This window comes from Streptomyces sp. NPDC001108 (assembly GCF_053598535.1).
The window spans coordinates 1-56419 of the sequence record NZ_JBSFKL010000005.1 but is presented as its reverse complement, the minus strand read 5'-3'; the positions used below and the strand labels follow the sequence as shown (position 1 = coordinate 56419).

The following is a 56419-nucleotide window of genomic DNA, read 5'->3' as shown; positions in this document are numbered from 1 at the left end:
ACCGTGCGGCAGGCGCTTGATGATGCCGGACTCGCGTCCGTGCAGCACCTTCTCCTTGTCGCGGCGCTGGAGGCCGAGGCAGATCCGCCGGGTGGCGACGAACGCGAGGACCGGGCCGACGAAGATGAAGATCCGTACGAACCAGGAGATGGCGTTGATCGACAGGTGGAAGTGCGTGGCCCACAGGTCGTTGCCACCGCCGATGAAGACGATGACGTACTCGGTGATCCAGGCGACGCCGAAGGCGGTCCGGGTCGGGGCGTTGCGCGGGCGGTCCAGGATGTGGTGCTCGCGCTTGTCCCCGGTGATCCAGGACTCGATGAACGGGTAGACCGCGATGATCGCGAGGACCACCCCGAAGGCCATCAGCGGGATGAACACGCCCAGGACCAGCGTGTGGCCCCAGAGGTTGATCTCCCAGCCCGGCATGACACGGATCAGACCCTCGGCGAAGCCCATGTACCAGTCGGGCTGGGCGCCGGTGGACACCTGGTCCGGACGGTACGGGCCGATGTTCCACACCGGGTTGATCGTGGCGATCGCCGCGATGACCGCGATGATGCCGAAGACCAGGAAGAAGAACCCGCCGGCCTTCGCCATGTACACCGGCAGCAGCGGCATGCCGACGACGTTCTTGTTGGTACGGCCGGGACCCGCGAACTGCGTGTGCTTGTGGTAGAAGACCAGGATCAGGTGCGCCACCAGCAGGCCGAGCATGATGCCCGGCAGCAGCAGGATGTGGATCGAGTAGAACCGGGCGACGAAGTCGTGGCCGGGGAACTCTCCGCCGAACAGGAACATCGAGATGTACGTGCCGACGATCGGCATCGACAGGATCGCGCCCTGGGTGAAGCGGATACCCGTACCGGACAGCAGGTCGTCCGGGAGCGAGTAGCCGGTGAAGCCGGTGAACATGCCCAGCACGAACAGCAGGAAGCCGAACAGCCAGTTGATCTCACGCGGCTTGCGGAACGCACCCGTGAAGAAGACGCGCATCATGTGCACGAACATGCCGGCCAGGAAGATCAGCGCGGCCCAGTGGTGGATCTGGCGAACCAGGAGACCACCGCGTACGTCGAAGCTGATGTCCAGGGTCGAGGCGTACGCCTCGGACATCCGGATGCCCTGCATCGGCTCGTACGAGCCGTGGTACACGACCTCGTTCATGCTCGGGTGGAAGAACAGCGTCAGGTACACACCCGTGAGGATGATGATGATGAAGCTGTAGAGGCAGATCTCACCCAGCATGAAGGACCAGTGGTCCGGGAAGATCTTGCGCATGTTGGCCTTGGCCAGGGAGTAGATCCCGAGCCGGCCGTCCGCCCAGTCGGCTACCCGCTCGCCGGCGGGCGCCTTGCGCTTGGTGTCCGTCGCAGTACTCATCCGCGCTCCCAGAATGCAGGACCGACGGGCTCTTCGAAGTCACCGAGCGCTTCGAGGTTGCCCTCGCTGTTCACGCCGATCCGCAGCTGCGGGAGGGCGTGACCGGCCGGACCGAAGATGACGCGGGCGCCGTCGGAGAGGTCGAAGGTGGACTGGTGGCACGGGCAGAGCACGTGGTGCGTCTGCTGCTCGTACAGGCTGATCGGGCAGCCGACGTGGGTGCAGATCTTCGAGAAGGCCACGATGCCCTCGTGGGCCCACTCGCGCTCGCGCTTGTCCTTGATGTTCTCCGGCTGGATCCGGACGATCATCAGGGCGGCCTTGGCGATCTGGTTGTTGAAGTCCTCGGCGCTCTCCTCCAGGCCCTCGGGCATGGCGAAGGTCAGCGAACCGACGGCGACGTCCTCGGGACGCAGCGGCTCCATCGTGTTCATGTTGATGAGCTGCTTGCCCTTGGCCCACAGCGTGCTGCGGAGCTTCTTCTCCGGCAGCGGACCGAGGTCGCGCAGGAGCACCACGCCGGAGAGCGGCACCAGGGCCAGCGCGCCGAACATGGTGTTGCGGATCAGCTTGCGGCGGCCGAACCCGGACTCCTCGGCACCCGCCGCGAAGTCGGCCATGACCTTCGCCTTGACCTCGGGCGACGCCTCGATCGGGTGACGGTCGTCGGCGACCTCCACGTCGGACATCAGCGTGCGCGCCCAGTGGACGGCGCCGGCGCCGATCGCGAAGAGGGCCACGCCCAGCGTCAGACCCAGCGAGAAGTTGAGCGCGCTCACATGGCCGAACGGCCAGATGTACACGATCTTGTCGACCGGGAAGATGACGTACGAGGCGATGAAGCCGACCGTGGCCAGCATCGAGAGCGTGAACAGGAAGGCGACCACGCGCTCGGAGCGCCTGGCGGCCCGCTCGTCGATGTCCTGGATGCGCGGCTTGTGGGCCGGCAGCCCCGGGTCCGCGAACGGGTCGTCCGCGCCCTCTACCGCGCCGTGCGCGGGGACCTGCGCTTCGGGCAGGTTCTCTTCTGGAATCTCTTGGCTACTCATGACTTCTTGGCCTTAGCGGTGTGGGCCGCGACCCAAACGGCAACTGCGATCAGTGCGCCGAGTCCGAAGATCCAGGCGAACAGGCCCTCGCTGACCGGCCCCAGGCCGCCCAGCTTCAGACCACCCGGGTTCTCCGACTGGGCGCTGTTCACGGTCTGGACGTACGCGATGATGTCCCGCTTCTGCTTCTCGGGCATCGTGGTGTCCGGGAAGGACGGCATGTTCTGCGGCCCGGTCTGCATGGCCTCGTAGAGGTGCTTCGGGTCCACGCCCTCGAGGCTGGGCGCGTACTTGCCGTTCGTCAGCGCGCCGCCCTCACCGGTGAGGTTGTGGCACTGCGCGCAGTTGGTACGGAAGAGCTCGCCACCCTTGGCGACGTCCGCGCCGGAGGGGTCGTAGTCCTTCTTGGTCGGCGTGATCGGACCGGCGCCGAGCGACGCGACGTACGCGGCCAGCTGGTCGATCTGAGCCTGGCTGTAGATGACCTTCTTCTTCGGCACCTGGGCGCCGGGCTGCTGCGCCGGCATACGGCCCGTACCGACCTGGAAGTCAACGGCGGCGGAGCCCACGCCGACCAGGCTCGGCCCGTCGGTGGTGCCCTGACCGCCGGTTCCGTGGCAGCTGGCGCAACCGACGGAGTACAGCTTCTTGCCCTCCTCGATGGCGAGGGACTGGGCGGTTTCGTCGGCCTGTGCCTTACTCGCGGGCGCGAAAGCGGCGTACAGCCCCCCAGTGGCCGCCAGCGCGAGGAGTAGTACGACGACCGCCGCCAACGGATGGCGTCGTCGTGCGGAGAGCTTTTTCACGGATTACCCCGGTGTCAGGATCTTCTGCGTCGATGCTGGATGTGGTTCGGGTTCGAGCCCGATTACTTGATCATGTAGATCGTGGCGAACAGGCCGATCCACACGACATCGACGAAGTGCCAGTAATAGGACACGACGATGGCGGAGGTCGCCTGTTCGTGGGTGAACCTCTTGGCTGCGTACGTCCTGCCCAGAACGAGCAGGAAGGCGATGAGGCCGCCTGTCACGTGCAGACCGTGGAAGCCGGTGGTCAGGTAGAACACCGAGCCGTACGGGTCGGAGGACAGCGAGAGGCCGTCCTTCTTCACCAGCTCGGTGTACTCGAAGACCTGGCCTCCGATGAAGATCGCACCCATCACGAAAGTGATCACGAACCAGGTACGGAGCTTCTTCACGTCGCCCCGCTCCGCGGCGAAGACGCCGAGCTGGCAGGTGAGTGAGGAGAGCACCAGGATCGTGGTGTTCGTCGCGGAGAACGGGAAGTTCAGGGCCGAAGCCATTTCCTTCCAGTGCTCCGGTCCCGTCACCGATCGCAGGGTGAAGTACATCGCGAAGAGGGCCGCGAAGAACATCAGCTCGGAACTCAACCAGATGATGGTTCCGACGCTGGTGAGGTTCGGTCGATTGACCGACGGGTGCGCGTGCCCGGTTTCTACTGTCGTTGCTGTCGCCACGACCGACATTATGTCGGTCGCTTATCCCGCCCTCACCCCGGGGGGTGCCGTTCGGTGTGTCAGGTGGGTGTGTCCGCCCCGAACGGCCCAGGGAACAGCTCTCCGAAGCGGTGCTGACGGGGCGTCCGGCGGAGTACGATCCGCGCATCGGTTCATGCCCGGAAAGCCCCGAAGACACGGATGTCACGGAGGAACAATGCAGCCGACCGCCACGGTCCTGGTCTACAGCGACGACGCCAACACCCGTGAGCAGGTGAGGCTGGCGGCCGGGCACCGGCCCGCCGCCGACGTGCCACCGGTGGAGTTCCTGGAGTGCGCGACGCTGCCCGCGGTCCTGGAGGCGCTGGACGCGGGCGGCGTCGACGTCTGCGTACTGGACGGCGAGACGGCGCCCGTGGGCGGCATGGGCGTCTGCCGGCAGATCAAGGACGAGATCTTCCGGTGCCCGCCGGTCCTCCTGCTGATGGGGCGCCCCCAGGACGCCTGGCTGGCCACCTGGAGCCGTGCGGACGCCGCGGTGACGCTGCCGGTCGAGCCGGTCGAGTTCGCCGAGGCCCTGGCCGCCCTGCTGCGCGACGGGGACCGCGTCAGCGCCTGATCCCGCACCGGCTCCCTCCGAAGGGCAGCGCACCCCCGCCCCGGTCGTCCCAGAGCCTGTCGGGTGACCTTCGATCGCCCGGTCAGAGGTCACCCGACAGGCTCTCAGACCTCGGGGCGCAGTCGTGCCGCCTGGACCGTCCCCGTACGGTCCGGCGCGGTGCTGTTCTGCAGGGCGCTGCCCTTCAGCCATTGGGCCCAGGAGAGGTTCCAGTCGCCGAAGCCGTTGTCGAACGGCGTCATCGTCTCGCCCTGGCTGCCCACCACCGTGACGAGGTCCCCGGGGCGCACGGTGTTGTAGAACCACTCGGCCTGGCCGGTGCTCATGCCCGTGCAGCCGTGGCTGACGTTCGCGGACCCCTGCGAGCCGGTGGACCAGGGGGCGGCGTGCACGTACTCGCCGCTCCAGGTCACCCGGGTCGCGTAGTAGACCGGCAGGTCGTACGAGTCCGAGGAGCCCTGGGCGATGCCGATGGTCTCCCCGCGCATACGTACGTAGTACTCCTTCTCCAGCACGACCTTGACACCGTTTCGGGTGGCGAAGCCGGGCTTGCCGGTGGTGACCGGAATGGTGTTGATCACTTTTCCGTCGCGTTTGACCGTCATGGTGTGCGCCACGGCGTCGGTGAGGGCCTCGACGCGGGCGCCCGTGGTGAGCCTGAGGGCCTTCGTGGGGGCGCCGTAGAGGGTGTCGGTGAGCTTGACGCCCGCCAGGGCGCTGCTGACCTCGATGGAGGCCCTGGCGGGCCAGTACTCCCGGGGGCGGTAGTGCAGCGTCTGGTCGTCGACCCAGTACCAGGAGCCGGTCACGGCGGGGGTCGAGCGGACCCGCAGGCCTCGCTCCACGCGGGCCCTGGACGCCTTGTCGGCGACGGGGGCGCTGAGTTGTGCGGTGAGGGGCTGTCCGACGCCGTAGGTGCCCTTCTGCGGGCCGAAGGAGACCTCCAGCAGCTCTTTGGCCGTGGTGGTTCCGAACGAGAGCGTACGGGCGCCCGGGGCGCCGTCCTCGTCCTCCGTGCTGACCCGGACGGTGTACTTGACTCCGGCGGCGAGCGGCATCGTGGAGTGCCAGCGCCGGCCGTCGGCGTCGAGTTCGCCCGCCAGGTGGCGGCCGGTGGTGTCGACGGCCGACACGTCCGTGATCCGGCCGTCGTCGCCCTTGACGGTGACCTCCAGCGGCCGGCCGGGGACGACCTTCGCGTCGCCGTCGCGCGCGGTGGAGGAGATCTCGTCCACGGCGTCGTACGGCTTCTCCGCGAGCGGGTGGTCCCCGGAGGCTCCGCAGGCGGTCGCGGCCGCGACCAGGGTCATGGCCAGCAGGGTGCAGCCCACTGCGGGGCGGATGCGGGACGTGCGGTTCATGGGGCCACGTTAAGAAGACCGGACCCGATCGGCGCGTTCTGTACGTACGAACGGGGGCCCGCGCCTCTCCGGGTGGAGAGGTGCGGGCCCCCGTCAGGTGGAGCGGTGACGCGAGGTCACTGGGTGCGGTTCTCACCGCGGTAGTACTCGAAGACCCAGCCGAAGAGGCCGATCAGGATGATCGGGGTCGAGAAGTACAGCAGCCACCAGCCGAAGATGACGCCCATGAAGGCCATGGCGCCGCCGATCGCCAGGGAGAGCGGCTGCCAGCTGTGCGGGGAGAAGAACCCCACCTCGCCGGCCTCGTCCGCGACGTCGGCCTCCTTGTTGTCCTGCGCCATGGCGTCGACCCGCCGGGCCGTGAAGGCCAGGTAGAAGCCGATCATGAGGCTCAGGCCGAAGGCCAGGGCGAGGGCGGTGGTACCGGCCGGCTCCTTCGACCACACGCCGTACGTGACGGCGATGGCCAGGATGAAGACGCTCAGCCACAGGAACATCTTGCCCTGGATCTTCACTTGCCGGCCTCCTTGCCACCAGCGAGGGCCTTGTCGTCAGCGTGGTGCTCGAGCTGTTCGAGGGCCGCGATCTCCGGGTGGTGCAGGTCGAACGCCGGGGATTCGGAGCGGATCCGCGGCAGGGTGAGGAAGTTGTGCCGCGGCGGCGGGCAGGAGGTCGCCCACTCCAGCGAACGGCCGTAGCCCCACGGGTCGTCGACCTCGATCTTCTTGCCGTACTTGGCGGTCTTCCAGACGTTGTAGAAGAACGGCAGCATCGACAGACCGAGCAGGAACGAGGAGATCGTCGAGATCGTGTTCAGCGCGGTGAAGCCGTCCGCGGCGAGGTAGTCCGCGTAACGACGCGGCATGCCCTCGGCACCCAGCCAGTGCTGCACCAGGAACGTGCCGTGGAAGCCCACGAACAGCGTCCAGAACGTGATCTTGCCGAGCCGCTCGTCGAGCATCTTGCCGGTGAACTTCGGCCACCAGAAGTGGAAGCCGGAGAACATCGCGAACACCACGGTGCCGAAGATGACGTAGTGGAAGTGCGCGACCACGAAGTACGAGTCCGAGACGTGGAAGTCCATCGGCGGCGAGGCCAGGATGACGCCGGTCAGACCACCGAAGGTGAAGGTGATCAGGAAGCCGACGGCCCAGAGCATCGGCGTCTCGAAGGACAACGATCCCTTCCACATCGTGCCGATCCAGTTGAAGAACTTCACACCGGTCGGTACCGCGATGAGGAATGTCATGAACGAGAAGAACGGCAGGAGCACACCGCCCGTGACGTACATGTGGTGGGCCCACACGGTCACGGAAAGACCGGCGATGGCAATCGTCGCGGCGACCAGACCGATGTAACCGAACATCGGCTTCCGGCTGAATACCGGAATGACCTCGGAAATGATTCCGAAGAATGGCAGCGCGATGATGTACACCTCTGGATGGCCGAAGAACCAGAAGAGGTGCTGCCAGAGCAGTGCGCCACCGTTCGACGCGTCGAAAATATGGGCGCCGAATTTACGGTCGGCCTCCAGCGCGAAGAGCGCGGCGGCGAGAACCGGGAAGGCCAGCAGGACCAGCACACCGGTCAGCAGGACGTTCCAGACGAAGATCGGCATGCGGAACATCGTCATGCCGGGAGCGCGCATGCAGATGATCGTGGTGATGAAGTTGACCGAACCGAGGATCGTGCCGAAGCCGGAGAAGGCCAGACCCATGATCCACATGTCGGCGCCGACACCCGGCGACCGGACCGCGTCCGACAGCGGGGAGTAGGCGAACCAGCCGAAGTCGGCCGCACCCTGCGGGGTGAGGAAGCCGGCCACCGCGATCAGCGAGCCGAAGAGGTACAGCCAGTACGCGAACATGTTCAGCCGCGGGAACGCCACGTCGGGCGCACCGATCTGGAGCGGCATGATCCAGTTCGCGAATCCGGCGAACAGCGGCGTCGCGAACATCAGCAGCATGATCGTGCCGTGCATCGTGAACGCCTGGTTGAACTGCTCGTTCGACATGATCTGCGTGCCGGGACGGGCCAGCTCGGCGCGCATGAAGAGCGCCATCAGACCGCCGATGCAGAAGAACGCGAACGACGTGACCAGGTACATCGTGCCGATCGTCTTGTGGTCAGTGGTGGTCAGCCACTTGACGACGACGTTTCCCGGCTGCTTTCGCCGGACCGGCAGCTCGTCCTCGTACGAGTCGTCTGCTGCCGCGGCACCCTGAGGTTCGTTGAGGATGCTCACAGTTTGTTCGTCTCCGCATTCCTGGCCGGGTCAGTCTGCTCGATGCCGGCCGGCACGTAGCCCGTCTGGCCCTTCTTGGCCAGCTCCTCCAGGTGCGCCTGGTAGCGCTCCGGGGAGACCACCTTGACGTTGAAGAGCATCCGGGAGTGGTCGACGCCGCAGAGCTCGGCGCACTTGCCCATGAAGGTGCCCTCCTGGTTGGGGGTCACCTCGAAGGCGTTGGTGTGGCCCGGAATGACGTCCTGCTTCATGAGGAACGGCACCACCCAGAAGGAGTGGATGACGTCACGCGAAGTCAGGACGAAACGGACCTTCTCACCCTTCGGCAGCCACAGGGTCGGCCCCGGGTTGCCGTTCTGCGGGTTCCGCGTTCCCGGAACACCGAAGTCGTAGACGCCCTCGGCATTCTTCGGGAAGTCCTTGCGGAACCGGTCGGGGATGGCGTCGAGCTCCTTGGGGATCTCGTTGCCCGTGGCGGTCGAGCCGTCCACGTTCTCGATGTAGTTGAAGCCCCAGCTCCACTGGTAGCCGACCACGTTGATGGTGTGGGCCGGCTTGTCGGAGAGCGAGAGGAGCTTCGTCTCGTCGCGCGCGGTGAAGTAGAACAACACCGAGACGATGATCAGAGGGACCACGGTGTACAGCGCCTCGATGGGCATGTTGTACCGGGTCTGCGGAGGAACCTCGACCTTGGTGCGGCTGCGCCGGTGGAAGATGACGCTCCACAGGATCAGACCCCATACCAGCACGCCCGTGGCGAGCGCTGCCGCCCACGAGCCCTGCCAGAGAGAGAGGATCCGTGGTGCCTCTTCCGTAACCGGAGTCGGCATTCCAAGGCGGGGGAAGTCCTTGTATGTGCAACCGGTGGCGGTTACAAGGATCAGGCCCGCAGTCAGCACCTGCGGCAGCTTCCGCCGCATCGGGCGCCGCGACGAGCGGTCGGAGCCGTTGGGACTCACGTAGCGCCTTCCCGAGAGTCTCGCCCACGCGGTCGGCGCGGCCGTCTTTCCGGTCGGTCGCCGCCCTGACGCGGACAGGGGTTTGGATGTTTATGCGGACCAAACCCTACTGGACGCTATTTGGGGTCGCGCGGGGAGGGTGCCCAACGCGCCGTCCGACTCCCCGAAGGGGTGGAATACGGCCCTCCGAACGTCTTCTGACGCCCCCTCTCCCGGCCCGGCCCCCGCCTCGTCCCCCGGCGCGGGCTAGCGTGGCCGGATGCCCTACTTCGACGCCGCCTCCGCCGCTCCCCTGCATCCCGTCGCACGTCAGGCGCTGCTTGCCGCGCTGGACGAGGGCTGGGCCGATCCGGCCAGGCTCTACCGCGAGGGGCGGCGGGCCCGGCTCCTGCTGGACGCCGCCCGGGAAGCCGCCGCGGAGGTGGTCGGCTGCCGGCCGGACGAGCTCACATTCACTCCTTCGGGGACCGCCGCGGTCCATTCGGGGATGTCCGGAGCCCTTGAGGGGCGCCGGCGTGTCGGCCGCCATCTGGTCGTCTCCTCGGTCGAACACTCGTCGGTGCTCCATTCGGCCGCCGCCCACGAGGCACGGGGCGGGTCGGTCTCCGAAGTGCCGGTGGACCGTACGGGGGCGGTGGCTGCGGCGGCCTTCGCGGGCGCGCTGCGCGAGGACACCGCACTGGCCTGCCTCCAGTCCGCCAACCACGAGGTCGGCACCGAGCAGCCGGTGGCCGCCGTCGCGGAGGAGTGCCGGGCGGCGGGGGTGCCGCTGCTGGTGGACGCGGCGCAGTCGCTGGGCCGGGGGCCGGTGCCGGAGGGCTGGTCGCTGCTGACCGGGAGCGCCCACAAGTGGGGCGGGCCGTCGGGCGTGGGGCTGCTCGCGGTGCGCAAGGGGGTGAGGTTCGCCGTTCCGGGGCCCGCCGACGAGCGGGAGGCGGGGCGGTCGGCCGGGTTCGAGAACCTTCCGGCGATCGTGGCGGCGGCGGCGTCGCTGCGGGCCGTCCGGGCCGAGGCCGGCGCCGAGACCGCGCGGCTGCGGGCGCTGGTGGACCGGATCCGGGCCGTGGTGGCGGAGTCGGTGCCCGACGTGGAGGTGGTCGGCGACCCGGTGCGGCGGCTGCCGCACCTGGTGACCTTCTCCTGTCTCTATGTCGACGGGGAGACCCTGCTCCATGAGCTGGACCGGGCCGGTTTCTCCGTGTCGTCCGGCTCGTCCTGCACCAGCAGCACCCTGACGCCGAGCCATGTGCTCCGGGCCATGGGGGTGCTGTCGGAGGGGAACGTACGGGTGTCGCTGCCGGACGGCACGGCGGAGGCGGACGTGGACCGCTTCCTGGAGGTGCTGCCCGGGGTGGTGGCGGAGGTGCGTCGGCGGCTGGGCGCGGCCGCCCCGGCCGCGGTCCCCGCTCCGGCCGACGCCCTGGTGGTCGACGCGCTGGGCAGGCGGTGCCCCGTCCCGGTGATCGAGCTGGCGAAGGCGATCGGGCGGGTCCCGGTGGGCGGGACGGTCACGGTGCTCGCCGACGACGAGGCGGCGCGGCTGGACATCCCCGCCTGGTGCGGGATGCGTGAGCAGGAGTACGTGGGCGAGGAGCCGGCGGACCGCGGTTCGGCCTATGTGGTCCGCCGGCTCTTCTGACCCGGTGTTCCGCCCTACGCGAGGTGCGCGCGGACCTCGGCGGCGGCGTCGTGGCCGTACGCCTTGGTGAAGCGGTCCATGAAGTGGGCGCGGTGCAGGGTGTACTCCTGGGTGCCGACGGTCTCGATCACCAGGGTGGCCAGCATGCAGCCGACCTGGGCGGCGCGCTCCAGGCCGACGCCCCAGGCGAGGCCGGAGAGGAAGCCGGCCCGGAAGGCGTCGCCGACGCCGGTCGGGTCGGCCTTGACCGTCTCCTCCGGGCAGCCGACCTCGATCGGCTCCTGGCCGGCCCGCTCGATGCGGACGCCGCGGGCGCCGAGGGTGGTGACCCGGTGGCCCACCTTGCCGAGGATCTCCTCGTCGCTCCAGCCGGTCTTGGACTCGATGAGCCCCTTCTCGTACTCGTTGGAGAAGAGGTACGTGGCGCCCTCCAGGAGGATCCGGATCTCGTCGCCGTCCATCCGGGCGATCTGCTGAGAGAAGTCCGCGGCGAACGGGATGCCCCGGGTGCGGCACTCCTCGGTGTGGCGGAGCATCGCCTCGGGGTCGTCGGCGCCGATCGAGACCAGGTCGAGGCCGCCGACGCGGTCGGCGACGGCCTTCAGCTCGATGAGCCGGGCCTCGCTCATCGCCCCCGCGTAGAAGGAGCCGATCTGGTTGTGGTCGGCGTCCGTGGTGCAGACGAAGCGCGCGGTGTGCAGGACCTCGGAGATCCGCACCGATCCGGTGTCGACCCCGTGGCGGTCGAGCCAGGCGCGGTACTCGTCGAAGTCGGAGCCCGCGGCGCCGGCCAGGATCGGTTCCGTGCCCAGCAGGCCCATGCCGAAGCAGATGTTGGCGGCGACACCGCCCCGGCGGACTTCGAGGTTGTCGACCAGGAAGGAGAGCGAGACCGTGTGCAGCTGGTCCGCGACCAGCTGGTCGGCGAAGCGGCCGGGGAAGGTCATGAGGTGGTCGGAGGCGATGGAACCGGTGACTGCGATGCGCACGGGGAAACTGCTCCTGCGGGGGTAGGGGGGAACGGTCGCGTGTTCCCTGGGCGGCGTGACAGTTCACGCTACCCGTTCGCCGGACCGGCCCTGAAGAGGCGGAAACTACCCGATAGTAGGGCTTTCCTGCTGTGACCCGTGGTGCTTACGGTGCCGACATGTCGAACCACATCGCCCTGCGCGAGTCCGAGATGAGCCTGGCCGAGCTGCGCGGGGACTGCGCGCGGATGGCCCCGCACTGGACGGCCCACCCGAAGTCCGCCCCCGCCCCGGTCGCCCCGTCCCGCATCCACGGGGTCACCGTTCCGGCCGCGTCCGCCCGGCTGATCGACGCGATGGAGGACTACGCCGGCTGAGCCCCTCTACCCCGCCCGTCGAGGGCCCCGCCGCACCGCCGTGGAACCGTCCGCGCCGCTGCCCCGTCCCACTGTCGTCCCCGGACACCTCGGGGGCCGACCCACGGGCCGGGCGACGGCGCGTGACGGTCGTCGTACGTCAGGTGAAGGAGCGGATCCGGTGAGCACCGAGCGACCCGACAACGATGTGACCGGCCCCCGGCGGCGTTCGCCGCTCGCCGTGGCCTCGGTGGCGGCGGCCGTCCTGCTGGCCGGAGGCGGTGGGGCGTACTGGGCCGCGACGGCGGCCGACAACGGCGGCGCCGGATCCGGCAGCGGAGCGGACGCGGGCGGGCGGGCCGACCCACCCCCGCTGGCCCTGGACGGGCCGGCCCGTACCGGCTCCGACACACCGCCCGAGGGCGCCTCGCGCGGCATCGCGCCCGGCGAGCCCGACCCGAGCGGCGGCCGGACGCTCTACCGCGCCTCCGGTGAGCTGCCCGAAGGCCCGCGCACGGCCGCCGTGCGCCGGGCGGCGGGGACGGTCTCGGCCGCCGAGGTGGCCCGGCTGGCGAAGGCCCTGGGCCTGGCGGGCGCTCCGCAGGAGGAGGCCACGTACTGGAAGGTGGGGTCCGAGGGCGACGGGACGGGTCCGGTCCTCCGGGTGGAGAAGCGGGCCCCGGGCACCTGGAGCTTCGCCCGTTACGGCTCGGGCGGCACGGACAACTGCAAGAAGGGCGCGACCTGTTCGGGCGGGCGGCAGTCCCCGGACGGCGGCGCCTCCCCGGTGAGCGCGAGCGCCGCACGGGCCGCCGCGGCCCCCGTCCTGAAGGCGACCGGGCAGGACGGCGCCGCCCTGGACACCCGCCAGCTCATGGGGTCCGTACGCGTGGTGAACGCCGACCCGACCGTCGACGGCCTGCCCACCTACGGCTGGTCGACCGGCATCCAGGTGGGCCCGGACGGCCACGTGGTGGGCGGCAGCGGGCACGTGAAGGGCCTGGAGAAGGGCGACAGCTATCCGGTGATCGGCGCGGACGAGGCGCTGGCGGAGCTGAACGGCCCGGAGCCCCGCAGGAGCGCGGGCGGCTGCGCCGACCCCGTACCGACGGGTGACGGCAAGGCGCACTGCGGGGCGCTGACCGGGGCGGAGCCGTCGAAGGCGGCGGCCATGACGGTGGAGAAGGCGGTGTTCGGCCTGTCGGCGCAGTACGTGGCGGGCCGGCAGATGCTCGTGCCGTCCTGGCTCTTCTCGGTGCGCCCGGCCGCGGGTGGGGCGGGCAGCACGGTGGCGCAGGTCGCGGTGCAGCCCTCGTACCTGGCGAGGAACGCGCCCTCGACGGGGTCGGCGGTGCCCACTCCCCCGGGCAACGCGGCGAAGGGGCAGCGGCAGTCGCTGTCGTACCGGGCCGAGGGGCGGGAGCTGTCGGTGACGTTCTGGGGCGGGGTGTGCAGTACGTACACCGCGAGCGCGACCGAGACCGCGGACACCGTGGCGGTGGAGATCGCGGAGTCCGCGCAGCCGGGGAAGCAGGCCTGCGTCATGGTCGCCAAGGAGCTGACCCGGACGGTGACGCTCAAGGCCCCGCTGGGTGACCGGAAGGTCGTCGACGCCGTCTCGGGCGGCGAGGTGCCCCGGGGCTGAACGGGCGAAGCAACGACGACGGCGGCGGTTCCCGGGTCCCGGGAACCGCCGCCGTCGTCGTTGCCGCTTCGATCGCTCCGGCCGGCCGGTGGCTCAGCTGAAGGAGTCGCCGCAGGCGCAGGAGCCGGTGGCGTTGGGGTTGTCGATCGTGAAGCCCTGCTTCTCGATGGTGTCGACGAAGTCGATGGAGGCGCCGCCCAGGTAGGGGGCGCTCATCCGGTCGGTGACGACCTTGACGCCGTCGAAGTCCTTCACCACGTCACCGTCGAGCGAGCGCTCGTCGAAGAAGAGCTGGTAGCGCAGGCCGGAGCAGCCGCCGGGCTGGACTGCGACGCGCAGCGCCAGGTCGTCGCGGCCTTCCTGCTCCAGCAGGCTCTTGACCTTGGCTGCGGCGGCGTCGGACAGGAGGATGCCGTCGCTCACGGTGGTGGTCTCGTCCGATACGGACATCTGCTTCTCTCCCGGGTTGTGTGGAGACTGCTTGCCGACGTTGCAACCGTCGGCACCGCGGATTCATTCCGGGCCGAGCGCTTGCCTGCCCTTTCATGCTCGCACACCGGCCCGCCGAGGGGATGCGTCACATCGACGCTATGAACATCGTCAAAGTGACGTGAAACGGATATGATAGATAGCGTCAATTAGACGAAAAGCATGCGGAGCTCCACGGCGCCGCAGAAGCCCTCAGCAAGACCCAGCGGATTTTCAGCAGAGAAGAAAGGGTGCGTGACGTGACCACGGCCCACCCCGTCCAGGATCTCGACGTCCAGCCGACGCCCCTCGCCCTGCTCCTGCTCGGCCGGGAGGCCGACCCCAGGAGCGAGCGCGGCGTCGAGTGCCCCGGCGACCTGCCCTCCCCGTCCGACCCGGACCTGGTGGAGCGCGCCCGCGCGGCCAAGGAGAAGCTCGGGGACAAGGTCTTCGTCCTGGGCCACCACTACCAGCGTGACGAGGTCATCCAGTTCGCCGACGTCACCGGTGACTCGTTCAAGCTCGCCCGGGACGCCGCGGCGCGGCCGGAGGCCGAGTACATCGTCTTCTGCGGTGTCCACTTCATGGCGGAGTCGGCGGACATCCTGACCACCGACGCCCAGAAGGTCGTGCTCCCCGACCTTGCGGCGGGCTGCTCGATGGCCGACATGGCCACCGCCGAGCAGGTCGCCGAGTGCTGGGACGTGCTGGCCGACGCCGGGATCGCCGAGCAGGTCGTGCCGGTCGCGTACATGAACTCCTCCGCCGACATCAAGTCCTTCACCGGGCGGCACGGCGGCACGATCTGCACCTCCTCCAACGCCAAGCGGGCGCTGGAGTGGGCCTTCGAGCAGAAGGAGCCCTCGGAGGCCAAGGTCCTCTTCCTGCCCGACCAGCACCTGGGCCGGAACACCGCCGTCCGCGACATGGGCATGTCGCTGGAGGACTGCGTCGTCTACAACCCGCACAAGCCGGGCGGCGGCCTGACCGCCGAGGAACTGCGCGGCGCGAAGATGATCCTCTGGCGCGGGCACTGCTCGGTGCACGGCCGGTTCTCGGTGCAGTCGGTCGACGACGTGCGCGAGCGGATACCGGGCGTCAACGTGCTGGTGCACCCCGAGTGCAAGCACGAGGTCGTGGCGGCGGCGGACTACGTCGGCTCGACGGAGTACATCATCAAGGCCCTGGAGGCGGCCCCGGCCGGCTCGAAGTGGGCGATCGGCACCGAGCTGAACCTGGTCCGCCGGCTGGCGAACCGTTTCGCCGCCGAGGACAAGGAGATCGTCTTCCTCGACCGGACGGTCTGCTTCTGCTCGACGATGAACCGGATCGACCTGCCGCACCTGGTGTGGACGCTGGAGTCGCTGGCGGAGGGCACCCTCGTCAACCGGATCGAGGTCGACCCCGAGACGGAGAAGTACGCCAAGCTCGCGCTGGAGCGGATGCTGGCGCTGCCGTAGCGCACCGGGCCCCGGCGGGCGGGGCGGGCCGCTCCCGCCCGCCCGCCGGGGCCGGGGCTCCCGCCCCCCGTATGCCGGCAAAGCGGCCCGTACCCCGACGTCATTCGGGAGTGGCACATTCGAGGAATCTCCTGCCGGGCCGGACCATCCCCTTGCACAATCGCCCCATGGAAAGTCCCTACGCCGGAGATCATGAGAAGGCCCTCGCCACCGCGCGGGAGGCGGTCCTCGTCCAACGCGAACTCGCCGCACAGCGACCGGATGTGCTCCGACCCGAACTGGCCGCCGCCCTCGGCACCCTGTCGGACCGGCTCGCCGACGCGGGCGACCCGGAGGGCGCGCTCGCCCCGGCGCAGGAGTGTGCCCGGCTGTACGCCAGACTCGCCGTGGGTGATCCCGAAGCGTTCAAGGCCGTCCTCGCGCTGTCCCTGGACACCCTGGCCAACCGGACGGCGGCCACGGGGGACGGGGACACCGCCGCGCAGTTCGCGGGCGAAGCCGTGCGGCTCCAGCGGGAGTTGGCCGCGGACCGCCGGAGCGCGACGCTGCTCCCCCTGGGCCGGTTCCTCCGCAACTCGGCCTCGCATCACGCCTCTTCCAGCGGATCCGCCGCCGCGCTGCCCCTCATCGAGGAGGCGGTCGGCATCTTCCAGCGGATCGTGTCGGAGGACCCGGACCCGGACCCGCTCCGCCCCGAACTGGCCGCCGCGCTGAACGTCCTCGGGACGCATCGCGCGCACGTCGGCGACGCCTCGGGAGCGCTCGACGCCACGCGACGGGCCCTCGCCGTCCACCGCGATCTCGCCGCCGGCCGACCGGACGCCTTCCGCCCCGAACTGGCCGGCACCCTCAGCAACCTCGCCGGCCGCCTCAACGACAGCGGCGCCCCCGGGGCGGGACGGCAGGCGGCGGAGGAGGCCGTCGCCCTCCACCGCGAGCTGGCCGCGCGGAACCCCGCCGCGTACCGCCCCGCCCTCGCCACCTCGCTCGACGCGCTCGCACGGAGCCTCGCCGGCTCCGGGGACCCGAAGGAGGCGCTGGCACCGGCTGAGGAGGCCGTCCGGATCCTGCGCGAACTCTCCGCCGGACAGGACGGGGTCGTCCCACCGGAACTGGCCCGGGCCCTCCTCGGTCTCAGCGGCCACCGGGGGCTGGCCCACGACGACGAGGGCGCCGTGGGCGCGGCGCGGGAGGCGCTCGCCGCCTACCGCTCGCTGGCGCTGAGGCTCCCCGACGCCTTCGGGGACTCCCTGGTCGCCGCGGTCACCGCCCTGTCCGGGGCGCTCGTCCGTACCGACGACCACGCGTCGGCGGTCCGGGAGTTCGACGGGACGGTGGCGGAGTTCGCCCCCGTCCACCCCGCCGTCGCCCGGCGTCTCCGCGTGGAGCGGAGCATCTTCCTGCTGAACCTCCCCGGCCCCCGGGCCGCCACCGGAATGCGCGAACTCGCGGCCTTCCTCGGCAGCGACGACGCATCGGACCCCGTGACCGTACGGGCCCGGCGGGCGCTCCGTGCGCACGGCGACATCGAGGCCGTGAGCACGGCGTGGAAGGAGGAGACCTTCGCTCCCGTTCCCGCCTGGCTCACCCTGTCGCCAAAGATGCTGGAGGTCGTCGGTTCCTGGATGTTCGCGCCCGACTGGCCCCATTCACGCGACATCTGGTCCCGGAACGCCGAGGTGCTCGGCGGCGAGGAGGCGGCGACGGCCCTGGAGGAGCTGGCCTGCCTGGACCTTCGCACCGCCCACCGGCATGCCGTGCTCCGCGAGGCCGTCCTCGTGTACGGCGTGACCGCGGCGTACGACCCGCTGATCCTCGCCGAACAGCTGGCGGTGTGGATGGACTGTGCCGACTGGGCGGAGTCGCGGGCCTTCCTGGAGGAGAACCCCCGCCTCCTCCAGGCCCACCCGCCCGAGACCACCTCTCTCGCCCACGTCGCGGTCCTCGCCGTGGCCCGCGACGAGGGGCTGGACGCCGCGTACCGCCTGGTCGAGGACCGTGCCGCCCTGCAGGCGTACGTGGAGCGGGCGTTGGCGGCCGGGGACGGCAACGCCCTGATGCACGCGGCGGCCGTCGAGGGGCAGGTCTTCGACGACAAGCTGTCCTCCCTCACCCACGCGCAGGCCGGGATGGTGCTCTCCGGGGTCACCGAAGGCATCGAGCCGAGCGATCTGGCCGTGCTCCTCCCCCGCGCCCCCGAGGAGATCCGCGTCCGGCTGCTGGAGGAGATCCAGGACCTCGGCGTCCGGTACGCCCAGCCGCACGGGGAATCGTGGCTCCGGATCGCCGAGGTCCTCACCGGCTCCGCGGCCGCATGACCGAGCCCGGCCGGGCCCGGCCGGGCTCGGCCCCGGCCCCGGCACGACCGGTCGGCTCCGTCGCCCCGCTCAGGCGGTGAGGGCGCCGCGCAGCACGAACGGCCTGTCCCCGCTTGCGCGTGGGACAGGCCGTTCGGCTTTCTCAAGGGTCCTTCGGTGGGACCCCGGGAAGGACCGCTACACGCCCGAGGGCTCCGCTTCGCGGATCTCCTCGGCCGGGGCGGCGGGCGGGCCCGCCTTCTTCTCCCGCTTGGCCGCCTTCTTCCTCGCGCGGCGTTCCTTGCGGAGCTCGACCATCGCGTAGAGCGTCGGGACCAGGAGCAGGGTCAGCAGCGTCGACGTGATGAGTCCGCCGATCACGACCACCGCGAGCGGCTGCGATATGAAGCCGCCCTCGCCGGTGACCCCGAGGGCCATCGGGAGCAGGGCGAAGACCGTGGCGAGCGCGGTCATCAGGATCGGGCGGAGGCGGTGGCGGCCGCCCTCGACGACGGCTTCGACGACGCCCATGCCCTGGGCGCGGTACTGGTTGATCAGGTCGATCAGCACGATCGCGTTGGTCACCACGATGCCGATCAGCATCAGCATGCCGATCATCGCCGGGATGCCCATCGGGGTGCCGGTGGCGACCAGCAGGCCGATCGCGCCGGTGGCCGCGAACGGGATGGAGACCAGCAGGATCAGCGGCTGGATCAGCGACTTGAAGGTGGCCACGAGCAGCATGAAGACGATCGCGATCGCCGCCAGCATGGCGAGGCCGAGCTTCAGGAAGGCGTCGTTCTGGTCCTCCGAGACGCCGCCGATGGTGACGGTGGCACCGTCCGGGAGCTTCAGCGAGTCGATCCTCTTCTGGAGGTCCATGCTGACGGCGCCGGTGTTGTCGCTGGTGGGCCGGGCGGTGATGGTCGCGGCGCGCTGTCCGTCGATCCGGGTCATCGAGACCGGGCCGGGGACGAGTGCGACGTCGGCGACCTGACCCAGCCTGACCGGGCCGAGCGGGAGCTTCTTCAGCTCGGCCAGGGTGGTGGCGGGGTGGGCGGACCTGACGACGATGTCGCGCTCGGTGTCGTCCATGACGGCCTTGCCGGCCGGGGTGCCGCGTACCGCTCCGGCGACGGCCGCGCCGAGGGCGGTCTGGTCGAGACCGGCTTCGGCGGCCTCGGGCGTGGCCTTGACGGAGATGCGCGGGACGCTCTGGGCGAGGTCGCTCTGGACGTCGGTGACGTCCTTGATCCCGGCGACCTCCTTGCGTACCGCCTCGGACGCCTTCTTCAGGACGTCCGCGTCGGAGGCCTTCACGACGACGCTGAGGTCCTGGCTGCCGAAGCCGTCGCCCGCGGAGATGGTGGTGTCGCCGATGCCGTCGAGCGCGGCGAGGGACTTCTCGATGCGGTCCTGGACGGCCTCGAACTCGCCCGAGTCCTTCAGGGTGATCTGGTACGACGCCTGGTTGGCGCCGGTGCCGCCGCCGAAGGCCGCCATGAAGCCGGACGAGCCGACGGTGACCTGGTAGTCCTTGACGCCCTTGTCGTCGGCGAGGACCTTCTCGACCTTCTTCGCCGCTTCGTCGGCCGCCGCCAGGCTGGTGCCGGGCGTCAGCTTCTGCTTGATGGAGAGGACTTCCTGCTCGCCCTGGTCGAAGAAGTTCGTCTTCAGCAGCGGGGCCATGCCGAAGGTGCCGAAGAGGACCACGAAGGCGATGACGATGCTGGTGATCCGGCGCCGGGTCGCGAAGCGCAGGACCGGGACGTACAGCCGCTGGAGCCGGCTGCGGGCCTCCTTCTCCTCCGCCTGGCGGCGGGCCTCGTCCGGGTCCTCGACGGTGCCCTTCGGGGCGCGCAGGAACCAGAACGAGAGGACTGGGACCACCGTCAGCGAGACCAGCAGCGAGGCCAGCAGGGCCGCCGTGACGGTCAGCGAGAACGAGCCGAACAGCTCGCCGACCATGCCGCCGACGAGGCCGATCGGGAGGAAGACGGCGACCGTGGTGAGGGTGGAGGAGGTGACCGCCCCGGCCACTTCCTTCACCGCGGTGATGATCGCGGACTGGCGCTCCTCGCCGTAGCCGAGGTGGCGCTTGATGTTCTCCAGGACCACGATCGAGTCGTCGACGACGCGGCCGATCGCGATGGTCAGCGCGCCCAGGGTGAGCATGTTGAGCGAGAGGTCGCGGGTCCAGAGCACGATCAGCGCGAGGACCACGGAGAGCGGGATGGAGACCGCGGTGACCAGGGTCGAGCGCAGCGAGGCGAGGAAGACCAGGATCACGACGACCGCGAAGACCAGCCCGAGCGCGCCCTCGGTGGTGAGGCCGGAGATGGCCTTGGAGACGGCGGGGCCCTGGTCGGTGACGACGGTCAGCTCGGCTCCGGAGCCGAGCTGCTTGCGCAGCTCGGGCAGCTTGTCCTTGACCGCGTCGGAGATGGCGACGGCGCTGCCGTCCTTGTCCATCGTGGCCATCACGGCGAGGCTCGGGCGGCCGTTGGTGCGGGTGAGGGCGACCGCGTCGGCCTCCTCCTGCTTCACCGTGGCGACGTCACCGAGGCGGACCGGCTTCCCGGCCTTGCCGGTGGCCGCGTCCTTGCCGGCGACCCGCAGGTCCTCGATCTGCTTCAGGGAGGTGAAGGCGGAGCCGACCTGGACGGTGCGGCTCTTGCCGGACTCGGCGAAGGAGCCGGCGGGGACGGTCGCGCCGGCCGACTGGAGCGCCTGGGCGAGCGTCATCGCGTTCAGCCCGGCGGCGGCGAGCTTCTTGTCGTCGGGGGTGACGGAGACGCGGAGGTCGCGCACACCGTCGACGGTGACCTGGCCGACGCCGTCGATGTTCTCCAGGGCGGGGACGACCGTGCGGTCCAGCTGGCCGGCGAGGGCCTGCTGGTCCTTGTCGGAGGTGACGGCGAGGACGACGGCCGGGATGTCGTCCGTCGAACCGGCGATGACCTGCGGGTCGACGTCGCCGGGAAGCTGGGAGCGGGCGCGGTTCACCGCCTGCTGGATGTCGGCGACGAGCTGCTTCGTGCCCTCCGAACCGAAGTCGAAGGTCGCCATGATGACGGCGCTGCCCTCGCTGGCGGTCGAGGTGACACCGGTGACGCCGTCGACCGCCTTGAGGGAGTTCTCCAGCGGTTCGACGACCTGCTTCTCGACCACGTCGGGGGACGCGCCCGGGTAGGGGGCGAGGACCGACACCATCGGAAGCTCGATGGTCGGCAGCAGCTGCTGCTTGAGCTGCGGTATCGCGATCGCCCCGAACACGAGCGCGACGATCGAGATCAGTCCGATCAGGGCCCGTTGCGCGAGGCTGAATCTGGACAGCCAGGACATGGGTGAGGTCTCTCTTCTGTGGCGTGCGCGGCAGGTGGGAAGCTGACTCGGAGGGCGGAACCGGCCCATGACGCATGTGTCAGGCACCCACTCATACGATCTCCTGCCGATCGGGGTGCGGGCGTCGGCCCCAGGTCGCTTTCTTACGCCGCGCATACCGCAGGTGGAGTACGCCGTCTCTCCACCCCCCACCCCAGCGCGGGCGGCCGTGCGCCCCGCCCCGGGTGGCGTCCCCCTCCACCCCCGGGTGGTGCGTCACTCCGTCCTGGGGCGCACCAGTCCGGATTCGTAGGCGATGACCACCAGTTGGGCCCGGTCCCTGGCCCCCACCTTCGCCATCGCCCGGTTCACATGGGTCTTGACGGTGAGCGGGCTGACCGCCAGCCGTTCGGCGATCTCGTCGTTGGAGTGGCCGCCGGCCACCAGGACGAGCACCTCGCGTTCGCGGCCGGTGAGCGCGGCGATCCGCCCGGAGAACTCCGCGGTGCTCGGGCCCTCCTCCTCCGGACTGCCGCCCTGGGCGAGGAAGGTGGCGATCAGCCCCTTGGTGGCGGCCGGGGAGAGCAGGGCCTCGCCGCCCGCCGCGATCCGGATGGCGTTGAGCAGTTCCTCGGGTTCCGCGCCCTTGCCGAGGAAGCCGGAGGCCCCGGCGCGCAGCGACTGGACCACGTACTCGTCCACCTCGAAGGTGGTGAGCATGACGACCCGTACGCCGGACAGCTCCGGGTCCGCGCTGATCATGCGGGTCGCGGCGAGGCCGTCCGTGCCGGGCATCCGGATGTCCATCAGCACCACGTCGGCGCCGGCCGACCGGGCCAGCTCCACGGCCTGGGCGCCGTCCGCCGCCTCTCCGACCACCTCCATGTCGGGCTCGGAGTCGACCAGCACCCGGAACGCGCTGCGCAGCAGGGCCTGGTCGTCGACGAGCAGCACCCTGATGGGCGCCGCGGTGTCGCTGGGCGGTGTCATGCGTTCTCCCCCGTCCGGCCCGCCGTGCCCTCCTGCCCGGACTCCGCGGTGCGGGCCTCGACGGGCAGGATGGCATGGACCCGGAAGCCGCCTCCGTAGCGGGGTCCGGCGGTCAGGGTGCCGCCGAGCGCGGTGACGCGTTCCCGCATCCCGAGCAGGCCGTGGCCGCCGCCGGAACCGTCCTGCGCCGCCGCCCCGTCGGTGCCGGAGCCGTTGTCGAGGACCGTTATCTCGGCCGTGGAGCCGACCCGTACGACGCTCACCTCGGCCCTGGCGCCGGGGCCCGCGTGCTTGCGGACGTTGGTGAGCGCCTCTTGGACGACCCGGTACGCGGCCAGGTCGACGGCGGCGGGGAGCGGGGGCCGGTGGTCGGCGCCGACCACCTTCACGGGGAGTCCGGCCCGGCGGACGGTGTCGACCAGGGTGTCGAGCACGGCGAGCCCGGGGGCGGGTTCGGTCGGTGCCTCCGGGTCGCCGGACTGGCGCAGCAGCCCCACGGTGGCCCGCAGTTCGTCCAGGGCGGAGCGGCTGGCCTCGCGGACGTGGGCCAGCGCCTCCTTGGCCTGGTCGGGGCGGCGGTCCATGACGTGGGCGGCGACCCCGGCCTGCACGTTGACCAGGGCGATGTGGTGGGCGACGACGTCGTGGAGGTCGCGGGCGATCCGCAGCCGCTCCTCGGCGACCCGCCGCCGGGCCTCCTCGTCGCGGGTGCGTTCGGCGCGTTCGGCGCGTTCCCGGATGGCGTCGATGAAGGCGCGCCGGGAGCGGACGGCGTCCCCGGCGGCGCAGGCCAGCCCGGTCCAGGCGAAGACCCCGAAGTTCTCCTGGCTGTACCAGGGGGCCGGGCCGAAGAGCATCGCCGTGCCGGTCAGCGCGGCCATCGTGAGCACGCCGACCCGCCAGGTGGTGGGCCGGTCGGTGCGGGCGGCGACGGAGAACAGGGCGATGACCGTGCTCATGACGACGGGTGCGGGCGGGTCGAAGCGCAGCAGCTCGACGACGGTCAGCGCGGTGGTGACCGCGAGCACCGGCAGCGGCCGGCGGCGCCGCCAGATGAGCGCCACGGCCCCGGCCACCATGAGCAGCAGGCTGGTCGCCGCGGGCGGACGGGTGGCGAGGTCGAGCCCGTCCCGCTGGCCGGGGTGGACGAACGAGCCGATGATCATGGCGACCAGTACGGCCAGTGCCAGGGCGGCGTCGAGCGCGAGGGGGTGGCCGCGCAGCCAGTTCCGCAGGCGCGGGCCCCGGGTTCCGAGGGTGGTCACGTCGGACCACGTTACGGCGTGCCGCCCGAACGTCCTCGCGGGTCCCGTGCTTCCGTGCGCGGCCGGGGTCGCCCCCGCGACGCACCCGTGCCCCGTGTCCGGCGGACCGGGCACGGGGCACGAAGGAGTGTGGAGGCGTCCCGGTGTCAGCCGGGGATGAGGCCGTCGTCGCTGAGCATGGCGCGCACCTCGTCGAGGGTCGCGTCGGGTGACGGGAGGATCAGCTCGGACGGCTCCAGGGCGTCGTCCGGCAGAGCCGTGCCGAGTTCGCGCACCCGGGCCAGGAGCGCGTGGAGGGTGGCGCGGAAGCCGGGTCCGTCACCGCTCTCCACCTCGGCGAGCAGTTCGTCGTCGAGCTTGCCCAGCTCGGCGAGATGACTGTCGGCCAGGGCGACCTGGCCCTCCCCCATGATCCGTACGATCATGACCGTCGCCTCAGCTCTTGTCGAACCTGTGGGGGGACTGCGAGGACTGGCGCTGAGCGGCGTCCTGCGGTCCTCCCTCGATCGCCTGCTGCGGGGTCGAGCCGCCGGCCAGCTCGGCCTTCATGCGCTGGAGCTCCAGCTCCACGTCCGAGCCGCCGGAGATCCGGTCCAGCTCGGCGGCGATGTCGTCCTTCGCCGTGCCGGTCGGGTCGTCCAGGGCGCCGGAGGCGAGCAGCTCGTCGATGGCACCGGCGCGGGCCTGGAGCTGCTGGGTCTTGTCCTCGGCCCGCTGGATAGCGAGGCCGACGTCGCCCATCTCCTCGGAGATGCCGGAGAACGCCTCGCCGATCCGGGTCTGCGCCTGGGCGGCGGTGTACGTGGCCTTGATCGTCTCCTTCTTCGTACGGAAGGCGTCGACCTTGGCCTGGAGGCGCTGGGCGGCGAGCGTGAGCTTCTCCTCCTCGCCCTGCAGCGTGGAGTGCTGCGTCTCCAGGTCGGTGACCTGCTGCTGGAGCGCGGCGCGCCGGGAGAGCGCCTCGCGTGCCAGGTCCTCGCGGCCGAGCGCGAGCGCCTTGCGGCCCTGGTCCTCCAGCTTGGCGGACTGGCCCTGCAACTGGTTCAGCTGCAGCTCCAGCCGCTTGCGCGAGGTCGCCACGTCGGCGACGCCGCGGCGTACCTTCTGAAGCAGCTCCAGCTGCTTCTGGTACGAGTAATCGAGGGTCTCGCGCGGATCCTCGGCCCGGTCAAGGGCCTTGTTTGCCTTCGCGCGGAAGATCATCCCCATACGCTTCATGACACCGCTCATGGGCTTCGCGCGCCCCCTTCTGACGGACTGGGCTCCAGCACTCCAACAGAACCCACACTACGGGTCCTGCCTCTATTACCGCACTGTTCGAGCACGGATGTGCTCCTCCCCAAGAACGACTGCGCCTGGTCACCGCTCCGGCCCAGGGAGTAGGAGGGGAGTCCCGGACACCCGGGTACACCGGGCAGGACGCGGGCCGTTGCCGGATCGTTCCCGACCGGTCTGGGGTCGTCGCGATCGAACCCGTACCCTTGGACCTTGTGTTCCGTAGCCGTTCGAAGGAAGAGAAGGCGCCCACCGGCAAGGTGACGGCCGACCTCTCCAAGCAGCCCCGCGACCCGCAGGCTCCCAAGGGTCGCCCCACCCCCAAGCGCAGCGATGCCCAGTCGCAGCGCCGTCGCGCCTCCAGTGGCGCGCCGCTCGACCGCAAGGAGGCGATGCGGCGGCAGCGGGAAGCGCGCCGTGCGGACCTGGCCAAGCAGCGCGAGGCGCTCTCCAACGGGGACGAGCGGTATCTGCCGGCCCGTGACAAGGGGCCGGTGCGGCGCTTCGTCCGCAACTACGTGGACTCGCGCTTCTGCGTCGCGGAGTTCTTCCTGCCGCTGGCCGTGATGATCCTGATCCTCAGCGTGATCCAGGTGCAGAACATCCAGACGATCTCGCTGCTGCTCTGGCTGGTCGTGATCGTGCTGATCGTGCTCGACTCGATCGGTCTCTCGATCCGGCTGAGGAAGCAGCTCAGGGAGCGCTTCCCCGACACCCCCAAGCGCGGCGCGGTCGCCTACGGCCTCATGCGCACGCTCCAGATGCGTCGCCTCCGGCTGCCCAAGCCGCAGGTCAAGCGGGGAGAGCGGCCCTGAGTACGCACATCTCCGGCCCGGTCGGCGGTCCCTCCGCCGACCGGTCGGACGATGCCCCGCCGGTTCCCGTCAGCGGCTTCACCGGGGCCTCCTCGGTGTGGCTGAAGGGGCTCGGCGGGTTGCGCAACACCGTCCGCCAGGAGCTGGTGGCCCGCCAGCTCGACGAGCAGATAGCCGCCCGCTTCCCGGTGGGGCAGCGGCTGCGGGTGCTCGACGTGGGCACCGGCCAGGGCACCCAGGCGCTGCGCCTGGCGCGGGCCGGGCACACGGTGACCGGCCTGGAGTCCGACCCTGAGATGCTGCGGGTGGCCCGGGAGGCGCTCGGCGGCGAACCGGCCGGTATCCGTGAGCGGGTCCGGCTGATCGAGGGCGACGGCCTGGACACCGGGGTGCATTTCCTGCCCGGCAGCTTCGACGTGGTGCTCTGCCACGGGGTGCTGATGTACGTGCGGGACCGGGACGCGATGCTGGCGGGGCTGGCCCGGATGCTGGCCCCGGGCGGGCTGCTGTCGCTACTGGTGCGGAACGCGGACGCGCTGGCGATGCGCCCGGGGACCGCCGGGGACTGGGACGCGGCTCTGGCCGCCTTCGACTCGGACACGTACACCAACCGGCTGGGCCTCGATGTGCGGGCCGACCGGCTGGAGGCCCTGACGGCCACCCTCGCCGGGATCGCGGCGCCGCTGCACGCCTGGTACGGGGTGCGCGTCTTCACGGACAACGTGAGCAACGACGTGGAGCTCCCGGCCGCCGCCGAGCTGGAGCAGGTCCTGGCCGCGGAGGACCGGGCCGGGCGGACCGACCCGTACCGCCGGGTCGCCGCGCTGCTGCACCTGTGCGGGGTACGGGGCTGAGCCCGGCCGCCGCTCCGGGCGGTGCGGCCGTACCCGACGGGCCGTATCCGGCAGGTCCTACCCGACAGGCCGTATCCAGCGGGCCGAAGACACGGCCGAACGCGACAATCCAGACATGGATGCATCCCTCACGCTCCGCCGTGCCCGACGGCTGCTGCCGCCCCTGACCGCCGGTCTCTGCGCCCTCGCCCTGGTGAGCGGCTGCTCGGACACGTCCTCGGGTCCGTCGGCGACCTCGGCCGCGTCGCGGACGGCGGCCGGCCGCGCGGACTCCGGCGCTTCGCGGACCGGGGCCGAGACCGAGGCCACCCCGTCCCGAGCCCTCACCGACCTGCAGAACGACTACCAGGCCGTGATCAAGAACGTGCTGCCGTCGGTCGTGCAGATCGAGGCGTCCGGCGGGCTGGGCTCGGGGGTCGTCTACGACTCCAAGGGCCATGTCGTCACCAACGCCCATGTGGTCGGCAGCGCGAAGAAGTTCAAGGTCACCGTCGCCACCGGGGAGAAGGTGGTGAGCGCCTCGCTGGTGTCCGCCTATCCGGAGCAGGATCTGGCCGTGATCAAGCTCGACCAGGTGCCGGACGGGCTCAGGCCCGCCAAGTTCGGCGACTCGGCGAAGGTCGAGGTGGGTCAGATCGTGCTGGCGATGGGCTCGCCGCTCGGGCTGTCCTCCAGCGTCACCCAGGGCATCGTCTCGGCGCTCGGCCGGACCGTCAGCGAGAGCCGGGCGGGCGGCGGCACCGGCGCGACGATCGCGAACATGGTGCAGACCTCGGCCGCGATCAACCCGGGCAACAGCGGGGGTGCGCTGGTCAACCTGGACAGCGAGGTGATCGGCATCCCGACCCTGGCGGCCACCGACCCGGACCTGGGCGGCAGCGCCGCGCCCGGCATCGGGTTCGCGATCCCGGTGTCGATGGTGAAGACGGTGGCGGACCAGATCATCAGGACCGGCCGGGTCACCGACTCGGGCCGGGCGGCCCTGGACATCACCGGGCGCACGGTCGTCGACGACAACTACCAGCCGGCCGGGGTCGCGCTGGTGAGCGTCGCCCGGGACGGCGCGGCCGACAAGGCGGGACTGCGCCCCGGTGACATCGTCACCAAGCTGGGCGACCGGCCGGTCACCACGATCACCTCGCTCCAGGAGGCGCTCGCCGCCGACAAGCCGGGCGAGAAGGTGACGGTGACCTATCTGCGCGAGGGCGCGGAACGGACGGCGAAGGTCACCCTGGGAGAGATCTAGAACGCGACCGTCCCGGTCCCCCGACGGGGGCCGGGACGGTACCGGGTCAGCCCTGGTCGGCGCTGAGGCTCATGGGGCCGTAGATCTTCGTCGCGTCCTCGAAGAGCGTCACCTGTTCCGCCCCGCCGTCGAGGAGTTCCTTCCAGTACTCACCGATCCAGGACTCGGCGTCGCCCTGGGTGGTGAACTCCTCCGGCTGGAGGGCCGGCTCCGTCTCCGTACCGTCGGACTTCTCGAACCGCCACGTCCACGCCATGTCCGCCTCCTGAAGTCATTTCGCTGTCCCGCAGCCTAGTGCCTGGGGCGGCCGGGCGGACCGGGTCCGTCCGGCCGGAAGGCCCCAGGTCGCGCACCGTGCGCGCGTACGCGGGAGGATCGTCTCGTGGAACTGACTCTGCTCGGCACCGGAGCCCCCGACGGGCTGCCGCGGCCCGAATGTCCCTGCGCCGCCTGTGCCGCCGCCCGTGGGCCGGGGGCGCGGGCGGCGACCGCGCTGCTGGTCGACGGCGCGCTGCTGCTCGATCTGACCCCGGGCGCCGCGTTCGCCGCGGCCCGTGCGGGTCACTCGCTCGGCGGCGTGCGGCAGGTGCTGCTCACCCATCCGCACGACGGCCCGGCCGTGGAGCTGCCCGCCGGGCTGCCGCCGGCCGGCCGGGTGCCGGACGGGCGGGAGCTGACGCTGATCAGCGGGCACCGGGTGCGGGCGGTGCCGATGGACGCGCCGGGTACCGGGTACGAGGTCGTGGGCCCGGAGGGTGCCCGGCTGCTGTACCTGCCCCGGGCGGCCGCGCCCGCCGGGCTGCCGGAGCGGGTCGCGGAGCCGTACGACATGGTGGTCGGCGACGTGGTGGGGCGGCCGGACGCGGTGGCGCGGCTGCGGGCCGCCGGGGCGGTCGGCCCGGCCACCGGGATCGTCGCCGTGCACCTGGACCACGACGCGCCGCCCGGCGCCGAGCTGGAGCGGCGGCTCGCCGCGGCCGGGGCGCGGGCCGTGCCGGACGGGACGACGCTGGTGGTGGGCGGGGACGCGGCGGCCCCGGCGGTGCCCCGGCGCACGCTGGTGACGGGCGGGGCCAGGTCCGGCAAGTCGGTGGAGGCGGAGCGGCGGCTGGAGACCTTCCCCGAGGTGGTGTACGTGGCGACCGGCGGGGACCGGGAGGGGGACGCCGAGTGGGCGGCCCGGGTCGGGCTGCACCGGGAGCGGCGGCCGGCCGTCTGGCGGACCGAGGAGACCTGTGAGCTGGCGGAGCTGCTGGCGGCGGACGGTCCGCCGCTGCTGATCGACTGCCTGTCGCTCTGGTTGACCGACGCGATGGACCGGGTGGGCGCCTGGGACGACGCGGTGTGGGCGGGCGGCGGCGAGGCGGCGCTGCGGGAGCGGACCGGCGAGCTGGTGGCTGCGGTGCGGGCCACCCGCCGCACGGTCGTCGCCGTCACCAACGAGACCGGTTCGGGGGTGGTGCCCGCGACGGCCGCCGGGCGGCGGTTCCGGGACGAGCTGGGCCGGCTGAACGCGGCGGTCGCCGGGGAGTGCGAGCAGGTGCTGCTGGTGGTGGCCGGGCAGGTGCTGACGCTGCGCGGCTGAGCCCGCGCGGGCGCGGTGAGCGGGTGGCGGAGGGAAGACCTCGCTCCGGGCGGGTGCCCCAAGGGCTGCGGGTACTGTTCCGCAGTGAGCCCGCCGCCGGGCTCACCGGCCCACCAGACGCATCGACCGCGAGGCAGACCCCCGTGAATCTGGACGACTTCTCCGATCTGATCGAACGCCCCGACGGCGGCGTACGGCGCGATGCCGAGGAACGCCGGGAGCGCATGACCGTTCCCGTGGGCGCCCTCGGCCGCCTGGACGAGCTGGGGGAATGGCTCTCGGCCGCGCAGCAGTCCGTCCCGGTCAAGGCGATCGAGCAGCCGCGTGTGGTGCTCTTCGCCGGTGATCACGGGGTGGCCTCGCTGGACGTCTCCGGGCGTCCGGCCGGGAGCGCGCACGAGCTGGTGCGGGCCACGCTGGAGGGCACGACGCCGCTCGCGGTGCTGGCCCGCCAGTTCGGCGTGCCGGTGCGGATCGTCGACGCCGGTCTGGACTGCGACCCGGAGCTGCTGCCCGAGCCGGTGGTGCGGCACCGGGTGCGGCGCGGCAGCGGGCGGATCGACATCGAGAACGCGCTGACGGCCGAGGAGGCCGAGCAGGCGGTCCGGCTCGGCATGCGGATCGCCGACGAGGAGGCCGACTCGGGCACCGATCTGGTGGTGCTCGGCGATCTGAGCGTGGGCGGGACGACGGCCGCCGCCACCCTGATCGCGGCGCTCTGCGGCACGGACGCCTCGGTGGTGACCGGGCGCGGCGGCGCGGGCATCGACGACCTGGCGTGGATGCGCAAGTGCGCGGCGATCCGGGACTCGTTGCGGCGGGCCCGGCCGGTCCTCGGGGACCAGCTGGAGCTGCTGGCCACGGTGGGCGGCGCGGACCTGGCGGCGACGACCGGGTTCCTGCTCCAGTGCGCCGTGCGGCGGCTGCCGGTGATCCTGGACGGGGTGGTCTCCGCGGCCTGTGCGCTGGTGGGGCAGCGGGCGGCGTTCCGGGCGCCGGACTGGTGGCTGGCGGGCCAGAGCAGCGGTGAGCCGGCCCAGGCCAAGGCCCTGGACCGGATGGCGCTCAACCCGTTGCTCGACCACGGCGTCATGGTGGGCGAAGGAAGCGGGGCCCTGCTCGCCCTCCCGCTCGTCCGGGCCGCCGCGGCACTCGCCGCGGAGCTGCCCGAGCGCGAGGCCGCCGCGGAGGGCGAGGCGGCGGGCGCCGCGTACGACGACGCGACGTAGGTCGCGTCCGGCGGTCTCGGGGCCGGGAACGGCCCGACTCCGGAACCGCCGGGCACGGCCCGGGCTCGCGGACCGGTGGTACCGCGAACCGGGACACCGGGCCGCAGCACGAACCCTCTCGCGCGTTGTGCCCCATATCATCGCTTTTCATGGGAGAGGTCGGCGTGACCACCGAAGTACCCGGACGGGGTGGCGTCCGGCCGCCGAGCACCACACTGTCGCGGCGCGGCGCGGCCTTCGCGATCTGGTATCTGCGGGTCGTCTGCTTCATCAACTTCCTGAGCGCCGTCTGGGTCACGCTCGGGAACGACCTGCGCCGCCACAACACGGAGAACTACTTCACCCCCTACCTGCTCACCGCGGGTTTCTCCTCCGGGGTCGTCGCGCTCTTCCTGGCGATCACGATGCGCCGCCGCAAGCGGGCCGCCTGGATCGTGAACCTGGTGGTCGGCGGGCTCTTCCTGCTGATCTTCGCCCTGGCGCTGATGTTCCCGGACGTCCGGGCGTACGCGCAGAACTGGGTCTCGCTCCTGCTGACCGCCGCCTTCGTGCTGGCGCTGATCCTCGGCCGGCGGGAGTTCTACGCGAAGGGCGACCGGTCCAACCCGAAGCTGGCGGCCGCCGTCGCGGCCGGCGGACTGCTGGTCACCTCGCTGATCGCCGCGGGGCTGGTCACCCTCACCAACACCGCGCCGCACAGCGACCGGGCGTCCTTCCCGGACCGCTGGCGGTACGGGGCGCTGCGGCTGGTCTCGGTCGCCGACAACGACGCCGCCTTCCCCGGGATCGTCACCCCGGGCTGGGTCGACGTCTCGATCAACGTCCTCTCCACGCTGCTGCTGATCGCCGTGGTGTACGCGGCGTTCCGCTCCCGCCGGGCGGTCGACCCGCTCACCCCCGACGACGAGGTCCGGCTGCGCGCGCTGCTCGACCGGCACGGCGAGCGGGACTCGCTCGGGTACTTCGCGCTGCGCCGGGAGAAGAGCGTCATCTGGTCGCCGACCGGGAAGGCCGCGGTGGTCTACCGGGTGGTCGGCGGGGTGTCGCTGGCCTCCGGGGATCCGATCGGCGATCCGGAGGCCTGGCCCGGGGCGATCGAGCCCTGGCTGGCCGAGGCGCGCGAGCACGGCTGGATCCCGGCCGCGATGGGGGTGAGCGAGGAGGCCGGCACGATCTACGCCCGGCACGGCCTGGACGCCCTGGAGCTGGGCGACGAGGCGATCGTGGAGACCGCCGACTTCACCCTGGAGGGGCGGGCGATGCGTACCGTCCGCCAGGCGTACAACCGGGTCCGCCGGGCCGGGTACGAGGTGACCGTACGCCGTCACGCGGACATCCCCGAGGCGGAGATGGCCGAGCTGGTGCGGTGCGCCGACGACTGGCGCGACGGGGCGACCGAGCGCGGGTTCTCGATGGCGCTGGGCCGGCTCGGCGACCCCGCCGACGGGCAGTGCGTGATGCTGGAGTGCCGGGACGCCCCGGACGCGGACGGGGAACCGGGCCGACTGCGGGCGGTGCTGAGCTTCGTGCCGTGGGGGCCGCACGGGCTGTCGCTGGACCTGATGCGCCGTGACCGGGACTCCGAGAACGGGCTGATGGAGTTCATGGTCATCGAACTCCTGCGGCGCGCCGACGAGATCGGGATCACCCAGGTCTCGCTGAACTTCGCGATGTTCCGGTCCGTCTTCGAACGGGGTTCGCGGCTCGGGGCCGGACCGGTGCTGAGGCTGTGGCGCTCGCTGCTCAGTTTCTTCTCCCGGTGGTGGCAGATCGAGTCGCTGTACCGCGCCAACGCCAAGTACCGGCCGATCTGGGAGCCACGTTTCATGCTGTTCGAGAAGAGCGCCGACCTGCTGCGCATCGGCATCTCGGCCGGTCGCGCCGAGGGGTTCCTGGAGGCGCCCGGACTGCCCAAGTGGCTGCACCGCTCGCAGCTCGGGACGCGTGGATGAGAGGTTCGGGCGCGCTGCGCCGGGCGGCCCGCCGGGAGTGGGGTCCGCTGGTGGGGACCGTACGCGGGGCGCTGGTGGCCGAGCGTTGGCGGGCGGTGCCCATGACGCTCGCCGCCGTGTGTCTGACCGCTCTGCTCCATGTGGTGCAGAACCAGTCGTGGGGTGCCGGGCCGGTGCGGGCGCTGGGGGCGGTGCGGGCCGAGGACCCGTGGTGGGCGGCGCTGGCGCGTACCCCGCTGTCGCTGTTCGTGCCGGCGCCGGACCTGCCGGTCTGGGGGGCGCTGATCCAGATCCTGGTGGTGTTCGGGACGGCCGAGATCTGCCTGGGCCGGTGGCGCACGCTGACGATCGCGTACCTGGCGACGCTGGTGGGCACGCTGTACGCGCGGCTCGGTGTCGCGCTCGGCCCCGACCTGCCGCTGGGGCTGCCGGGTTCGGACGCCCGGATCGTGGACACCGGCCCGTCCGCCGCGGTGGTCGGCCTCGCCGTCTACGTCTGCTTCGTCCACCGGGCCCGGTTCACCGGGGCCCTGGTGATCGTCGCGATGGCGGTCGAGGTGGTCGTGAAGGACAACCTGGCGGGCAAGGAGCACCTGGTGGCGATCGCCGCGGTGCTCGTGCTCTGCGCCTGCGTGGGGCGCCGGGACCGGCGCCGGGCTCAGGACCTGCGGGGCGGGAGCGGCACCCGGTCGGGGGCGCCGCCGATCAGGTCCTGAAGTCTGCGTTCGGGGCCCGCCCAGCGCACGTCGTGGTGGTACTCGCGCAGCAGGGCGCGGGCCCGCGCCCGGGGCCGACCGCGGTAGCAGCGCTTCGCCCACGCCGAGGCGGGGCGGGCCAGCCGGACCGCCGCGACCAGGGCGACGAACGGGACGAGCGTGCCGACGACCGCGAGCCGCGCCTTGCCCTTGAAGAGGGCGATCAGGACGAAGCAGAAGTTCACGGCCACGGTCAGCAGGACCCCGAGCCGGCCCTGCTGCTCGTCGCTGCTCACCTCGTTCACGCCGAGCGGCGAGAACCCGGCCAGGACGAGCATGACGAGCGCGGCGGTGAGGGCGACCACCTCCACGCTCCGGCGCCCCTCCTCGGTCCAGTACACGTCGTCGAGATGGACGATCAGCGCGAACTCGTCCAGCACCAGCCCCGCCCCCGCGCCGAAGATCACGGCGCAGATCCCCGCGGTGACGCCGTGGCGCCCGCTGGCGACCGCGCCGAAGCCGCCGACGACGCTCAGCACCACACCGGGGACCACGTGGTGGATGTGCAGGCCGCCGGGGGTGAAGTCGCGGAACGGGCCCTTCCCCGCCCGGATCATGCGGGTGACGACCCGGGTGACGGCGAAGGTGAGCACGAAGGCGGCCAGGGCGAGGAGCAGCGGCAGCTTTCCGGGCTCGACGATGTTCCGATCGAACCAGTGACCCATGCCACCCACTCCCGATAAGCCGGTTCTGTAGCGATTTGCCGCGTTACGGGCAATCTATCGGCCGGGGGCAGGGGTTAGCCTGCGCGCCGTGACCTCCCTGAACAGCCACGGCGTCCGTTTCGCCTTCGGCACCCTGACCGTGCTCCCCGTCCGCGTCACCCGCTGGGACCGGGGGACCGCCCGGACCGGGATGCTGTGCGCGCCGCTCGCCGGGCTGGTGGTGGGGGTGCTCGCGGCGGCGGCCGGCTGTCTGTCGCTGCTGCTCGGCTCGAGTCCGCTGATGGCCGCCGTCGCCTCGGCCGCCGTTCCCGCGGTGCTGACCCGCGGGCTGCATCTGGACGGTCTCGCGGACACCGCCGACGGTCTGGGCAGCGGCAAGCCCGCCGACCAGGCCCTGCGGATCATGAAGCAGTCGGACATCGGGCCGTTCGGTGTGATCACCCTGCTGTTCGTGCTGCTGGCGCAGGTCGCGGCCGGGCAGCAGTTGTACGCGCGGGGCTGGGCGGACGGGGCGGTGGCGACGGTGGTCGCGGCGGTGGCCGCCCGGCTGGCACTCACCCTGGCCTCCCGCCGGGGTGTGCCGGCGGCGCGCCCGGAGGGGCTGGGCGCGGCGGTGGCGGGCACGGTGCCGGTGGGCGGCGCGGTGGCGGTCGGGGCCGTGGTGGTCGCGGGGTGCGCGGCGGCGGGGGCGCTCCTCGGCGGGTACGGGGCGGTGCGGTGCGCGGGGGCGGCGGTGGTGGGCGCGGCGGTGGCGCTGTTGCTCCTGCGGCGCTGTGTGCGGCGGTTCGGCGGGGTGACCGGCGATGTGTTCGGCGCGCTGGCGGAGACGGCGGCGACGGCCGTGCTGGTGGTGCTGACGTTCGGTTAGGAGTGTCCGGCGGATCAGGCCGGGCACTCCTGGCGCCAGACGCCGAGCTCGTACTTCTTCAGCAGGGAGCTGAGCCCCAGCCGCCGCGAGTCCGCGCAGAACCGGGTGACCGGCAGCTCGTACTCGACGTGGAAGACGGCCTTGCCCGCCTTCACGAACGGGGAGAGTTCCGCGCACTCCTCGTACTGCGCGCACTGTTCGTTGACCGCGAAGTCGAAGTCCGGCTCCAGCGCGGGGATCTGGCCGAGATCGTTCTTCAGGCCCACGGCGAGGCCGTGGCGGTGGGCGATGCGGGCGACGAGCCGGTTGTAGCGCAGCTGGTCGGCGGCGGTCAGCGGGAAACCGGTGCGGTTGCGGTAGCCGTCCATGTTGTCGGGCTCGACCGCGTCGAAGCCCTTGCGGGCGCACATCGCGATCCGCTTCTCCATCAGCGGTTCCAGGACGTCGGTGCGGCGGATGTCGAGCCAGCGCTCGCCCTTCCAGCCGTTGCCCTCGCCGAGCACCCGGGCGGGGAACTTCCCCGCGTCCGGGCGGAATTCCTCCCAGGCGCCGGTGGAGAGGTAGCAGATCACCTTGCGGCCCCGGCGGTGCAGGTCGTCGACGGCGGCGGCGGCGTGGTCGAAGCCGTCGATGTCGTACACCGGCACGTCCACCGTGGGGTCGAGTCTGCCGGAGAGCTGCCACTGCCAGCCGAGGCCGGGTTTCGGCCGCCAGTGGTCCCGGGCGGTCCGGCGGGGGTCGTCCGGCGCCGGGGCGCAGCCGGTCAGCAGAACGAGAACGGCCAGCAGCAGTACGGCGGCGGGCAGCGGTGCGCCGCCCGTCCTCGGGCGCGCGGCCCCACGGGTGTGCATGGTTCTCCCCCGGTCGGTCCTTCTCCGGCACGACCCTACGTGCTCGCCCGCCGGGTCCGGGCCCCGGAGGCGGGCCGGGAGGCGCTTCGAGCCATCGACGGCCCGCCGCCGTGATCCCGGCGCAAAGGCGCGCGTAGGCTCCTTACCGGCACATTGCGGGGGGCGTCTACGATGCGCCGGGCACGGTCGGCCCATCCCTCGACCGCCATCGAACTCAACGGAAGCGAGATTTCACCACCGTGACTGCTCTCACTCTCAGCACTGCCGGGGCGGCGACGCTGCGTGCCGACGCACTCGTCGTCGGCGTCGCCAAGGGCTCTGCATCCAAGACCGGGAGCCTGGTCCTCGCGCCGGGCGCCGAGGCCGTGGACCAGGCGTTCGGCGGGAAGCTCGCCGCCGTCCTCGAAGCCCTGGGCGCCACCGGTGCCGAGGGCGAGGTGACCAAGCTCCCCGCGCCCGAGGGCCTCAAGGTCCCGGTCGTCATCGCGGCCGGTCTCGGCCCCGCCCCGGAGAAGGGCCAGGCGTACGACGCCGAGGCGCTGCGCCGCGCCGCCGGTTCGGCCGCCCGCGCCCTGACCGGTGCGAAGAAGGCCGGCTTCGCGCTGCCCGCCGAGTCCGCCGAGGACGCCGGGGCCATCGCCGAGGGCGCCCTCATGGGCGCGTACGCCTTCACCGCGTACCAGCAGGGCGAGAACAAGCTCGCCCCCAAGGGCAAGAAGAACGGCAACGGTCCGAAGCTGCCGCTCGGCGAGGTCGCCCTGATCGGCGCCAAGCCGCGCGACAAGGCGTTCAAGGCGGCCACCGAGCGCGCCGTCGCGCTGGCCGAGGAGATCAACCGCGCCCGCGACCTGATCAACACCCCGCCGAACGACCTGTACCCCGAGTCCTTCGCCGCCGTGGCCACCGCCGCGGGCAAGGAGCACGGCATCAAGGTGCAGGTGCTGGACGAGAAGGCGCTCGTCAAGGGCGGCTACGGCGGCCTGCTGGGCGTCGGCCAGGGCTCCACGCACGGCCCGCGCCTGGTGAAGCTGGCCTACACGCACCCGAAGGCGGAGAAGACCCTGGCCCTGGTGGGCAAGGGCATCACCTACGACTCGGGCGGCATCTCGCTGAAGCCGGCCGGTCACAACGAGACGATGAAGTGCGACATGAGCGGCGCCGCCGCCGTGTTCGCCGCCGTCGTCACGGCCGCGCGGCTGGGGCTGAAGGTCAACGTCACCGGCTGGCTGGCGCTGGCCGAGAACATGCCGTCGGGCAACGCCACCCGCCCGGGTGACGTGCTGCGCATGTACAGCGGCAAGACCGTCGAGGTCCTCAACACGGACGCCGAGGGCCGGCTCGTCCTCGCCGACGCGCTGACCCGCGCCTCGGAGGAGAACCCGGACGCGATCGTCGACGTGGCGACCCTGACCGGCGCGATGGTGCTGGCGCTGGGCAACCGCACCTTCGGCATCATGGCGAACGACGACGCCTTCCGTACCTCGATCCACGAGATCGCCGAGGAGGCCGGCGAGGCGTCCTGGCCGATGCCGCTCCCCGCCGACCTGCGCAAGGGCATGGACTCCCCGACCGCCGACATCGCCAACATGGGCGAGCGGATGGGCGGCGGCCTGGTGGCCGGTCTCTTCCTCCAGGAGTTCGTGGGCGAGGGCATCGCCTGGGCGCACCTGGACATCGCCGGTCCGGCCTTCCACGAGGGCGCGCCGTACGGCTACACGCCGAAGGGCGGCACCGGCTCCTCGGTCCGCACGCTGGTCAAGCTGGCCGAGCGCACCGCCGCCGGCGACCTCGGCTGAGGCCGCGAGCCCCGCAGCACGGGCCCGGCACCGGCCGGACGGCATCGCGCGTGTGATGCCGTCCGGCCGGTGCCCCGGGCCCGCCGTACGGCCCCGGGCATGATTCCGGGGCCGTTCGGCGTTGTCCCGTCGGTACCACCGCGCGGGAATCCGGCCGGTTTCGCTCTCGACGAAATCCACGGGCGTCCGCGTGGCGGCGACCGGCCGGGACGGATGATCATTCGCCCCGGACCCGGGCCCCGCGTCCCGCTCACCGTCAACTAGTGCGAAGATGGGTTCTCGGCAGGACAGGGCCCCCACCACAGGGCCGAAAAACACAAAGCGGCCGAACACCAGCCGACCGGCGGTCATCCCCCAGCGACGGGGCCCGGCGTACGGCGCACATGCATGGAGGACGTGACGTGGCGAACGACGCCAGCACCGTTTTCGACCTAGTGATCCTCGGCGGCGGTAGCGGCGGTTACGCCGCGGCCCTGCGCGGGGCGCAGCTGGGCCTGGACGTCGCTCTGATCGAGAAGGGCAAGGTCGGCGGCACCTGCCTGCACAACGGCTGCATTCCCACGAAGGCCCTGCTCCACGCCGGCGAGATCGCCGACCAGGCGCGCGAGTCGGAGCAGTTCGGTGTCAAGGCCACTTTCGAGGGCATCGACATCGAGGCCGTCCACAAGTACAAGGACGACGTGATCTCGGGCCTGTACAAGGGTCTGCAGGGTCTCATCGCCTCGCGCAAGGTCACCTACATCGAGGGCGAGGGCCGGCTCTCCTCCCCCACCTCGGTGGACGTGAACGGCCAGCGCGTCCAGGGCCGCCACGTGCTGCTCGCGACCGGCTCCGTGCCGAAGTCGCTGCCGGGCCTGGAGATCGACGGCAACCGCATCATCTCCTCGGACCACGCGCTGAAGCTGGACCGCGTCCCGAAGTCGGCGATCGTGCTGGGCGGCGGCGTCATCGGCGTCGAGTTCGCCTCGGCGTGGACGTCCTTCGGCACCGACGTGACGATCATCGAGGGCCTGAAGCACCTGGTCCCGGTCGAGGACGAGAACAGCTCGAAGCTTCTTGAGCGCGCCTTCCGCAAGCGCGGCATCAAGTTCAACCTCGGTACGTTCTTCCAGAGCGCCGAGTACACGCAGGACGGCGTCCGCGTGACCCTCGCCGACGGCAAGACCTTCGAGGCCGAGGTGCTGCTGGTCGCCATCGGCCGCGGCCCGGTCTCGCAGGGCCTGGGCTACGAGGAGGCCGGGGTCGCGATGGACCGCGGCTACGTCCTCGTCGACGAGTACATGCAGACCAACGTGCCCACCATCTCGGCCGTGGGCGACCTGGTCCCGACGCTCCAGCTCGCGCACGTCGGCTTCGCCGAGGGCATCCTGGTGGCGGAGCGGCTGGCCGGTCTGAAGACCGTTCCGATCGACTACGACGGTGTCCCGCGGGTGACCTACTGCCACCCCGAGGTCGCCTCCGTCGGCATCTCCGAGGCCAAGGCCAAGGAGCTCTACGGCGCGGACAAGGTCGTCGCTCTCAAGTACAACCTCGCGGGCAACGGCAAGAGCAAGATCCTGAAGACCGCGGGCGAGATCAAGCTCGTCCAGGTCAAGGACGGTGCCGTGGTCGGCGTCCACATGGTCGGTGACCGTATGGGCGAGCAGGTCGGCGAAGCCCAGCTGATCTACAACTGGGAGGCGCTGCCGGCCGAGGTCGCGCAGCTCATCCACGCCCACCCGACCCAGAACGAAGCGATGGGCGAGGCCCACCTGGCCCTGGCCGGCAAGCCGCTTCACTCCCACGACTGATCCAGTCGACCGGGCGCGACGACGACCTACTTCCGCACTTTCGTAAGGAGCAACTGAAACCATGTCGGTTTCCGTAACCCTTCCGGCGCTCGGCGAGAGCGTCACCGAGGGCACTGTCACCCGCTGGCTGAAGGCCGAGGGCGAGCGCGTCGAGGCCGACGAGCCGCTTCTCGAAGTGTCGACCGACAAGGTCGACACCGAGATCCCGGCCCCCGCCGCCGGCATTCTGGCGTCCATCAAGGTCGCCGAGGACGAGACCGTCGAGGTCGGCGCCGAGCTGGCCGTCATCGACGACGGCACGGGCGCCCCGGCCGCCGCCGAGGCTCCGGCCGCCGAGCCCGCCGAGGCCCCCGCCGCCGCCCCGGCGCCTGCCGCCGAGGCCCCCGCCGCTCCGGCTCCGGCCCCCGCGGCCGAGGCTCCGGCCGCCGCCCCGGCCGGTGGCGCCTCCGGTACCGACGTCACCCTCCCGGCGCTCGGCGAGAGCGTCACCGAGGGCACCGTCACCCGCTGGCTGAAGGAGGTCGGCGAGGAGGTCACGGAGGACGAGCCCCTCCTGGAGGTCTCCACGGACAAGGTCGACACCGAGATCCCGGCCCCGATCTCCGGCGTGCTGCTGGAGATCGTCGTCGCCGAGGACGAGACCGCCGAGGTCGGCGCCAAGCTCGCCGTCATCGGTGCCCCGGGTGCCGCTCCGGCGGCTGCCCCGGCTCCGGCCGCTCCGGCGCCCGCTGCCGCTCCGGCTCCGGCTCCCGCGCCGGCTCCGGTGGCCCCGGCCGCCCCTGCTCCGGCCCCGGCGGCGGCCGCCGCTCCGGCTCCGGCCCCCGCCCCGGCCGCTCCCGCCCCGGCTCCGGTGGCCGCCCCGGCGCCGGTCACCCCGGTGGCCCCGGCCGCGACCTCCGGTGACGACGGCGCGTACGTCACCCCGCTGGTCCGCAAGCTCGCCGCCGAGAACGGCGTCGACCTGGGCGCGGTCAAGGGCACCGGTGTCGGTGGCCGGATCCGCAAGCAGGACGTCGTCGCCGCCGCGGAGGCCGCCAAGGCCGCCGCCGCGACCCCGGCTCCGGCCGCCGCCGCTGCTCCGGCAGCCTCGAAGGCGCCGAAGCTGGAGGCGTCCCCGCTGCGCGGCCAGACGGTCAAGATGACCCGCATGCGCAAGCTCATCGGCGACAACATGATGAAGGCGCTGCACTCGCAGGCGCAGCTGACGACGGTCGTCGAGGTCGACGTCACGAAGCTGATGAAGCTGCGCAACCGGGCGAAGGACGCGTTCGCCGCCCGCGAGGGCGTCAAGCTGTCCCCGATGCCGTTCTACGTCAAGGCGGCGGCCCAGGCGCTGAAGGCCCACCCGGTCGTCAACGCCCGGATCAACGAGGACGACTCGACCGTCACGTACTTCGACTCGGAGAACATCGGCATCGCCGTGGACGCCGAGAAGGGCCTGATGACCCCGGTCATCAAGGGTGCGGGCGACCTGAACATCGCGGGCATCGCGAAGAAGACCGCCGAGCTGGCCGGCAAGGCCCGCGGGGGCGGCCTGACCCCGGACGACATGTCCGGTGCCACCTTCACCATCAGCAACACCGGCTCGCGCGGTGCGCTCTTCGACACCGTCATCGTGCCGCCGAACCAGGCCGCCATCCTGGGCATCGGTGCCACGGTGAAGCGTCCGGCGGTCATCGAGACCGAGGAGGGCACCGTGATCGGTGTCCGCGACATGACGTACCTGTCGCTCTCCTACGACCACCGTCTGGTGGACGGCGCCGACGCCGCCCGCTACCTGACCTCGGTCAAGGCGATCCTGGAGGCCGGCGAGTTCGAGGTCGAGCTCGGCCTCTGAGCGCGGCTGTAACCAGCCTCACCAACGGTGCCCCCGTCCGGAACACTTCCGGGCGGGGGCACCGCCGTATTGTCTAGGGCACGCCCCAGACACCGCCGGTCGGCCCGGCCGCCGTGATGACGCGGAAGCACCGGTTCGCCCCGAAGGAGCCCTCATGACCCCGCCCGTCGTCCACTCGCTGCGCGAACAGATCCGCGAGCACATCGTGGAGGGGATCGTCAGCGGGCGCTGGAAGCCCGGCGAGCGGATCGTGGAGCGCCGCATCGCCACCGAGCTGGAGGTCAGCCAGACGCCGGTGCGCGAGGCGCTGCGGGAGCTGGAGACGCTCCGGCTGATCGAGTCGGCCCCCAACAAGGGCGTCCGGGTCCGCAACCTCACCGCCGCCGACCTGGAGGAGAGCTACCCGGTGCGGGCCGGTCTGGAGCAGATCGCGGCGGAGCTGGCGGCCCCGTCCCTCGGCGAGGACTGCTCGCGCCTCACCCCGCACGTGACGGCGCTCTACGAGGCGGACCGGCTGGCCGACGGCGAGGCGCAGGTCCGGCACACCGTGGCCTTCCACCGCGAGATGGTGCGGGCGGCGGGCAACGCGGTCCTGCTGCACACCTGGGAGGGGCTGGGCATCGAGGTGTTCACGGCCCTGTCGATCCGCTGGCTGGGCACGGTGCAGAAGTCGTACGCGGAGGAGCACGAGGCGCTCATCGAGGCATTCCTGCGCAAGGACCCGGACATCGGCGTGCTGGCGAAGGCGCACGTCCTGGGCTGCGCCCCGCGCGCCTGAGAAGCCCTCCCGGACTGCCTCCGAGGACGGACGCATCTGTCGGGACGGGTGCTCTTCCGTGCAGGTCGGCGCCCTTTTTGCACCCGTAGATCCCGTCACTCCGTGCCCCGTTTCGCGGCACCGAATGCCAATTTCTTCATATCGAGAAGTTTTGCGCTTCACCCTTTGATCGATCATCGATCGGCGCCTTAGAGTTCATCTCGCGGGCTCACCGCCCGATCGCCCTGTCCTGCCAGTCAGGGCCTTCTCCACCCCCCTCCCACTCCGGAAGGCGGCGATCATGACCGACCCCGTAGGAAAGCTTCCGAGCGAGCTCGATCAGCTCCCGGACCGCGACCCCGAGGAGACCGCCGAATGGGCGGCCTCCCTGGATGCCGTCACCAGGGCCGCCGGCCCGCACCGCGCCGCGTACCTGATGCGCCGCTCGCTGGAGCACGCCGAGGGCGCCGGTCTCGCGCTGCCCAAGCTGTTGGAGACCGACTACGTCAACTCCATCCCGACCGCCGCCGAGCCCGAGTTCGACGGCGACCTGGAGATGGAATCCCGGATCACCGCCTGGAACCGCTGGAACGCGGCCGCGATGGTCACCCGCGGCTCCCGCTTCGGCGTCGGCGGCCACATCGCCACGTTCGCGTCGGCGGCCTGGCTGTACGAGACGGGCTTCAACCACTTCTTCCGGGGCAAGGAGGGGGACGGCTCCGGTGACCAGCTCTACATCCAGGGCCACGCCTCCCCCGGCATCTACGCCCGCGCCTTCCTCGACGGCCGTCTGAGCGAGCAGCAGCTCGACAACTTCCGCCAGGAGGCGGGCGGCGACGGTCTGCCGTCCTACCCGCACCCGCGGCGGCTGCCCTGGCTGTGGGAGTTCCCCACCGTGTCGATGGGGCTCGGCCCGCTCTCCGCGATCTACCAGGCGCGCTTCAACCGCTACCTGGCCAACCGCAACATCAAGGACACGTCGAACTCGCACGTCTGGGCCTTCCTGGGCGACGGCGAGATGGACGAGCCCGAGTCGACCGCCGCCCTGGCCCTCGCGGCCCGCGAGGGGCTCGACAACCTGACCTTCGTCATCAACTGCAACCTGCAGCGCCTCGACGGCCCGGTCCGCGCCAACTTCCGCGTGGTCCAGGAGCTGGAGGGGGCCTTCCGCGGCGCCGGCTGGAACGTCGTCAAGACGCTCTGGGGCACCGCGTGGGACGAGCTGTTCCAGCTGGACACCACCGGTGCGCTGGTCCGCCGGCTCCGGGAGGTCCCGGACGCGCAGTTCCAGACGTACGCCACCCGCGACGTCGCGTACATCCGCGAGCACTTCTTCGGTGCCGAGCCCGCCCTCGCCGAGCTGGCGAAGCTGCTCACCGACGCGAAGATCGGCGAGTGCTTCTACACCTCGCGCGGCGGCCACGAGGCCCGCAAGGTGTACGCGGCCTACCGGGCCGCCCTGGCGCACAAGGGCGCGCCGACCGTGATCCTCGCGCAGACCGTGAAGGGCTTCACGCTCGGCAAGGGCTTCGAGTCCAAGAACGCCAACCACCAGATGAAGAAGCTCTCGGTGGACGAGTTCAAGGACATGCGCGAGCTGCTCGGCCTGCCGATCCCGGACAGCGCGTTCGCCGACGGCCTGGTGCCCTACGGCCACCCGGGCGCCGACTCCCCCGAGGTCCGCTACCTCCAGGAGCGCCGCGCCGCCCTCGGCGGCCCCGCCCCGGCCCGCCGCGTCCACGCGGTGGCGCTGCCGGAGCCGGAGGAGCGCGCGTTCGCCGCCCTGAAGAAGGGGTCCGGCAAGCAGGAGATGGCCACCACCATGGCCTTCGTCCGCCTGGTCAAGGACCTGATGCGGGACAAGCAGACCGGGAAGCGCTGGGTGCCGATCGTCCCCGACGAGGCGCGCACCTTCGGCATGGAGTCGCTGTTCCCCTCGGCCGGCATCTACTCGCCGCTGGGCCAGACGTACGAGCCGGTCGACCGCGACCAGCTGATGTACTACAAGGAGGCCAAGGACGGCCAGATCCTCAACGAGGGGATCACCGAGGCCGGGGCCATGGCCGACTTCATCGCCGCCTCGACGTCGTACGCGACGCACGGCGAGACGATGATCCCGTTCTACATCTTCTACTCGATGTTCGGCTGGCAGCGGACCGGCGACCAGATGTGGCAGCTCGCCGACCAGCTCGGCAAGGGCTTCATCGTCGGCGCCACGGCGGGCCGTACGACGCTCACCGGTGAGGGGCTCCAGCACGCGGACGGCCACTCGCACCTGATCGCGGCCACCAACCCGGCCTCGCTCAACTACGACCCGGCGTTCGCGTACGAGATCGCGGTGATCGTCAAGGACGGTCTGCGCCGGATGTACGGCCCCGAGGCCGAGAACGTCTTCTACTACCTGACGGTCTACAACGAGCCGAAGCCGCAGCCCGCGATGCCGGAGGGCGTCGAGAAGGGCATCGTCAAGGGCCTGTACCGCTTCAAGGAGGGCGTGCCCGCCTCGGCGGACGCGCCGCGGGTCCAGCTGCTGGCCTCCGGTACGGCGATCCACTGGGCGCTGGAGGCGCAGGAGCTGCTGGCCGCGGACTGGGGGGTCACGGCCGACGTCTGGTCCGCCACCTCCTGGGGCGAGCTGCGCCGCGAGGCGCTGGAGTGCGACGCCGCGCTGCTCCGCGGTGAGCAGCGGGTGCCGTACGTGACGCAGGTGCTGGAGGGCGCCCCGGGTCCGGTCGTCGCGGTGAGCGACTGGATGCGCCAGGTCCCCGACCAGATCAGCCAGTGGGTGGAGCAGGACTGGTCCTCGCTCGGCACGGACGGCTTCGGCCTCTCCGACACCCGGGACGCGGCCCGCCGCCACTTCGGCGTCGACGCCCGTTCGATCGCCGTCGCGGCCCTGGCCCAGCTGGCCCGCCGCGGCGAGGTCAGCGCGACCTCGGTCAAGGAGGCACGGGAGCGGTACGGCCTCTGAGGCACCGGACACAGGGCAGCGCGCATGCGGACACAATGGCCGCATGCGCGCTGCCCGTCTCATCAGAATGGTGCTGCTCCTGCAGGCCCGCACGGCCATGACCGCCGCGGAGCTCGCCCGGGAGCTGGAGGTGTCGGAGCGGACCGTGACCCGGGACGCCCAGGCCCTCTCGGCGGCGGGCGTCCCGGTCTACGCGGACCGGGGCCGGGCCGGCGGCTACCGGCTGGTCGGCGGCTACCGGACGGGGCTGACCGGTCTCGCCCGGGACGAGGCCGAGGCGCTCTTCCTGTCCGGGCTGCCGTCCGCGCTGCGCGAGATGGGGCTGGCGGACGCCGCCTCGGCCGCCCGGCTCAAGGTGGCGGCGGCCCTGACGCCCTCGCTGCGGGACGCCCCGGACCGCACCGTGCACCGGTTCCATCTGGACGCGCCGGGCTGGTACCAGGAGCCGGTCACCCCCGAGCAGCTTCCGGCCCTGGCCGGGGCGGTGTGGGGCGACCGGACGGTGCGGGCCCGCTATCTCCGCAACGGCGCGGACGCCCCGGCCGAGCGGGAGCTGGAACCGTACGGGCTCGTGCTGAAGGCGGGGGTCTGGTACGTGTGCGCCCGGGTGGCGGGGGATTTCCGGGTGTACCGGGTCGACCGGTTCTCGGACGTGGTGGTGACCGAGGAGCGGTTCGAGCGGGACGAGCGGTTCGATCTGGCGGGTTTCTGGGCGGAGCGGGCCGCGCAGTTCGCCCGGTCGCTGCTGCGGGCGGAGGTGACGGTGCGGTTGTCCCCCGAGGGGGTACGCCGATTGCCGTACGTACTGGACCGTTCGGCGGTCGGGGCGGCGCTGGAGGCGGCCGGTCCGCCGGATGCCGAGGGGTGGCTGACCCTCACCGTGCCGGTCGAGTCGGAGGAGATCGCGTACAGCCAACTCCTGGGCCTGGGGCCGGAGTCGGAGGTACTGGAGCCGGTCGCGCTGCGGGAGCGGTTCGCGGCGGCGGCCGCGGCGCTGCACGGGCTGTACGGCTGAGCGCGGCGCCGTCCGGCGTCCGCGTGCGCCGTGCCCCACCAGGGCCGATGCTTGATCCGTGATGGACGAGACGGAGTTCTGGGAGATCGTCGACAGCACGCGCACGGCCGCCGAGGGTGACCCGGAGGACCAGGCCGAGCTGCTCGTCGAGCGGCTGGTGCGGCTCGACCCCGACGCGGTGCTGGACTTCGCCCGGCACTTCGAGGCCCGTTTCCACCGTGCCTACCGCTGGGAGCTCTGGGGCGCCGCCGCGCTGCTGCTGGGCGGCGCGGACGAGGGCGCCTTCGATTTCTTCCGGTGCTGGCTGATCGGCCAGGGCCGGGAGGTCTTCGAGGGCGCCCTGCACGAGCCGGACGCGCTGGCCGATCTCCTCGACGACTTCGACGAGGAGATCGACGGGGACGGCGAGGAGCTGGGTTACGCCGCCGACGAGGCGTACGAGCAGCTCACCGGCGTGGTGGCGCCGGACCTCGGGCTGCCGCCCCAGCCGGCCGAGCCCGGGGGCGTCCCGGTGGGCTTCGACGACGAGTCCCTGGCGAAGCGGTTCCCCGGGCTCTGGGCACGGTTCGGGACCGGCTGAGGGGCCCGGCGGCCAGGGTTGTGTTTCCAGGGCCTAGAAGTGGGTGCCGCCGTCGATGCGGATCTCCGTACCCGTGATGAACGCGCCGTCCCGGGAGCCGAGCATCGCGACGACACCGGCCACGGTGTCCGGGCTGGCGAAGCCGGTGCCGAGCGCCGGGGAGAGCTTCATGAAGAGCGACATGTCGGCGTCGGCGGGCAGGCCCGGGCCGTGGCCGCTGGTCATGTCGGAGGAGATCGAGCCGGGCGCGACGGCGACGAACCGCACCCCCTGCTTGCTGTACTCGCTGGCCAGCGCGTGCGTCATCGACTGGATGCCGCCCTTGCTCGCCGCGTACGCGGACATGTACGGGTGGGCGAAGGCCGCGGAGGTGGAGGAGAAGTTCACCACGGCCGGCTCGTTGCCCTCGATCAGCGCCGGTATCGCCTCGCGGATCATCAGGAAGGTGCCCGTGAGGTTGACCGCGATGATCTTGTTGAAGAACTCCAGCGTGGTCTTGTGGGTGTGCTCGGAGCGCAGGATCCCGGCGGCGTTGACCAGGACGTCGAGCCCGCCGAGGGTCTCCACGGCGGAGGCGACACCGGTCCGTACCGCGGCCTCGTCCGCGATGTCCAGGGCCAGGGTGGTGAGGCGGTCCGCGGTGCCGTTCGCCTCGGCGGTCGCCCGGGTCTCCGCCAGGCCGGCCTCGTTGACGTCGGCGGCGACGACCCGGCCGCCCTCGGCGAGGACGCGGTGGACGGTGGCCCGGCCGATGCCGGAGCCGCCTCCGGTGATGAGGACGCGGCGGCCTTCGTAGCGGTTCATGTCTGTCCCTCCGATCCCGGTGACTGGTGTCCCGGAGCGTGTCGACGGCGCCCCCCTGGGCGTCCCGATCGCTGTCCACCGTACGCCTAAATGGCACGTTTTGCCATCACGGCATCGCGCGCATGCCCCTGGCCCCCGGGGGTAATGTCCTGGGAATGAGCACCGAGCCGCCGCAGCCGTCCCTCACCGAGCGCCGCAAGGCCGCGACCCAGCTGGAGATCGCCCGTGCCGCGGCCGCGCTCTTCGCCGAGCGGGGCCCCGACGGCACCACGGCGGAGGACATCGCACAGCGGGCGGGCGTGGCGCTGCGCACCTTCTACCGGTACTTCCGCTCCAAGCAGGACGCGGTGGGCCCGCTGCTCTCCGGGGGCGCCGAGCGCTGGCGCTCGCTGCTGGCGGCGGCCGAGCCGGGGGACGCGTTCGCCGAGGTGCTGGAGCGGGCGGTCACCGAGGCGTTCCGGATGCCGGACGGGGACGCCGACGAGCAGTTGGGCTGGACGCTCGGGCTGCTGCGGGCGGCCGAGCGGGACCCGGCGCTGCGCGCGGTCTGGTACCGGGTCAATCAGGATTCGGAGGAGCGGCTGCTGCCGGTGCTGGCCCGGCTGGCCGGCGAGGAGGCGGACCCGCTGGAGGTCCGGCTGGCCGCGGCCGCCGCCACGGACGCGGTACGGGTCGCGCTGGAGTCCTGGGCGGCGACGACGGACGCGCCGACGGACGGGCCCGGCTCACCGGCCGAGCTGGCCGTCCGCTGTCTGCACGAACTCATGGGCGGTATGCGGCTGTTCAAGGGCTGAGCGCCTGTCGGGTGGCCTCCGGCCGGGCGGACACGGCGCGGCGCTCATGCTCCGGCCGGGGCCGCCCCGGCCGGTCACGGGGCGAGCGAACGGCCCATCAGGATGTCGTCGACGTACCGCCCGTCCAGGAAGAACTCGCCGGGCAGCACGCCCTCGACGGTGAACCCCTCGGACGCGTACAGGGCGCGGGCGGGCGTGTTGTGCCCGAGGACCCGCAGGGTGATCCGGTTGGCCCCGTCGTCCCGCGCCGTCGCGCAGGCGGCGCGCAGCAGGGCGCGGGCGACGCCCCGGCCGCGCGCCCGGTCGGCGACGGCGAGGCCCTGTATCTGCCGGACGTGGGCGTTGCAGGCCAGGGGGGTCGGCGGGACCAGCCTGATGTATCCGGCCGGGCGCGGGTCGTCCGCGACCTCGGCCACCAGGAAGTCACCGGGTACGTGGCGCTCGTCGAAGAAGGGCGCGTAGGGCGGCTGGGGGCGGGGCATGACGGCGTGCAGGGTGGACCAGGTGGCGCGGTCGAGCTCGCCGAGCGCGGCCTCGTCGGCGAGGACGGCGGGGCGGACGCGGCAGGCCGGGTGCGGATGGATCTCGGACATGCCCGCCACTGTGTCAGAACCGGTCCGGGCGGTCAGTCCCTTTCTTCGCGCGGTACGCCGGTGACACGCGGCGCGGCGCTCACCAACGGTGGGCCCGGCAGGGCCGTTGAGGCAGGATGGGACCCATGGTTCACTCCCGTATCGCTGTCACCGGAGCGTCCGGACTCGTCGGAGCGGCGCTGGTGCGTTCGCTGCGGGCCGACGGGCTGGAGGTGGTCCGTCTCGTCCGCCGCCCGGCCCGGTCGGGGGACGAGGCGGAGTGGGATCCCCGGCGCGGCTACGTCGACGCGGCGGGCCTGGTCGGCTGCGACGCCGTCGTCCACCTGGCCGGGGCCGGGGTCGGCGACCACCGCTGGTCGGAGGCGTACAAGCGGGAGATCCGGGACAGCCGGGTGCTGGGCACGGCCGCGATCGCCGAGGCCGTCGCCTCCCTGGACCCGGCTCCGAAGGTGCTGGTGTCCGGTTCGGCGATCGGCTACTACGGCGACACCGGGGACCGTGCCGTCGACGAGAGCGCCCCGGCCGGGAAGGGCTTCCTGCCGTCCGTCTGCGTGGAGTGGGAGGCCGCCACGGCCGCCGCCCAGGCGGCGGGCGTGCGGACGGTGCACGCCCGCACCGGACTGGTCGTCGCCCGCGAGGGCGGGGCCTGGGGCCGGCTCTTCCCGCTGTTCCGGGCGGGGCTCGGCGGCCGGCTGGGCGACGGGCGGCAGTACTGGAGCTTCATCGCGCTGCACGACGAGGTCGCGGCGCTGCGCCACCTCCTGGAGACGGAGTCGCTGTCCGGCCCGGTGAACCTGACCGCGCCCTCCCCGGTCACCAACCGCGAGGTGACGGCCGCGATGGGGCGGGTGCTGCACCGACCCACGCTCCTCACCGCCCCGGCCCCGGCCCTGCGGATCGCCCTCGGGGAGTTCGCCCAGGACGTGCTGGGCAGTCAGCGGGTGGTGCCGCACCGGCTGCTGGAGTCGGGCTTCGCCTTCGCCTTCCCGGGCATCGACGGAGCGATCCGCGCCGCCCTGCGCTGAGCGCCCCGGCGGATGCGCCGCCCCCGCCACCGAATCGGACAGACATGCGACCCCGTGCAACGGTGCCCCGGGTGCGCGCGACTGCGTCCGCACCCGCCGCGCTCCTAACCTCCCGGTAGTGCCGTCGGCCGCCCGGCCTCCGGGCGGTGGTCCGAAGGCACGGCCCGGCGAACCCGGTCGTTCCGGGAGGCCCGTCGGGGCCGCGGTCCCCCACGGCCGCGCCGACTCGGGGAGGGGCACATGCTCAGCACGGCACACCACGCGGACGTCGTCATCATCGGGGCCGGGATCGCCGGCCTGTCCGCCGCCCATCGATTGACCAGCGCGGGGCTGAGCGTCAGCGTCCTGGAGGCCGCCCCCCGGATCGGCGGACGGATGAGCACCGCCGAGGTGGACGGCTTCCGGCTCGACCACATCGGCCCACTCCTCACCACCACCTGCCCGCAGCTGCGCGTGACGCCCGGCCTCGAAGGGCTGGTGCTGCGCACCTTCGCTCCGGGGGTGCTGGTGCACAGCGAGGGCCGCCAGTACCGCACCGGCGACGTACGGGGCGCTCGGGGCGCACTCAAGGCGGCACGCGCCCTCGCGAGCGCCCCCCGTCCGCCGATGGGCGGGCCGATCGACCAGGCCCGGGTGGCCGCCGCGCTGAGCCGGCTCGCCGCCACCCCGGCGGCCCGCATCCTGGCCCGCCCCGAGCAGACGGCGCTGGCCGCCCTGTCCCACCGCGGGCTGCCCGCCCGTACCGTCAACGGCTTCCTGCGCCCGCTGCTCGCCACGCTGCTCGCCGACCCCGGGCTCACCACCTCCAGCCGGTGCGCCGACCTCGTCCTGCGCGACTACGCGCGCGGCAGGCTCTGCGTCCCCGAGGGCGGTTCGGCGACGCTGCCCGAGCTCCTCGCGGCCGCGCTGCCGCCGGGCACCGTGCGTACCGGGGTGCATGTCACGGCCGCCGACATCACCTCGGTCCGCACCGAGGAGCACGGCGAGCTGGGGTGCCGTTCCCTGCTGGTCGCGACCGGCGCCGGGGCCGCCGCCGAGCTGCTGCCCGGTCTCCGGGTGCCGTCCTTCCACCCCGTGACGGTCCTTCACCACACCGCGCCCGCTCCCCCGCCGACCGGCACCGCCCTGCTGCTGGACGCCGACGGCTCCGGCCCGGTGGCGCACACCGCGGTGATGAGCGCCGTCGACCCCACGCGCGCCCCGCACGGCCGCACGCTGATCAGTTCCACGGTGCTCGGCACCCCGCCGCCCGGCCTGGAGCGCGCGGTCCGCACCCATCTGGCCGCGCTGTACGGGGTCCGCACCGACGACTGGGAGCTGCTGGCCGTCCACCACGACCCGGAGGCGGTCCCCGCGATGCCCGCCCCGCACGACCTGCGCCGCCCGGTGCGGCTGCTGGCCGGTCTCTATGTGTGCGGCGACCACCGGGACACCAGCACCGTCCGGGGCGCGCTGTACTCGGGGCGCCGCGCCGCCGACGCCGTCCTCGCCGACCTGGGCGTACGGCCGGCCGGCCACACGCCGCTGCCCGAGGCGGCCTGACGGAGGGGAACACCAAGCTCGCGGCTCCGGGCCGGTGAGGTCTGTGGACCCGGCCCGGAGCCGCGCTCGAACAGCCAGGGGGCGCACCGGCGTGCGCCCCCTGTGCCGTGCTCAGCCCAGCGCGGCGACCCGGTCGCGGTAGCCGCGTACGGCGGCGGCGTCCCGGTAGGGCTCCAGCCGCCGCTCGAAGTCGTGCAGGTACTCCGTGGCCCGCACCGACCGCATCTCCGCGGCCTGCTGGGCGGCCTCCACGCCGAGCGCGCACGCCTGGTCGAGCTCGCCGAGCCCGAGGCGGGCGGAGGCCAGCACCACCTGGCAGAACAGTCGGCTGCGGGCGTACGCCGGGGAGCGCAGCTGGAGCGAGCGCTCCGCGTACTGCGCCGCGGCCCGGTACTGCTGGAGGTCGCGGTGGCAGTGGCCGAACTCGTCGGCGAGCTGGGCCTCGTCGAAGTGGCGCGCCCAGTGCGGCACCTCGTCCCCGGGCCGGGCGATGTCCAGCGCCCGCTCGGCCCGCGCCAGCGAGGTGGTGCAGGCCCGGGACTCGCCGAGCACCCCGTGGCCGCGCGCCTCGACGGCGTGCAGCAGGGCCTGGACGACGGGGGGCGCGGAGGAGCCGATGCCCTGCTGCGCGACCCGGGCCAGTTGCACGGCCTCCCGGCCGTGGCCCAGGTAGACCGCCTGCCGGCTCATCGTCGTCAGCACATAGCTGCCGTAGGCGCGGTCACCGGCGGCCTGGGCGAGCCGCAGCGCCTGGACGAAGTACCGCTGGGCCAGGCCGTGGGCCGCGATGTCGTACGAGGTCCAGCCGGCCAGCCGGGTCAGGTCGGCGGCGGCCGCGAAGAGTCTGCGCCCGGTCGCCTCGCCGTAGGTGCCCCGGAGCATCGGTTCCGCCTCGTGCTCCAGGTAGCGGACGAGCGCCTGGCGGGCGTGGCCGCCGCCGTAGGCGTGGTCGAGGGTGCGGAAGAGTTCGCCGACCGAGCGCAGGGCGGCCACGTCGCCGCCGCTGACCCGCTGGCCGGAGTCCCGCCCGGAACGCCGCTGGCGGGGCAGGCCGAACGCCTCGGACAGCCCGGGAACGGGGCCCTGCGGGGACGGGGGGCCGCCCGGCGGCCCGGACGGCACGGACGCCCCGGCCGGGCGGGCGGCCGCCGCCCCCCGGGCGCCGGGCACGCCGTACGCACCGTGCGCCCCCGGTGCCGGGCGCGCCCCGCCGGGCCGGGGGGAACCACCCGCCCCACCGTCCCCCGCCGCCCCGTGCGCCCCTCCCGCCGCGCCGTGCGCCCGGGGCGCGGGTTCTCCGCCCCGGCCCACCGACTCGTCGGCCCGGCCGATCAGCCAGTCCCGGCTGGGGACGACGAGCCCGGCCGGGGTGAAGGCGATCTTGCGCAGCTCGGCCTGGCTGCCGGAGTCCTTCCGCCACAGCCCGCTCACGATGTCGACCGCCTCCGCGGGCGTGGCCGCGAACTCCAGACCGGCGTAGACCGGGGCGCACGCGTCCAGACCGAGGTCCTGCGCGGAGAGCCGGCGCCCGAGCCGCCGGGTGAAGACCTCGGCGATCAGCGCGGGGGTGGTGCCGCGCGGCTGCTGCCCGCGGAGCCAGCGGGTCACGGAGGTCTTGTCGTAGCGGAGGTCGAGGCCGTGTTCGAGGCCGAGTTGGTCGACTCTGCGGGCCAGACCGGCGTTGGAGAAACCTGCCTCGGTGATGAGCGCGGCCAGCCGGCGGTTGGGGGTGCGCTGCGGAGGTCGTTCCGACATCAGCTGTACGGTCTCCTGCCTTCCGGGCCGGGCGGGCAGCCCTTGGGGAACGGCGCGAATTTAGCGGCCTCCGCCCCGGTCACAGCCACCTTCGCTTCACTTTCATCCGATCGTGTGAGGATTGGGGGCGGTGCTGACGGGAAGACCTGCCGGACCACCGCCCGCCGACCGGTCGTACAGTGGCCAAAGGCGTGAATCAGTGCATGGTGACGCGGCTCCGGGTACCCCGCCGCCCGCGCACTACAAGAGGAAGGCATCTGTCGTGGCTGAGCTTCGGTTCGTCCGGCTGGGATTCGGTGAGGAAGCCGTCGACTACCAGGAGGCCTGGCAGAAGCAGCGCGAGGTGCACGCGGCCAGGTTCGAGGACACCGTCCCGGACACCTGCCTGCTGGTGGAGCACCCGCCCGTCTACACGGCCGGCCGGCGTACGGCCGACAGCGAACGCCCCCTCGACGGCACCCCCGTCATCGACGTGGACCGCGGCGGCAAGATCACCTGGCACGGCCCCGGTCAGCTGGTGGGCTACCCGATCCAGAAGCTGCCCCGCCCGGTGGACGTCGTCGCGCACGTCCGCCGCCTGGAGGAGGCGCTGATCCGGACCGCCGCCGAGTTCGGCGTGGAGACCACCCGGGTCGAGGGCCGCAGCGGGGTCTGGGTGCTCGGCGACCCGGTCGAGGAGCGCCCGGCGCTCGGCGGGCTCTCCCTCGACTTCGACCCCCGGCTCCAGGACGAGGAGTTCGACGCCCGGCTGAACGGCCCCGAGTACGCCCCGTCCAACGCCGGGCAGCGCCGCGAGGACCGCAAGCTGGCGGCGATCGGCATCCGCGTCGCCAAGGGGGTGACGATGCACGGCTTCTCGTTCAACGTGAACCCGGACAACACCTGGTTCGACCGGATCGTGCCGTGCGGCATCCGGGACGCGGGCGTCACCTCGCTGGCGTACGAGCTCGGCCGCGACATCACCGTCGCCGAGGTGCTCCCGGTCGTCGAGAAGCACCTGCGGGACGTCCTGGAGAACGCCGCACCGGCACCGCGCGTCGTCGAGCGCCCGGCCGCCGAGCCGTCGGGCGCGCCGGACGCCCCGGCCGATGCCGTGGCCACGGCGTGACGGCCGGATCACTCGGCCGGGAATAGGCCCCGCCTGCCACAGGTTGGCCGGACGTAAAGCCGTGCGAACCACGGGCGTACCCTGGTGTTCGCCGAAGAATCCAAAGAAGCATCCGACGCAGTACAAGCAAAGGGGAGTGCCGGAGTGTCCGCTGTCGCACCCGACGGGCGCAAGATGCTGCGCCTGGAGGTCCGGAACAGCCAGACCCCCATCGAGCGCAAGCCCGAGTGGATCAAGACCCGGGCGAAGATGGGCCCCGAGTACAACCAGCTGCAGAAGCTCGTGAAGAGCGAGGGCCTGCACACGGTGTGCCAGGAGGCCGGCTGCCCCAACATCTTCGAATGCTGGGAGGACCGCGAGGCCACCTTCCTCATCGGGGGCGACCAGTGCACCCGGCGCTGCGACTTCTGCCAGATCGACACGGGCAAGCCGCAGGCGCTGGACCGGGACGAGCCCCGCCGGGTCGGCGAGTCCGTCGTCACGATGGACCTGAACTACGCCACCATCACCGGCGTCGCCCGCGACGACCTGGAGGACGGCGGTGCCTGGCTGTACGCGGAGACCGTGCGCCAGATCCACGCACTGACCGCCGGGCGGGAAGCCGGCCGCACCAAGGTCGAGCTGCTGATCCCCGACTTCAACGCGGTGCCCGAGCAGCTCGCCGAGGTCTTCTCCGCCCGCCCCGAGGTCCTCGCGCACAACGTGGAGACGGTGCCGCGGATCTTCAAGCGGATCCGCCCCGGCTTCCGGTACGAGCGCTCCCTGGAGGTCATCACCCGGGCCCGTGAGGCCGGTCTGGTGACCAAGTCCAACCTGATCCTCGGCATGGGCGAGACCCGCGAAGAGGTCAGCGAGGCGCTCCAGGACCTGTACGACGCGGGCTGCGAGCTGATCACGATCACGCAGTACCTGCGCCCCTCGGTGCGCCACCACCCGGTGGAGCGCTGGGTGAAGCCGCAGGAGTTCGTGGAGCTGAAGGAGGAGGCCGACGAGATCGGCTACTCCGGTGTGATGTCCGGGCCGCTGGTCCGTTCCTCGTACCGCGCGGGCCGTCTCTTCCAGCAGGCGATGGACCGTCGCGGCGCCGCCGCCGCGGTGCCCGCCGTGTGAGACCCGGCACAGCGAACCACTGACCGGTCATGACCGACGCGAAGCGGTCCGTACGCTCCCCCGCAGGTCGGGGGCGGGTACGGGCCGCTTCGGCGTGCGCGCCCGCCGGATCGGGGTTTTCATTGGTGTTTGACCGTCCGGTCACGCGCTGGTAACACCGAGCAGTGACGCTGGGTGCACACGCCGCGCGGTACGGGCCCGGACCGTCCGGGCCGCCGGGTCCGCGCGAGCCACCCGCCCGCCCCTTCGCGCACATCCGCTCCGAGGAGATCTCCACGATGCAGGCCGTGCCGGTACGTGCCGCCGCCCTCCCGTCCGTCACTGCGGCCCTCCGCGCCGTCGAGTCGCTCGTCCTGGCCGGCGGCCAGCGCACGGCCCGCCGCAACGCCTGGTCGGCCGTCCAGGAGGACCGGCGCCGGGCCAAGGACCGGGTCGAGGCCGAGTCCGTGCTGTCCGTACTGGAGGCCGCGGCCGACCGCCGTTCCTGAGCCACGTAAACTTCTTTACATGGCGAGGAAGGCAAAGACTGAAGGCGCGGACAGCGCCGAGAACGCGGGGCGGCTCAAGCAGATCGCCCTGACCTACAAGATGGCCAGGCGGACCGACCCGAAGATCGGTCTTGTCGTCGCGGGCGTGGGAATCGTCACCTTCGGCGTCCTCCTCGGGATCGGTTTCGCGATCGATCATCCGGTCTACCTGGGCATCCTGGGCTTCGTACTGGCCCTCCTCGCGATGGCGATCGTCTTCGGACGGCGTGCCGAGCGTGCGGCCTTCGGACAGATGGAGGGGCAGCCGGGCGCCGCCGCGGCGGTGCTGGACCGGGTGGGCCGGGGCTGGACGACGACCCCCGCGGTCGCGATGAACCGCAGCCAGGACGTGGTGCACCGCTCCGTGAGCAAGGCCGGCATCGTGCTGGTCGCCGAGGGCAACCCGAACCGGGTGAAGCCGCTGCTCGCGTCCGAGAAGAAGAAGATGGCGCGCATCCTGGTCGACGTACCGGTGCACGACATCATCGTCGGCAACGGCGAGGGCCAGGTCCCCCTCAAGAAGCTGCGCACCAAGATGCTGAAGCTGCCGCGCGTCCTCACCGGCCCGCAGGTGACGGCCGCCAACGACCGGCTGCGCGCGATGGGCGACCTGATGAGCAACATGCCGCTCCCGAAGGGGCCCATGCCGAAGGGGATGCGGATGCCGAAGGGCGGAAAGACCCGCTGAGACGCGTACGCGCCTGGGAGACACGAAGAGGCGGGGGGGGGGGGGGGGGGGGCGGGCCGCGCCCCCCCCCCCCCCCCGCGACGGGAGGAGCGCGCGGGCCCCGGCCCCGGCCGGCGCCGACCCACACCCCCCCGACACCCCCCCC

49 protein-coding genes (1 of these 49 cut by a window edge) are annotated in these 56419 nt (G+C 72.1%); 28 read left to right on the top strand and 21 right to left on the bottom strand.

The genetic code is table 11. From position 1 onward, the window contains the following. The 4 genes from qcrB to ctaE form a co-directional block, all read right to left on the bottom strand. On the bottom strand, positions 1-1383 hold the 5' portion of the coding sequence (gene qcrB, locus ACWC97_RS13660; protein WP_352274845.1) for a cytochrome bc1 complex cytochrome b subunit. 243 nt of this gene lie to the left of the window's left edge; only the first 1383 of its 1626 coding nucleotides appear in the window; the start codon lies at positions 1381-1383; its stop codon lies beyond the left edge, outside the window. After that, on the bottom strand, positions 1380-2432 hold the full coding sequence (gene qcrA, locus ACWC97_RS13655) for a cytochrome bc1 complex Rieske iron-sulfur subunit (RefSeq protein ID WP_352274844.1): 1053 nt from the start codon (positions 2430-2432) through the stop codon (positions 1380-1382). Before qcrA ends, qcrB begins: the two co-directional genes overlap by 4 nt. Further along, the gene (qcrC, locus tag ACWC97_RS13650; RefSeq protein WP_352274843.1) at positions 2429-3238 is read right to left on the bottom strand and encodes a cytochrome bc1 complex diheme cytochrome c subunit; all 810 of its coding nucleotides are present in this window, start codon (positions 3236-3238) and stop codon (positions 2429-2431) included. The genes qcrA and qcrC overlap by 4 nt, the downstream gene beginning before the upstream one ends. A 62-nt stretch (positions 3239-3300) precedes the next feature. Further along, positions 3301-3921: an aa3-type cytochrome oxidase subunit III gene (gene ctaE, locus ACWC97_RS13645; RefSeq protein ID WP_352274842.1), complete on the bottom strand. Its 621-nt coding sequence runs from the start codon at positions 3919-3921 to the stop codon at positions 3301-3303. 187 nt (positions 3922-4108) lie between these two features. Between ctaE and ACWC97_RS13640 the strand changes: the two genes are divergently transcribed. Further along, on the top strand, positions 4109-4510 hold the full coding sequence (locus ACWC97_RS13640; RefSeq protein ID WP_352274841.1) for a response regulator transcription factor: 402 nt from the start codon (positions 4109-4111) through the stop codon (positions 4508-4510). A gap of 104 nt (positions 4511-4614) precedes the next feature. Here ACWC97_RS13640 and ACWC97_RS13635 read toward each other — a convergent pair whose 3' ends face one another. From ACWC97_RS13635 to ctaC, 4 genes are all read right to left on the bottom strand, one after another. Beyond that, complete coding sequence (locus tag ACWC97_RS13635; protein ID WP_352274840.1) at positions 4615-5871, bottom strand: L,D-transpeptidase; 1257 nt, start codon at positions 5869-5871, stop codon at positions 4615-4617. 116 nt (positions 5872-5987) lie between these two features. Next, complete coding sequence (locus ACWC97_RS13630; RefSeq protein WP_352274839.1) at positions 5988-6386, bottom strand: cytochrome c oxidase subunit 4; 399 nt, start codon at positions 6384-6386, stop codon at positions 5988-5990. Next, positions 6383-8116 carry an aa3-type cytochrome oxidase subunit I gene (ctaD, locus tag ACWC97_RS13625; protein WP_352274838.1) on the bottom strand — a complete coding sequence of 578 codons (1734 nt, stop codon included), beginning with the start codon at positions 8114-8116 and terminating at the stop codon, positions 6383-6385. The genes ACWC97_RS13630 and ctaD overlap by 4 nt, the downstream gene beginning before the upstream one ends. Further along, the gene (ctaC, locus tag ACWC97_RS13620; protein ID WP_352274837.1) at positions 8113-9075 is read right to left on the bottom strand and encodes an aa3-type cytochrome oxidase subunit II; all 963 of its coding nucleotides are present in this window, start codon (positions 9073-9075) and stop codon (positions 8113-8115) included. Before ctaC ends, ctaD begins: the two co-directional genes overlap by 4 nt. 259 nt (positions 9076-9334) lie before the next feature. Between ctaC and ACWC97_RS13615 the strand changes: the two genes are divergently transcribed. Further along, positions 9335-10714, top strand: coding sequence for a cysteine desulfurase/sulfurtransferase TusA family protein (locus tag ACWC97_RS13615; RefSeq protein WP_352274836.1), 1380 nt, complete (start codon positions 9335-9337; stop codon positions 10712-10714). A 14-nt stretch (positions 10715-10728) separates the two neighbouring features. Here the strand turns inward: ACWC97_RS13615 and ACWC97_RS13610 are convergent, their stop codons facing one another. Further along, positions 10729-11703 (bottom strand): carbohydrate kinase family protein, encoded by a 975-nt coding sequence (locus ACWC97_RS13610; protein WP_352274835.1) that lies wholly within the window; start codon positions 11701-11703, stop codon positions 10729-10731. Between the two features lie 158 nt (positions 11704-11861). Between ACWC97_RS13610 and ACWC97_RS13605 the strand changes: the two genes are divergently transcribed. After that, complete coding sequence (locus tag ACWC97_RS13605) at positions 11862-12059, top strand: hypothetical protein (protein WP_352274834.1); 198 nt, start codon at positions 11862-11864, stop codon at positions 12057-12059. A gap of 160 nt (positions 12060-12219) precedes the next feature. Then, positions 12220-13683, top strand: a complete 1464-nt coding sequence (locus tag ACWC97_RS13600) for a hypothetical protein (protein ID WP_450649305.1) — start codon at positions 12220-12222, stop codon at positions 13681-13683. 93 nt (positions 13684-13776) lie between these two features. On the opposite strand, the gene erpA is transcribed toward ACWC97_RS13600, so the two are convergent. Then, entirely contained in the window at positions 13777-14133 is a 357-nt protein-coding gene (erpA, locus tag ACWC97_RS13595; protein ID WP_189540679.1) for an iron-sulfur cluster insertion protein ErpA, read from the bottom strand. Positions 14134-14402: 269 nt separating this feature from the next. Here erpA and nadA point away from each other — a divergent pair, with 269 nt between their 5' ends. Continuing rightward, a complete protein-coding gene (gene nadA / locus ACWC97_RS13590; protein WP_352280372.1) occupies positions 14403-15611 on the top strand; it encodes a quinolinate synthase NadA in 1209 nt (402 codons plus the stop codon). Positions 15612-15778: 167 nt separating this feature from the next. After that, complete coding sequence (locus ACWC97_RS13585; RefSeq protein ID WP_450649302.1) at positions 15779-17929, top strand: tetratricopeptide repeat protein; 2151 nt, start codon at positions 15779-15781, stop codon at positions 17927-17929. Positions 17930-18106: 177 nt separating this feature from the next. On the opposite strand, the gene ACWC97_RS13580 is transcribed toward ACWC97_RS13585, so the two are convergent. The 5 genes from ACWC97_RS13580 to ACWC97_RS13560 form a co-directional block, all read right to left on the bottom strand. Beyond that, complete coding sequence (locus ACWC97_RS13580) at positions 18107-21253, bottom strand: efflux RND transporter permease subunit (protein WP_450649301.1); 3147 nt, start codon at positions 21251-21253, stop codon at positions 18107-18109. 255 nt (positions 21254-21508) lie between these two features. Next, complete coding sequence (locus ACWC97_RS13575; RefSeq protein ID WP_352280375.1) at positions 21509-22222, bottom strand: response regulator transcription factor; 714 nt, start codon at positions 22220-22222, stop codon at positions 21509-21511. Further along, the gene (locus tag ACWC97_RS13570) at positions 22219-23487 is read right to left on the bottom strand and encodes a sensor histidine kinase (protein WP_450649299.1); all 1269 of its coding nucleotides are present in this window, start codon (positions 23485-23487) and stop codon (positions 22219-22221) included. Before ACWC97_RS13570 ends, ACWC97_RS13575 begins: the two co-directional genes overlap by 4 nt. A gap of 146 nt (positions 23488-23633) precedes the next feature. Further along, a complete protein-coding gene (pspAA, locus tag ACWC97_RS13565) occupies positions 23634-23912 on the bottom strand; it encodes a PspA-associated protein PspAA (RefSeq protein WP_352280377.1) in 279 nt (92 codons plus the stop codon). Positions 23913-23922: 10 nt separating this feature from the next. After that, a complete protein-coding gene (locus ACWC97_RS13560) occupies positions 23923-24705 on the bottom strand; it encodes a PspA/IM30 family protein (RefSeq protein WP_352280378.1) in 783 nt (260 codons plus the stop codon). Positions 24706-24977: 272 nt separating this feature from the next. On the opposite strand from ACWC97_RS13560, the gene ACWC97_RS13555 reads away from it, so the two are divergent. The 3 genes from ACWC97_RS13555 (at position 24978) to ACWC97_RS13545 (ending at position 27677) form a co-directional block, all read left to right on the top strand. Beyond that, complete coding sequence (locus ACWC97_RS13555) at positions 24978-25577, top strand: DUF3043 domain-containing protein (RefSeq protein WP_352280379.1); 600 nt, start codon at positions 24978-24980, stop codon at positions 25575-25577. 146 nt (positions 25578-25723) lie between these two features. Further along, positions 25724-26431, top strand: a complete 708-nt coding sequence (locus tag ACWC97_RS13550) for a class I SAM-dependent methyltransferase (protein ID WP_352280406.1) — start codon at positions 25724-25726, stop codon at positions 26429-26431. 115 nt (positions 26432-26546) lie between these two features. After that, on the top strand, positions 26547-27677 hold the full coding sequence (locus ACWC97_RS13545; RefSeq protein WP_450649296.1) for a S1C family serine protease: 1131 nt from the start codon (positions 26547-26549) through the stop codon (positions 27675-27677). Positions 27678-27723: 46 nt separating this feature from the next. Here ACWC97_RS13545 and ACWC97_RS13540 read toward each other — a convergent pair whose 3' ends face one another. Continuing rightward, positions 27724-27933 (bottom strand): hypothetical protein, encoded by a 210-nt coding sequence (locus ACWC97_RS13540; protein ID WP_352280381.1) that lies wholly within the window; start codon positions 27931-27933, stop codon positions 27724-27726. 126 nt (positions 27934-28059) lie between these two features. Between ACWC97_RS13540 and ACWC97_RS13535 the strand changes: the two genes are divergently transcribed. From ACWC97_RS13535 to ACWC97_RS13520, 4 genes are all read left to right on the top strand, one after another. After that, positions 28060-29262: a bifunctional adenosylcobinamide kinase/adenosylcobinamide-phosphate guanylyltransferase gene (locus ACWC97_RS13535; protein WP_450649294.1), complete on the top strand. Its 1203-nt coding sequence runs from the start codon at positions 28060-28062 to the stop codon at positions 29260-29262. 143 nt (positions 29263-29405) lie between these two features. Then, on the top strand, positions 29406-30491 hold the full coding sequence (gene cobT, locus ACWC97_RS13530) for a nicotinate-nucleotide--dimethylbenzimidazole phosphoribosyltransferase (RefSeq protein ID WP_450649292.1): 1086 nt from the start codon (positions 29406-29408) through the stop codon (positions 30489-30491). 149 nt (positions 30492-30640) lie between these two features. Next, on the top strand, positions 30641-32443 hold the full coding sequence (locus ACWC97_RS13525) for a phosphatidylglycerol lysyltransferase domain-containing protein (protein WP_450649290.1): 1803 nt from the start codon (positions 30641-30643) through the stop codon (positions 32441-32443). Next, entirely contained in the window at positions 32440-33159 is a 720-nt protein-coding gene (locus ACWC97_RS13520; RefSeq protein ID WP_450649288.1) for a hypothetical protein, read from the top strand. The genes ACWC97_RS13525 and ACWC97_RS13520 overlap by 4 nt, the downstream gene beginning before the upstream one ends. Here ACWC97_RS13520 and ACWC97_RS13515 read toward each other — a convergent pair. Further along, entirely contained in the window at positions 33102-33863 is a 762-nt protein-coding gene (locus tag ACWC97_RS13515; RefSeq protein ID WP_352280386.1) for a hypothetical protein, read from the bottom strand. The two genes, ACWC97_RS13520 and ACWC97_RS13515, sit on opposite strands and share 58 nt — an antisense overlap. 88 nt (positions 33864-33951) lie before the next feature. Here ACWC97_RS13515 and ACWC97_RS13510 point away from each other — a divergent pair, with 88 nt between their 5' ends. Further along, positions 33952-34731 (top strand): adenosylcobinamide-GDP ribazoletransferase, encoded by a 780-nt coding sequence (locus ACWC97_RS13510; protein WP_450649286.1) that lies wholly within the window; start codon positions 33952-33954, stop codon positions 34729-34731. 14 nt (positions 34732-34745) lie between these two features. Here the strand turns inward: ACWC97_RS13510 and ACWC97_RS13505 are convergent, their stop codons facing one another. Next, positions 34746-35582 (bottom strand): endo alpha-1,4 polygalactosaminidase, encoded by an 837-nt coding sequence (locus ACWC97_RS13505; RefSeq protein ID WP_450649284.1) that lies wholly within the window; start codon positions 35580-35582, stop codon positions 34746-34748. A gap of 239 nt (positions 35583-35821) precedes the next feature. On the opposite strand from ACWC97_RS13505, the gene ACWC97_RS13500 reads away from it, so the two are divergent. From ACWC97_RS13500 to ACWC97_RS13470, 7 genes are all read left to right on the top strand, one after another. Continuing rightward, on the top strand, positions 35822-37378 hold the full coding sequence (locus tag ACWC97_RS13500) for a leucyl aminopeptidase (RefSeq protein ID WP_450649282.1): 1557 nt from the start codon (positions 35822-35824) through the stop codon (positions 37376-37378). A gap of 401 nt (positions 37379-37779) precedes the next feature. Then, positions 37780-39168 carry a dihydrolipoyl dehydrogenase gene (gene lpdA / locus ACWC97_RS13495; protein WP_352280390.1) on the top strand — a complete coding sequence of 463 codons (1389 nt, stop codon included), beginning with the start codon at positions 37780-37782 and terminating at the stop codon, positions 39166-39168. 61 nt (positions 39169-39229) lie between these two features. Continuing rightward, on the top strand, positions 39230-41005 hold the full coding sequence (sucB, locus tag ACWC97_RS13490; RefSeq protein WP_450649280.1) for a 2-oxoglutarate dehydrogenase, E2 component, dihydrolipoamide succinyltransferase: 1776 nt from the start codon (positions 39230-39232) through the stop codon (positions 41003-41005). Positions 41006-41159: 154 nt separating this feature from the next. Then, entirely contained in the window at positions 41160-41783 is a 624-nt protein-coding gene (locus tag ACWC97_RS13485) for a GntR family transcriptional regulator (RefSeq protein WP_352280392.1), read from the top strand. 280 nt (positions 41784-42063) lie between these two features. Further along, entirely contained in the window at positions 42064-44733 is a 2670-nt protein-coding gene (aceE, locus tag ACWC97_RS13480) for a pyruvate dehydrogenase (acetyl-transferring), homodimeric type (protein WP_450649278.1), read from the top strand. A gap of 43 nt (positions 44734-44776) precedes the next feature. Next, positions 44777-45748 carry a helix-turn-helix transcriptional regulator gene (locus tag ACWC97_RS13475; protein WP_450649276.1) on the top strand — a complete coding sequence of 324 codons (972 nt, stop codon included), beginning with the start codon at positions 44777-44779 and terminating at the stop codon, positions 45746-45748. A gap of 61 nt (positions 45749-45809) precedes the next feature. Further along, complete coding sequence (locus tag ACWC97_RS13470; protein ID WP_450649637.1) at positions 45810-46328, top strand: DUF4240 domain-containing protein; 519 nt, start codon at positions 45810-45812, stop codon at positions 46326-46328. 33 nt (positions 46329-46361) lie between these two features. Here ACWC97_RS13470 and ACWC97_RS13465 read toward each other — a convergent pair whose 3' ends face one another. Then, positions 46362-47132 carry an SDR family NAD(P)-dependent oxidoreductase gene (locus ACWC97_RS13465; protein ID WP_352280395.1) on the bottom strand — a complete coding sequence of 257 codons (771 nt, stop codon included), beginning with the start codon at positions 47130-47132 and terminating at the stop codon, positions 46362-46364. Between the two features lie 155 nt (positions 47133-47287). On the opposite strand from ACWC97_RS13465, the gene ACWC97_RS13460 reads away from it, so the two are divergent. Beyond that, complete coding sequence (locus tag ACWC97_RS13460) at positions 47288-47926, top strand: TetR/AcrR family transcriptional regulator (protein ID WP_385205096.1); 639 nt, start codon at positions 47288-47290, stop codon at positions 47924-47926. A gap of 74 nt (positions 47927-48000) precedes the next feature. On the opposite strand, the gene ACWC97_RS13455 is transcribed toward ACWC97_RS13460, so the two are convergent. After that, complete coding sequence (locus ACWC97_RS13455) at positions 48001-48519, bottom strand: GNAT family N-acetyltransferase (protein WP_352280398.1); 519 nt, start codon at positions 48517-48519, stop codon at positions 48001-48003. A gap of 125 nt (positions 48520-48644) precedes the next feature. Between ACWC97_RS13455 and ACWC97_RS13450 the strand changes: the two genes are divergently transcribed. After that, on the top strand, positions 48645-49544 hold the full coding sequence (locus tag ACWC97_RS13450; RefSeq protein ID WP_450649273.1) for a TIGR01777 family oxidoreductase: 900 nt from the start codon (positions 48645-48647) through the stop codon (positions 49542-49544). A gap of 240 nt (positions 49545-49784) precedes the next feature. Further along, on the top strand, positions 49785-51086 hold the full coding sequence (locus ACWC97_RS13445) for an NAD(P)/FAD-dependent oxidoreductase (RefSeq protein ID WP_450649271.1): 1302 nt from the start codon (positions 49785-49787) through the stop codon (positions 51084-51086). Between the two features lie 111 nt (positions 51087-51197). Here ACWC97_RS13445 and ACWC97_RS13440 read toward each other — a convergent pair whose 3' ends face one another. Further along, entirely contained in the window at positions 51198-52841 is a 1644-nt protein-coding gene (locus tag ACWC97_RS13440) for a regulator (RefSeq protein WP_450649269.1), read from the bottom strand. A gap of 262 nt (positions 52842-53103) precedes the next feature. On the opposite strand from ACWC97_RS13440, the gene lipB reads away from it, so the two are divergent. The 4 genes from lipB to ACWC97_RS13420 all read left to right on the top strand — a co-directional run bounded on the left by lipB (position 53104) and on the right by ACWC97_RS13420 (position 56274). Then, the gene (gene lipB / locus ACWC97_RS13435; RefSeq protein WP_450649267.1) at positions 53104-53949 is read left to right on the top strand and encodes a lipoyl(octanoyl) transferase LipB; all 846 of its coding nucleotides are present in this window, start codon (positions 53104-53106) and stop codon (positions 53947-53949) included. A 144-nt stretch (positions 53950-54093) separates the two neighbouring features. After that, entirely contained in the window at positions 54094-55059 is a 966-nt protein-coding gene (gene lipA, locus ACWC97_RS13430; protein ID WP_385205078.1) for a lipoyl synthase, read from the top strand. Positions 55060-55337: 278 nt separating this feature from the next. Continuing rightward, positions 55338-55547 carry an SCO2195 family GlnR-regulated protein gene (locus tag ACWC97_RS13425; protein WP_352280404.1) on the top strand — a complete coding sequence of 70 codons (210 nt, stop codon included), beginning with the start codon at positions 55338-55340 and terminating at the stop codon, positions 55545-55547. Between the two features lie 19 nt (positions 55548-55566). Beyond that, positions 55567-56274, top strand: a complete 708-nt coding sequence (locus ACWC97_RS13420; RefSeq protein WP_352280405.1) for a DUF4191 domain-containing protein — start codon at positions 55567-55569, stop codon at positions 56272-56274. Positions 56275-56419: the final 145 nt, after the last annotated feature.

Excerpts from the sequence above, each read along its gene's own strand:
- qcrA (WP_352274844.1), bottom strand. The coding sequence starts at position 2,432 with ATGAGTAGCCAAGAGATTCCAGAAGAGAACCTGCCCGAAGCGCAGGTC.
- ctaE (WP_352274842.1), bottom strand. The coding sequence starts at position 3,921 with ATGTCGGTCGTGGCGACAGCAACGACAGTAGAAACCGGGCACGCGCAC.
- ACWC97_RS13640 (WP_352274841.1), top strand. The coding sequence starts at position 4,109 with ATGCAGCCGACCGCCACGGTCCTGGTCTACAGCGACGACGCCAACACC.
- ACWC97_RS13635 (WP_352274840.1), bottom strand. The coding sequence starts at position 5,871 with ATGAACCGCACGTCCCGCATCCGCCCCGCAGTGGGCTGCACCCTGCTG.
- ACWC97_RS13615 (WP_352274836.1), top strand. The coding sequence starts at position 9,335 with ATGCCCTACTTCGACGCCGCCTCCGCCGCTCCCCTGCATCCCGTCGCA.
- ACWC97_RS13605 (WP_352274834.1), top strand. The coding sequence starts at position 11,862 with ATGTCGAACCACATCGCCCTGCGCGAGTCCGAGATGAGCCTGGCCGAG.
- erpA (WP_189540679.1), bottom strand. The coding sequence starts at position 14,133 with ATGTCCGTATCGGACGAGACCACCACCGTGAGCGACGGCATCCTCCTG.
- ACWC97_RS13585 (WP_450649302.1), top strand. The coding sequence starts at position 15,779 with ATGGAAAGTCCCTACGCCGGAGATCATGAGAAGGCCCTCGCCACCGCG.
- ACWC97_RS13580 (WP_450649301.1), bottom strand. The coding sequence starts at position 21,253 with ATGTCCTGGCTGTCCAGATTCAGCCTCGCGCAACGGGCCCTGATCGGA.
- ACWC97_RS13575 (WP_352280375.1), bottom strand. The coding sequence starts at position 22,222 with ATGACACCGCCCAGCGACACCGCGGCGCCCATCAGGGTGCTGCTCGTC.
- pspAA (WP_352280377.1), bottom strand. The coding sequence starts at position 23,912 with ATGATCGTACGGATCATGGGGGAGGGCCAGGTCGCCCTGGCCGACAGT.
- ACWC97_RS13560 (WP_352280378.1), bottom strand. The coding sequence starts at position 24,705 with ATGAAGCGTATGGGGATGATCTTCCGCGCGAAGGCAAACAAGGCCCTT.
- ACWC97_RS13545 (WP_450649296.1), top strand. The coding sequence starts at position 26,547 with ATGGATGCATCCCTCACGCTCCGCCGTGCCCGACGGCTGCTGCCGCCC.
- ACWC97_RS13540 (WP_352280381.1), bottom strand. The coding sequence starts at position 27,933 with ATGGCGTGGACGTGGCGGTTCGAGAAGTCCGACGGTACGGAGACGGAG.
- ACWC97_RS13525 (WP_450649290.1), top strand. The coding sequence starts at position 30,641 with ATGGGAGAGGTCGGCGTGACCACCGAAGTACCCGGACGGGGTGGCGTC.
- ACWC97_RS13520 (WP_450649288.1), top strand. The coding sequence starts at position 32,440 with ATGAGAGGTTCGGGCGCGCTGCGCCGGGCGGCCCGCCGGGAGTGGGGT.
- ACWC97_RS13515 (WP_352280386.1), bottom strand. The coding sequence starts at position 33,863 with ATGGGTCACTGGTTCGATCGGAACATCGTCGAGCCCGGAAAGCTGCCG.
- ACWC97_RS13505 (WP_450649284.1), bottom strand. The coding sequence starts at position 35,582 with ATGCACACCCGTGGGGCCGCGCGCCCGAGGACGGGCGGCGCACCGCTG.
- sucB (WP_450649280.1), top strand. The coding sequence starts at position 39,230 with ATGTCGGTTTCCGTAACCCTTCCGGCGCTCGGCGAGAGCGTCACCGAG.
- ACWC97_RS13485 (WP_352280392.1), top strand. The coding sequence starts at position 41,160 with ATGACCCCGCCCGTCGTCCACTCGCTGCGCGAACAGATCCGCGAGCAC.
- aceE (WP_450649278.1), top strand. The coding sequence starts at position 42,064 with ATGACCGACCCCGTAGGAAAGCTTCCGAGCGAGCTCGATCAGCTCCCG.
- ACWC97_RS13475 (WP_450649276.1), top strand. The coding sequence starts at position 44,777 with ATGCGCGCTGCCCGTCTCATCAGAATGGTGCTGCTCCTGCAGGCCCGC.
- ACWC97_RS13470 (WP_450649637.1), top strand. The coding sequence starts at position 45,810 with ATGGACGAGACGGAGTTCTGGGAGATCGTCGACAGCACGCGCACGGCC.
- ACWC97_RS13465 (WP_352280395.1), bottom strand. The coding sequence starts at position 47,132 with ATGAACCGCTACGAAGGCCGCCGCGTCCTCATCACCGGAGGCGGCTCC.
- ACWC97_RS13460 (WP_385205096.1), top strand. The coding sequence starts at position 47,288 with ATGAGCACCGAGCCGCCGCAGCCGTCCCTCACCGAGCGCCGCAAGGCC.
- ACWC97_RS13455 (WP_352280398.1), bottom strand. The coding sequence starts at position 48,519 with ATGTCCGAGATCCATCCGCACCCGGCCTGCCGCGTCCGCCCCGCCGTC.
- ACWC97_RS13450 (WP_450649273.1), top strand. The coding sequence starts at position 48,645 with ATGGTTCACTCCCGTATCGCTGTCACCGGAGCGTCCGGACTCGTCGGA.
- ACWC97_RS13445 (WP_450649271.1), top strand. The coding sequence starts at position 49,785 with ATGCTCAGCACGGCACACCACGCGGACGTCGTCATCATCGGGGCCGGG.
- ACWC97_RS13440 (WP_450649269.1), bottom strand. The coding sequence starts at position 52,841 with ATGTCGGAACGACCTCCGCAGCGCACCCCCAACCGCCGGCTGGCCGCG.
- ACWC97_RS13425 (WP_352280404.1), top strand. The coding sequence starts at position 55,338 with ATGCAGGCCGTGCCGGTACGTGCCGCCGCCCTCCCGTCCGTCACTGCG.
- ACWC97_RS13420 (WP_352280405.1), top strand. The coding sequence starts at position 55,567 with ATGGCGAGGAAGGCAAAGACTGAAGGCGCGGACAGCGCCGAGAACGCG.